Origin of the sequence: Nocardia sp. XZ_19_385 (genome assembly GCF_015355755.1) — a bacterium.
Taxonomy (GTDB): domain Bacteria; phylum Actinomycetota; class Actinomycetes; order Mycobacteriales; family Mycobacteriaceae; genus Nocardia.
This window is the reverse complement of sequence record NZ_JACVEE010000002.1, coordinates 115344-170541: the sequence shown is the minus strand read 5'-3', so window position 1 is coordinate 170541 and position 55198 is coordinate 115344. Positions and strand designations below refer to the sequence as shown.

Genomic DNA, 55198 nt, shown 5'->3' with positions numbered 1-55198 from the left:
CCAGCAGTCCTTCGGCGGCCAGGGCCAGGCGGGCCAGCCCTATGGTCAGCAGTCCTTCGGGCAGCAGGGCGGTCAGCCCGGTTTCGGCAGCTCCACCGGGGGCCAGTACCAGCAGCCGGGCCAGTCCTACGGTCAGCAGCCGGGCCAGTCCTACGGCCAGCAGAGCCAGCCGGGTCAGCAGCAGGCCGCCTACGGTCAGCAGCCGGGATACGGCCAGCAGCCCGGTTACGGTGTGCCGCAGCAGGGTTCGCCGTACGGGCAGACCGCGCAGCCGCGTCCGGACGACAGCGCGACCCAGCACTTCGCCAGCCCGCAGGCCGGCCAGCAGTACAGCGGTACGCCGAGCTACGGTCAGCAGCCGGGGCAGGCGAGCCAGCCGTTCGGCGGCGAGCAGGGTGAGGATCCGGCCAACAAGGCCACCCGCGCCTTCCGTCCGTCGGATGACCAGCAGCAGTAATTCCTGAACCCCCAGAGCCGGTGCTCGCCAACTTCTTTGGCGAGCACCGGCTCTGTGTTTTCCGCGCCCCGCCGTCCGCCCTTCCGGCGCGCCTGGCCCGCTCGAAGTCCGAGGGATGCGAGGCTTGATTTGTCTTATGAGCGAATGGAGTGAGCGAATCGACACCGCAGCCTCCCAAGAGCACATGCCGGAGCCGAGCGTCAGCGAGGCGGAGGTATGAGCTCCTCCAGAAATAGTCTCGAGCGCTGGACCGGCGGCTCCCAAGGGAATGGCGCCCGCTCGACCAAGGCTCGCAAGCCCGACTCCGGCGAGGACGGGGCCTTCCTGGCCCTGACCCCGGAACGCGGCCGGGCCCTGCTGCTGGTGGCCGCCCGCCCGGCGGCGCTGACCTTGACCGCCATGACCGTGCTCGTCTTCGCGACGTTGCTGACCGCGCGCAGCGGGCTGGCCGGTACCTCGGGCGCCATCGCGGCGAGCTGGCTTGCGGCGCATCAGGTTCCGCTGGTGATCGGCAACACACAGCTGGGCCTGCTGCCGTTGCTGCCGACCGGGCTGGTGTTGTGGCTGACCTGGCGGGAGACCGCCCGCGCGGTGGAACCGGACAGTTCCCGCGCCGATCTCACCTGGCTGGCCGGCGCCGCGGTGGCGGGACCGCTGCTGGTCACCGCCGTCTGCTCGGCCGTCGCCGAGGATGCCTCCGGCGTGGTCGCGTTGCAGCCGCCGAACGCCCTCGCCGCGTTCGGCTGGGTGCTTCTTCTACAGCTGATCGCGGCGGCGGGCGGTATCGCCAGTCGCAGTGGCCACCAGCTGGTTTCGCGGCTGGAACTGCCCGAATGGGTGATCGCCGCCGGATACGCCGCGCGCCGCACCGTGCTGCGCCTGCTCGCCGGCGGGACCGCGGTGACCGTGCTGTCGTTCCTGCTGCACTGGTCGCGCATCGGCGATACCTATCAGGCCGCGCACGACGCGGTCGGGGTGCTCGGCCTGACGGTGCTGTCGCTGGCCTACCTGCCGAACGTGGTGCTCGGCGCGGTCGGGGTGCTGGTCGGCGCGGGCGCGCAGTTCGGCGAGGTGTCGATCGGCCTGTTCTCCGTTGTGGGCGGCCCGATTCCGGCGGTGCCGGTGCTGGCGGCGCTGCCCTCCGGGCCTGCGGCAACCTGGTGGCTGGTGTTCCTGCTGATCCCGGCGGGCCTCGGCGCGTGGAACGGCCTGGACTGCGGACGCACCTCGCCCGATCAGGCCACCTCGCCGTGGGCAACGCTCACCTCCGCCGCCCTCACCAGCATGGCGCTGACCCTGCTGGCCGCGATCGGCGGTGGCATGCTCGGCAGTTTCGGCCGGGTAGGCCTGGAGCTGCCGGTCTTCGGGCTGCTGGTCTTCGGGTGGCTCGCGATCGCCGGATACGCCGGCCTGATGTTCGCGCGCTGGTTCGTGGTCCCGGTCGGCACCGTGCCGAGGCTCGCCAAGCCCGCTGCGGCCGGAGCGCCCGACGACGACCACACCTACTTCGACGATCACGGCGAGTACGACGAGCACGCCTACGACGACGGCTACGACGACGACCCGGACGGTCACTACCACGACGAGGACTACTACGAAGACGACTACCCCGACTACGACGGCCCCGACCTCGAAGTCGAGGTAGACGGCGAACTCGTCGAGGAGGACGCGGCCGAGATCCCGGTCGCGAGCGAGTCGGCAAGCGCCACAACCGCTCCGGACATCGTCGACGCCGAAGTGGTCGACCCCGATCCCGACCCCGACCCGCGCCCTTACTTCCGGAGTCGTTGACCGGTCGGGAGTGAGCTGAGCGACACCACTAGGCTCTACGACGGCGGCAGTTCGGTTGCCCGCCGTCCCATCGATTCGCAGGAGTAGAACCCTGACGTCCTCGACTGCCCCGTGGATGCCCAGCGCGGCACCGGCCACCGTCGTCGTGCTCGCCTCCGGCACGGGGTCGTTGCTGCGCGCATTACTGGATGCCGCGAGCTCCGCCGATTTCCCGGCGAAGATCGTCGCGGTCGGGGTGGACCGGCAGTGCGCTGCGACCGAGCACGCCGAAGCCACGGGGGTGCCCCATTTCAAGGTGGCCCTGAAGGATTTCGCCGACCGGGCCGCGTGGGATGTCGCGCTCACCGCAGCGGTCACCGAATACCAGCCGGACCTGGTCGTCTCGGCAGGCTTCATGAAGATCCTCGGCCCCACGTTCCTGGAGCGGTTCGGCGGCCGGATCATCAATACCCATCCCGCGCTGCTGCCCGCGTTCCCGGGCGCGCACGGCGTGCGTGACGCGCTCGCCTACGGGGTGAAGGTCACCGGTTCGACGGTGCACCTGGTCGATTCGGGCGTGGACACCGGGCCGATCCTCGCGCAGGAGGCGGTCACCGTGCTGCCCGGCGACGACGAGGCGAGCTTGCACGAGCGCATCAAAGTTGTCGAGCGACGGTTGCTGGCGGAGGTTGTCGCCGCCGTCGCGACGCGAGGCATTGTCTCCGACGGACGAAAGGCAGTAATTCCAAATGAGTGATCGCAGGCCGATCAAGCGGGCGCTGGTCAGCGTCTACGACAAGACCGGGCTCATCGAGCTCGCGACCGGCCTGCACGCCGCCGGGATCGAGCTGGTGTCGACCGGTTCGACGGCGGGCAAGATCGCCGCCGCCGATATCCCGGTGACGAAAGTGGAAGACCTGACCGGGTTCCCGGAGACCCTGGACGGCCGAGTGAAGACCCTGCACCCGCGCGTGCACGCGGGCATCCTCGCCGACTCCCGCAAGGATGAGCACGTCGCGCAGCTGGTCGAGCTGGGCGTCGAGGCGTTCGAACTGGTCGTGGTGAACCTGTACCCGTTCACCCAGACCGTGGCCAGTGGCGCCACCCCCGACGAGTGCGTCGAGCAGATCGACATCGGCGGCCCGTCCATGGTGCGCGCCGCCGCCAAGAACCATCCGTCGGTGGCCGTGGTCGTGGACACCGGCGACTACGACCAGGTGCTCGCGGCCGTGCAGTCCGGCGGTTTCACCCTGCCCGAGCGGACGGCGTTGGCGGCCAAGGCTTTCCAGCACACCGCAAGCTATGACGTGGCCGTGGCCAGCTGGATGACCAACGTGCACGTCCCCGGCGTCGGCGGCACGGCCGCCGGTTTCCCGGGCTGGCTCGGCGGCACCTGGGAGCGCACCGCGGTGCTGCGCTACGGCGAGAACCCGCACCAGGCGGCGGCGCTGTACGCCAACAACGACGGCACCCAGGGCCTGGCCCAGGCACAGCAGTTGCACGGCAAGGAAATGTCGTATAACAACTACACCGACGCCGACGCCGCGTGGCGCGCCGCCTACGACCACGACGCGCCCGCCGTCGCGATCATCAAGCACGCCAACCCCTGTGGCATCGCGATCGGCGCGGACATCGCCGAAGCCCACCGCAAGGCCCACGCCTGCGACCCGGTCAGCGCGTTCGGCGGCGTGATCGCGGCCAACCGCGAGGTCACCGTGCAGATGGCCGAGCAGGTCGCCGATATCTTCACCGAGGTCATTGTCGCACCGTCCTACGCCCACGGTGCGGTGGAAGTGTTGCAGCGCAAGAAGAACGTGCGTATCCTGGTCGCCGAACCGCCGCAGCGCGCGGGCGCCGAATTGCGTCCGATCAGCGGCGGCGCGCTGCTGCAGCAGCGTGACGTCCTCGACGCCGAGGGTGACGACCCGGCCAACTGGACCCTCGCCTCGGGCGACGCGGTCGACGCGGACACCCTCGCCGACCTCCAATTCGCTTGGCGCGCATGCCGTGCCGTGAAGTCCAACGCCATCCTGCTGGCCCACGAGGGCGCCTCCGTCGGCGTCGGGATGGGTCAGGTCAACCGGGTCGACGCCGTGCAGCTCGCGGTGCAGCGCGCCGGGGACCGCGCCAAGGGTTCGGTGGCCGCCTCCGACGCCTTCTTCCCCTTCCCGGATGGCCCGCAGCAGCTGATCCAGGCCGGCGTCCGCGCCATCGTGCAGCCGGGCGGCTCGGTCCGTGATCAGGAGACCATCGATCTCGCCCGCGAGGCCGGAGTCACGCTGTACCTCACGGGGTCTCGCCACTTCGCGCACTGAGCGCGGTAATACTCCGAACGCCACGCCGGACCAGGTCCGGCGTGGCGTTCGGCGTTCCGGGCGAGCTACTCTTCGCCGGCCTGATGACGGCGGTCGGCCTCGGCCTGCCGGGCGTCCTCTTGACGGCGGGCCTCGCGGCGCTGCGCTTCGGCCCGCTCCTTCAGGCGGCGCAGGAACTCTTCGTCGTCTTCCGGATTCTGGGCGACGTAGCGGCCGGGGCGGTCGTACTCGGAATAGCGGGTGGTCGAGCGCGGCTTGGCGTCGACGGGGCGGCCCAGCAGCAGCCACAGGATGGCGCCCACGGTGGGGACCAGGATGATGATGACCAGCCACAGACCCTTCGGCAGCTGGCGCACCTCGGAGTCCGGGCTCATGATCACGTCGATCAGGCAGTACACCCACAGGGCAAGCGTGATCAGACCGACGACGGCGTACGGCATGTGTCCCCTCCTCGCACCGCAACCTCCTGCGGCTCCACGACAACGCCGAACCGTATCAGACAACAGAAACGGGTGCACCGGCCGATTCGCACCGCGGAGACCTGCTCGTTTCGTAGGCTGGCCGGATGATCAAGGGCACGATGGCGCGGTTCGCGGTGATCGGCGCGATGGCGCTCGGGTCGGTCACTTTCGGCGGTCACCAGGCGTCAGCGGCGCCTGCCGCGCCGCTGACAGTTCCCACGCTGCAGAGCTGGGTGGCGGGCGGCTCGGGGTTCACTCTCGGTGCGCACGCGCGGATCCTGTACGCCGAGGATTCTCTTCGGGACACCGCAACGGAATTCGCGGGCGGACTCGGGCGGGCCACCGGCAAAGATGTTGTCGCGCAGGCGGGTTCGTCGGGCGTCCCCGGCGATATCGTGCTGCGCATCTCGGCTGTACCGGAGGCGCCGAATACGCCTGAGGCCTACCGGATTTCGGTGGGGGACACACTCGAGCTACAGGGTGCGGACGCGTCCGGGGCCTTCTATGCGACCCGTTCAGCACTGCAACTCTTGCGGCGTGACCCCACCATTCCCGGTGGTGTGGTCACGGATTGGCCCGAGTACGCCGAGCGTGGCCTGATGCTGGATGTGGGCCGCGAGTTCATGCCGGTCGAGATGCTGCGTGCCCAGATCCGGCGAATGGGCATGCTCAAGCTGAACATGCTGCACCTGCACCTGTCCGACAGTTTCGGCTTCCGGCTGCAGAGCGCCAGGCACCCGGAAATCACCGCGCCGGAGCACTATTCGCAGCAGGACATCCGCGATTTGGTCGCCTACGCGGCGCGATACCAGGTCGAGATCGTGCCAGAGGTCGACTTCCCAGGGCATATGAACGGCGTCCTCGCCGCCTACCCGGACTTGAAGCTGCGCAGCGCCGAGGGCGTGGTGTCGGACGCGGCAATCGATATCTCGAACCCGCGCAGCTATGACCTGATGCGCGACATCCTCGAGGAGTTCCTGCCGCTGTTCCCCGGCCGCTACTGGCATCTCGGCGCGGACGAGTTCCTGCTCGACGGATTGAAAGTGCGCAGCTACGACGACTACCCGCAGCTGGGGGAGTACGCCCGCGCAACCTACGGACCACAGGCCGAACCCGTGGACGCCTTTCTCGGGCTGATCAACTGGGGTGCAGATATCGTGCGTGCACACGGTAAACGTCCACGGATCTGGAACGACGGCTTGCACACGGGGGAAGGGACCCTCGCGATCGGCAGCGATATCGTCGTCGACTACTGGAGCCGCGCCGGCATCCCGCAGCTACCGCTACCGTTCTTCGGAATCGCCCGCCCGCCACAGGATCTCATCGCAGCGGGCCATCAGCTGAAGAACGCCGCATTCCTGCCGACCTACTACGTGACCGGCGGCCCGGCGGCCGCGATCGCGAATCAGCCGCCGATCCTCGGCTATGAACTCTGGGATCCAGCGATCTTCGTCGACGGCTCCCGCCTCGCACCCGCCCAGAACGCCTCGAATCTCGGTGCAAGCCTGCACGTCTGGTGCGACGACCCAACCGCCCAAACCCCCGACCAGATCGCGATCTCCATCACCACCCCTTTACGCATCATGGCCCAAAAAACCTGGTCCCACCCCCACCCGATCCCCTACCCCCAATTCACCGCTCTCGCCGACTCCGTCGCCGAACCGACCTAACCCCCCCGCTGTCCTTCACAGCACATGTTGACGCTTCACAACTTCTGTAGCCGGCTGCTGGTGCTGTGAAGCGGTAAGCAGTGCTGTGAGGCTTCGGAAGACCAGTGCGAGATCAGGCTGCGCTCAGGACTTTTCGGTCGTTCAGGGCGGCCTTGAGGGGGATCTCCATAGTTGCGAAGACGATCTCCATCGTGCACATTCGGCCGACTGCGTCGGCGCGGGTGCCGGAGCGGAGTTCGATGGTGACTGTTTTGTCGGTCTCGGTGGTGGTGACGTCCACGCCGTAGCAGGCGGGATTGCCGGTTTCGAAGTTGACGGCGAGCTTGTCTGGGGCGAGGCGCTTCCAGGATGTGAACGGAATCGGGTGCGGGGTAACGATTGTGGGGTCCGCGGTGAGGAGTTTGCCCGGGCTTGCATCGGGGTCCTCGGTCGGGGTGGCCGCCGTGGTGGTGGTCGGTGCGGTCGAGTTCGGTTGTGCGACATCGCTGTCGGAGTCGCCGCACCCGGTGAGGCCGATGGCCAGCGCGAGGGCGGCAATGAGGGGTCGGGCTCCCGGCATCCGGTACATAAACCAACCCTAGTCGAGGGCACCTCCGGTTCCGCTTCGAGCGGACTGCGGGCCGAGCAGACGTTACTTTTCAGCAAATCGCTGGCCGGAATCCGCGGCCGGGCGGCGAACTCGCAGTACATTCGCCCCTGATGCGCGCCACGAGTGGGCGGGCATCGCTGTGAGATGCACTGCTACCTCTGCGAAAGGACCATCAGTGGGCGACACACTGCGCGTCGGCGAAGAACTCGGGCTCGGCCAGTCTCTGACCAACGGTGCGTACACCCTGGCACTGCAACCGGACGGCAATCTGGTGCTGTCCGAGCCGGGCGGAAATGTGGTGTGGGCCGCCCAGACTCACGGTCAGGATGTGCAGAAAGCAGTGTTGCAGCAGGATGGCAACTTCGTGGTGTACAAGGGCGACGGCTCGGCCGCCTGGTCCACCGAGACCAACGGCAAGAGCGTGGACCGCCTCACCGTGCAGCCCGACCGCAATGTCGTCCTCTACGGCGCCGACGGCGGCGCGGTCTGGGCCACGGACACCAAGACCGACAACCCGATCGAAGCGCCCGCGGCGGAACCGGCCGCGGCCCCGCCGGCCGAGGGCGGCCGGTCCTACACCGTCGAGCCGGGCGACACCATGTGGGCGATCGCCGAGCGCTTCCTCGGCGACGGCAACCGCTACCAGGAGATCGCCGATGCCAGCGGCATCGACAATCCGGATTCGATTCAGCCCGGCCAGGAGCTCAAGATCCCGTAGCCACGGCAAACGACAAGCGGGCCCCGAAGCATTCGGGGCCCGCTTTCGTCTGCACGACCTACTTGCTGGTGAACGGCAGCAGCGCCATCTCGCGCGCGTTCTTCACCGCGACGGCGACCTGCCGCTGCTGCTGCGGGGTCAGTCCTGTGACGCGACGGCTGCGGATCTTGCCGCGGTCGGAGATGAAGGTGCGCAACAGGTTCACGTCTTTGTAGTCGACGGTTTCGATCCCCGCGGCGATGAGCGGGTTCTTCTTGGGCTTGCGGGCCTGTTCGGCGCGAACCTTCTTCGACGGTGCTCGCTTGACTGCCATATCAGGGTTTCCTTCTGCGGGATCGGTGGTTTCTACCAGCTCGCTTTGCTCACACCGGGGAGTTCGCCTCGGTGGGCCATCTCGCGCACACGTACACGGGAGAGTCCGAACTTCCGGAGGTGACCGCGTGGACGTCCGTCCGCAGCGTCCCGATTGCGCAATCGTACCGGACTGGCGTCTCTGGGCAGCCGCTGCAGCGCCGCCTGGGCCGCGGCCCGCGCGTCCTCCGGCGTGCCCGGTTTGCGGATGATTTCCTTGAGCTCGGCGCGGCGAGCCGCGTAGCGCGCCACCACTTCCCGGCGCTGTTCATTGCGTGCGATCTTCGACTTCTTGGCCATCTAGCGCTCCTCGCGGAAGTCCACGTGCTTGCGCACAACGGGGTCGTACTTCTTCAGCACCATGCGGTCCGGGTCGTTGCGCCGGTTCTTGCGCGTGACGTAGGTGTAGCCGGTGCCGGCGGTGGACTTCAGCTTGACGATCGGCCGCAGTTCGGTCGATTTGGATGCCATCGTGTGCTCCTAGATCTTCTCGCCGCGGGCGCGCAGGCGGGTGACGACCGCCTCGATACCGTCCCGGTCGATGGTCTTGATGCCCTTGGTGGAGACGGTCAGCGTGATGCGCCGGTCCTCGCTGGGCAGGTAGTAGGTCTTGCGCTGGATATTGGGGTTCCAACGCCGGTTCGTCCGCTTGTGCGAGTGCGATACGGACTTGCCGAAGCCGGGCTTACGCCCGGTGACCTGGCAGTGGGCCGACATGCTGGCTCCCTCCAGTAGATGACAATCATTTTCGACAACGACTGATTCAGACTGTAGCGTTGCTCTTCGGTTAATGGAAATCGTTGTCGAAAGGAGTTCCCGGTGGCTGTTCTCGAGCGCACGCCGGTCGTGCTGATCGCGGGCTTCGCGGGACGTGCCACCCAGGGGGTGGACCATCTCGCCGCCGCACTGCGGCAGGCTGCGGGCACGGTCGTGGTCCGGCACGAGCTGAGCGAACTGCGCGAGGGCATCGTGCGGCGCACGGTGTGGCAGGACGGACGCGAGAGCACCGAGGTGCTGGAGCTGGCGCACGGCTGCGTCTCCTGCACGTTGCGCGCCGATCTGCTGCCGCTGCTGTGCAAGCTGTCCGCCCGGGATTCGGTGGATCGCATTGTGCTGGCGCTGGATCCGGCCTTCGAGGCCGAAGCCGTGTGCCAGGCCATCGAGGGTGTCGTGGTGGCCGGGATCGTCGGCCGCGTGGACGGCCCGGCCGGGCGGGACGTGCGCGTCGAGGCCGTGCTGACCTGCCTGGACACCCAGACCTGGCTGGCCGACGCCACCGGCGACGAGACCCTCGCCGAGCGTGGCCTGGCCGCGGCCGACGACGACCGCACGGTCGCGCAGGTGGCCGTCGGACAGGTCGACTTCGCCGACGCCCTGGTGGCGCTCGGCCCCGCCGTCGACGCATTGGACCAGGCTCGGCTCGCGGAGGTGCTGGCCCGGTTGGTGCCCGACGCCCCGGTCTGCTGGAGCGAAGACCTCGCCACGGTCGGCACCGCCGAGATCGAGAAGCTGCTGGCGCGGATCCCCGCCGGTTCGCGCCGTGGCCGGATTTTCGACGCGCACGCTCCGCTGCTGCGCGGTCAGCCCCCGCTGGGCACCGAGCACGGCGTGACGCTCATCGAGTTCGCCGCGAGCCGTCCGTTCCATCCCGAACGCCTGCACGAAGCCCTGGACGTGCTGTTCGAAGGCGTGGTCACCGCGCGCGGCCGGATGTGGCTGGCCACCCAGCCCGGCGAGGTGGTGTGGCTGGAGTCCGCGGGCGGTGGCCTGCGGGTCGGCGGCGCCGGGCGCTGGCTCGCCGCGATGCCGGCGGACGAAGTGGCGCAGGCGGATCCGGCCCGGCGCGCGCTCGCGGCGCTGCGCTGGGACGACACCTTCGGCGACCGCGATATCTCGCTGGTGATCCTGGCGCACGACGCCGATCCCGCCGATATCCGCCACGCCCTGCACTGGGCGCTGGTGGAGGACGACGAACTGCGCCTGGTCGAACGCGCACCCGAGCGGGTGGCGCAGTGGGAAGACCCGTTCGGCGAGTGGCACCAAGACCCCTGTGCGGACTCCGAATCGGCCCCCGCGCAGCCGAATTCTCAGAGAGGAGAAGGTAAGTGAAAGCAGGAATTCATCCGGACTACCACCCCGTGGTGTTCGAGGACCAGAGCACCGGCAAGCGGTTTCTGACCCGCTCCACCGCGACCAGCGCGCGCACCATCGAATGGGCGGACGGCAACACCTATCCGCTGCTGGTGGTGGACGTCACCTCGGATTCGCACCCGTTCTGGACCGGCACCAGCCGGGTCATGGATACCCAGGGCCGGGTGGAGAAGTTCGAGCGCAAGTACGGCCGGCGCAACCCGCGCGCGAGCAAGGAGAGCTGACATGGCGGTGCCGAAGCGGCGGATGTCGCGCTCCAACACCCGCAGTCGCCGGGCCCAGTGGAAGGCGACCCCGCCGGACCTGGTCGAGGTCAAGGTCGGCAGTGTGGCGCACAAGGTTCCGCGCCGCCTGGTCAAGGCCGTGCAGCTCGGACTGGTCGACCCGACGCGCCTTTAGAGCGCGAACCCCGTCATCCCGGCAGGCCGCAAGGCGTGCCGGGATGGCAGGGCGCAGTGATCAGCCTTCTTTGTCGGCCAGTTCGACCAGCGTCGAGGCCAGCTGGAAATACTTGTTCTTGCCCAGATCGGCAATGGTCTTGATCTTCAGGGCCGCCAGCACCTTGTCGTGCTCTTCGGTGAGCCCGGCCAGGGCGGACGGTGGGGCGGACAGGATTTCGTCGAGCGTCTTGTCCTCGTAGGCCTTATCGAGCACCTTGTCGAGCACTACGTTGACGGCCATGTGAACACTCCTTACAGACGATCACCAGGGGTTGCCACGGTATCTCGCATGTGGGGCATATCGGGCCGGAAATCAAAGGTGATCTGGGGCAATCAGCCAGCTACTGATCTCGTGGAAAGCACCTGGAGTTTTTCCGAAAGCCCAGCTAGCGGGCCGATAACCATGGGGGGAATTGCGTACTGCGAGTTGGTTTTTGGTGACCGTAAAAGTCCCAATGCAGTGATGAAATCGTGTCGTGCCGCCGGTACATTCATTCGCGAGGGCGGGTTCTCCCGGGTAACCGAGAGAACCCGCTCATCGCCAAAATTGGCGCCCCCGCCGACTTGCTACCTGGCCCGATCGCGTTGGATCGCAGACAGTGGCCACGGCCAGCGCGGCCCCTCCAAGCGCCGCACCTCCGCCAGCAATTCATCGACCTGCACGCGCAACGCCTCGGTGTCGTCCTCCAGCTCGTCGATCCGGCGCAGCGCCGCCGCCAGCCCGTCGACCAGCGTCAGATTCCGTCCCTCGGCGTCGGTACCCAGCTGCGGCCACCCGGACAAACCCGGCCCGCGCAGCTGAATCTGGATATCCCGCAGCACTTCCTCTTGTTCCGGCGTCACGTCCGGCTCCTCCTGTACGAAATCCCACTGCCCGAAATCCGCGGTCTCCGCGACATTCACATCGCAGACCACGCCGCCGACCACCGGCTGACGCAGTGTCTGATGGATATTGCGGCGCGACTCCACATTTCCGCCCGACCAGGCGTCGGTCTGCCAGGCCCACACCGCGTGCCCGGAATCCAGCGCCCGGCTCACCGGCCAATAGCCGCCGTAGATACCGATATTCGCGCGACCCAGCACCGTCGCCGCGCCATCCAGATAGGCGTTGATCGGGACCTGCTGCTGCGGCGTGGCATCGAAATCGACCGAGAAATAGATGGGCCGGTCGGTGCGCCCGCCGCAGCGCAGCACCTGCGCCAGCCCCAGCTCGGCGTCCAGCGCGCCCGCGTCGTAGCCCTCGAGCATCCGATCGGCATAGGTCTCCCAGTTCGAAGCGATCGAAACTCCGTGCGCCCGAAGGTCATCCGCCTCGGCGGGAGTGAGCAGCTTGCCCGGCAGCGAGGGCCCGCCGGAGCTGAGATACCGCACCACGAAATCGAATCCGGCCGCTCGGATGGCCGCGCCGCCTGGACGCCCACCCGCATAGTCCAGTCCGAACCGCATGTCTCCCACTGTAAGTCGCGCTCACATTCGGTCGCGCGACTTCGCGTCGATCAGCCTGGCTGCCCCACCGGGGTCTCTTCGGTCAGCGTGGACTCGAACGGCCGGCGCAGCGGCGCCAGCAGCACCGCGGCGATCGGCACGGCCAAGGTGAGCAGACCCACCACGAATGCCGGATAGGCGAAGTCGAACAGCTCGATGCCGTTGGACACCGGCACACCGGGCTCGATGTCGACCTCGATCGCGGACATGGCGAGCATCTGCGCGGCTACGACGGTCGCCCCGGCCAGCAGCGCGGCGCCCACCCGGGCCCGCACCGAGTCCCGGTAGGTCAGCGTCAGCCAGAGCGCGCCGACGAACCCGAGCACCGCGACCACGCCGACGAAGTACAGCGGCCAGGTCTCGACAGACACCGTGCCACGCACGCGCACCGCGTGCACGCCCAGCATCACCGTGGTCACCAGCCCGAGCGCCGCGATCGCGCCGCCCGCCAGCGAGCGCGTCAGCTGGGACCGGTTCCCCGCGAGCACCAGCCCGAGCAGGCAACCCAGGGTGGCTGGCGCCAGCCCCGCCGCGATCGGGCCGACCTCGTAGCGCACCGGACTGTCCGACACCGAGAAGCCCAGCAGCAGCACCAAACTCGTCAGCCAGAACCCGATCCCGCCGATCGAGATCGCGCCGATGGTCAGCCAGCCCAGCGCGGCCCGCGTCGAGATGTCCGGCGTTCCCGCGTGCCGGATGCAGATCAGGCCGATCAGCGCCCCGAGCGCGGACACCGCGAAGGCCAGCCCGAGCATCCAGTTGCCCATGGCGAAGTAGTCGATCTCAGACATGACGGCCGGTCCGCTCGAACTCCTGGGCCGTCAACCGCATCAGGGCGTATTCGGTGATCGCGGCCAGCGTGCGCCGCACCTCCTCGGCGCTGCGCGCGTCGATATCGATGATCGGCACACCCTCCCGGATCGAGAGCGCCTCGCGCACCTCGTTCAGCGGGAACCGCGGCGCGCCGGGGAACCGGTTGATCGCCACCAGGAACGGCAGCTTGCGGGACTCGAAGTAGTCGACCGGCGCGAAACTGTCCTCGATCCGGCGGGTGTCCACCAGCACGACCGCGCCGATCGCGCCGCGCACCAGGTCGTCCCACATGAACCAGAACCGGCGCTGCCCCGGCGTACCGAACAGGTACAGCACCATGTTGTTCGGCAGGATGATCCGGCCGAAGTCCATGGCCACCGTGGTGGTGGTCTTGTCCGGGGTGACCGAGAGGTCGTCCACGCCGTCGGAGGCGTCGGTCACCAGGGCTTCGGTGCGCAGCGGCACGATCTCCGACACCGCCCCGACGAAAGTCGTCTTGCCGGCGCCGAATCCGCCCGCGATGACGATCTTGGTCGACGCGGTGCGGGCTTCTTCGAGCCCGAAGGTCTTAAAGGGCGCGGATTCCACGCAGGGTCCTCTCCATCAGGGCACGGCGCTCGTCGTAACTCGCGTCGTCGGTCAAGGTCGAATGCACGCGCAGGGAGCCCGCGACCACCAGATCGCCGATCATCACCCGGACCAGCCCCAGCGGGCGCTCCAGACGACCGGCGATCTCGGCCACGGACAGTCGCTGAGTACCTAGGTGCAGGAGTTCCATCCGGATATCGCCGGCCGGCCAAGCCGGGTAGGACGGAAACGACACCGTCTCGATCACCGCCTCCAACGGCAGATCGACGGTGGATGCGGTGCGTCCTCCGGTGAGGGCGTAGGGCCGCACCCGGCCAGGCCGGCGCGGCGACTCGCCAGTGCTGTACGGGTCGACAGGGCTGGGCACAGGCGGACTCACACGGAAGATCGGGCGGTGGCCTGAATGACCGTCCCGACCCGGTCGACGAGCAGGGCCATCTCATAGCCGATCCGGCCGATGTCGTGCTGCTTGGTGGCCAGCACCGCGAGGTGCGAGGCCGTTCCGACGCTCATCACCAACAGGTAGCCGCGCTGCATATCGACGATCGACTGCATCACCTTGCCGCCGTCGAACAGTTGCACCGCCCCGGCGGCCAGGCTGGCCAGGCCGGCCGTGATGGCGGCGAGCTGCTCGGCGCGCTCCTCTGGGAGATTGTCGCTGGTGGCCTGGAGTAACCCGTCCGCGGATACGAGGACCGCGTGCGAGACGCCGGGTACTTCGCGAGCGAACCGCGCGACCAGCCAGTTGAGATTGGCGTTGTTGGATTCACTCATACAAATTCCCCATGTTCGTGTTTGGCGTCGGCGGCGCGGCGACCGCTGAAGACGCCGTTCAGATGGCGGGTGAGGTTTTCGCGGATTTCTTCCGGGTCCCGGATTCCGGCGTCGGCGCTCGGGTCGACGCTGCCGGGAACCAGCTGGGCGCCGGGCCGGCGAATCGGCAGACCGCCGCGGGTCCGGCCGGAGGAGGCCGGAGTGCTGGCTTCGGCCGCGGCCTGCCAGCCGGAGTCGGCGGGCGAGCTCCATTGCGCGCCCGAGGAATCCGAGGCCGCCGAATCCACCAGCCACTCCGAGACCATGCGCTGGTAGATCGGAGCGGCGCCGCCGCCGTCGTCCGGATCGGCGGAGACCGGTTCGAAAATCGGTGGACCGAAGGTGCTTTCGGGCTCCTCGGCGGCCGAGTGTGCGCCGAAGCTGTTTTCGGGCTCCTCGGCGGCCGCGTGTGCGCCGATCCTGCTTTCGGGCTCCGCGGAGACCAAGTGCGGGCTGAAGGTGTGCTCGGGTTCCTCGTCTACCGGGCGTAGTGGCGCGGGCGGAGTCAGTTCGGCGACCGGCTCGATGTCGCGCGACACCGGATCGACGGAGAAACGGCTCTCGTAACCCGCCGGAGTCGAAACCTCGGGCGCGGGATCGGGTTCCACCGGCACCGGGATCCGGCGTGGCAGACCGTACGCGGTGCGCTGGGGCGCGGTCGTCTCCACCGATTCCGGATCGGGCACCGGCTGCAGGTGCGGCGCCGACGGCGCCTGCGGCAACGGCACCACCGGGGCGGTCGGGTGGTCGGACTCGGGCAGCGAGACCAGGCGCGCGGGCAGATGTACCGCGGCGGTGATGCCGGCGGTGTCGGTGGTGGAGGCGGTACGGCGCAGGCTGACCTGGATGCCGTGCCGGGCCGAAAGATTACTGACCACGAAAAGGCCCATGCGGCGGGCGGTTTCGAAGTTGACCGCGCCGCCCGAGGAGAGGCGGTTGTTGGCCGCTTCCAGGTCCTCGTCGGACATGCCGAGGCCGCGGTCGATGATCTCGATCAGGTAGCCGCTGTCCATGGTGCGGGCCACCCCGACCCCGACCCGGCGATCCGGCGGGGAGTACCGCAGCGCGTTGTCGATCAGTTCGGCGACCAGATGCTCGATGTCGACAGCGGCCGCACCGGCGACGATTCCGGTGGGCACGGAACCGATTTCGGCGCGCTGATAGTCCTCGACCTGGGAGATGGCGCTCCAGAGCATGTCGCCGAGGCCGACCGGTTCCAGGTGACCGCGGCGCAGCGGGGTGCCGGCCAGCACCAGCAGGTTGTCGCCGTTGCGGCGCATGCGGGTGGCGAGATGATCGAGCCGGAACATGCTCTGCAGCCGGACCGGGTCCTCTTCGTTGCGCTCGAGTTCCTCGATCAGCGTCAGCTGCTGTTCCACCAGCGACTGGCTGCGCCGGGACAGCGTCTCGAACATCTTGCCGATCTGTAGTCGGAGCGCGGCGAGATTCAGGGCCTGCTCGTGCATTTCGTCGACGGCGCGGGCGAGCTGGCCGATCTCGTCGCGGCCGGTGACACCGACCGGGGTAATCGGCGGGGGAGTGCCGCCGGAGTACACCAGCGCCAGTTCCTCGGGCAGCCGCACGTGCGCGGTGTCCAGCACGTCGTGGCGGAGCCGCCGGATCGACATGACCAGCGCCTGAGCCACCCACAACGCCAGCGCCAAACCGGCGAGCAGGGTGCCGATGATGATCGAGGTGTCGCGCATCGCGTCGTTGCGCGCGGTGGTCAGGGCCGCACCCAGCACCCGTTCGACCGCACGCGCCCGGTCGGTGGCGACCAGATCGTAGGTGGCGACGCTGGTCCGCGTCGACTCGACCAGGTCCGCCGCCTTGGACGGATCGGCGACGGCGGCCATCCGGGCCATCGCGCCGGCCAGCAGCGGGTCCTTGAACGGGGCGTCGGTGGGCAGGACCTGGTCGTAGACCTGGATCAGCGCCATCTCCGAGCCGGCGGTGGTCAGGATGCGGGCGGCCAGCTGCTCCTGCTGCGACGCGCTGTTGCGGCCGGAGGTCATCATCCCGATGAGCATCTGCTGCTGAGCGAAGGCCCGGCGCGCGGTGACGATCGCGCTGACCTGCAGCATGTAGCGCTGTGCCCCGTTGTAGGTGGAGGCGACGCCGTCCGAGGAGGCCATCGCCTTGTCGACGTAGCCCAGGATGGCGTCGAGCTGAGTGCTCAGCTCCGGGGGTGGGGTCGCCCGCGACTTGTCACGCATCGCTTTCGACGCGGTGATCGCCGAGTTCATGTCGCGGAGCAGACCGGGATCGGTTTTCGGCAGGCGCAGCACCGATTCCAGGTCGGCCACCGCCCGGTCGAACCGGGTGTTGGCCTTGCCGATGCGCGGGTCGGCCGGGTCACCGCCCAGGGTGTTGACCGCGCTGACCGCCAATTCGGTGCTGGCTCCGGCGAATTCGATGATCTGGTGGACGGCCGCGTTGTACTCGCTGGCCTGCCGCACCTGCTGCATGCCGTCCAGATGGTTGTCGACGCGCAGTACAGCGAAGGACATGGCCAAGATCACGGGTGGGAGCAGCGCGATGGCGACCTTGCGGGCAACCGACCAGTTGGAGAAAATCGTCTGCCAGGATCGCGGTGCAGCTTCCATCCCGCCTCTATCCCTCAGCTCTCTCGATTAGGCCCCCGGCTCACACTCGGCAGCGGTGCCTGTCCATAACCAACCAGAGGTCTTGTTAAATGGCACGTGAAACATACCGTGTCCGGTGACGAGCGGCAATTGAAACCGGCAGCAGGCTCGGGTCCGCAATGACGCACGGGCAGAGCGCTTTTCGGTCGGACCCACTCCGGCTCGCGATCGAAGGGTTGCTGAATGGTGTCCAGGGCTGTCCGGCGTGTCGCGACCGCCCCTCTCAGTGCACTCTCAGTCGTTAGGGCCAAACTGGTCGCATGCGCATTCTGGTAGTCGACGACGATCGCGCCGTCCGGGAATCGCTGCGCCGGTCGCTGACCTTCAACGGCTATACCGTCGACCTCGCGGTGGATGGTGTGGACGCCTTGGAGAAGGCCACCGCGCAACGACCCGACGCCCTCGTCCTCGATGTGATGATGCCGCGCATGGACGGCCTGGAAGTTTGCCGCCGCCTGCGCAGCACCGGTGACGATCTGCCGATTCTGGTGCTGACGGCACGCGATTCGGTCTCCGAGCGGGTAGCGGGCCTGGACGCGGGCGCCGACGACTACCTGCCGAAGCCGTTCGCGCTGGAGGAGTTGCTGGCCCGGCTGCGCGCGCTGCTGCGCCGCCGCGCCATCGACCCGGAGGAAGGCTCCGAGGCCATGCGGTTCGCCGACCTGTCGCTGGACCCGGTCACCCGCGAGGTGTGGCGCGAGAGCCGCTCGATCAGCCTGACCCGCACCGAGTTCTCGCTGCTGGAAATGCTGATGGCCAATCCGCGCCGGGTGCTGACCCGCAGCCGCATCCTGGAAGAAGTATGGGGCTACGACTTCCCGACCTCCGGCAACGCGCTCGAGGTCTACATCGGCTACCTGCGCCGCAAGACCGAGGCCGAGGGGGAACCGCGGCTGATCCACACCGTGCGTGGCGTCGGCTACGTGCTACGCGAGACCCCTCCGTAGGGCCGGGAGTCATGGCACGAAGTATTCCCCGGCGGCCGGTCGTCGCCACACTCGGCCAGCGCCCGCACGACGCGGAGATGCGCCCGCCGATGCCGCTGACCCGATCGGTGTCGCTGCGGTGGCGGGTCACCCTGCTGGCCGCCTCGGTGGTGGCCATCGCGGTCGCCGTCACCTCCATCGCCGCGTACGCGATGGTGGAGCGGGCGCTGTACAACGACGTCGACTCGCAGCTGAAGGCGCGCGCCGAGACGATGATCAACAACAATTTCGAGAATCTCGGCTTCCAGTCCATCGTGCTGGCGGGTCTGTTCTCCAATGACGTCGGCGTGGCACTGATTTTCGCCGACCACAAGCCGTATATGCCGCCGCAGCAGACGATTCCGCCGGTCGGCAGTCAGGAACTCGCGGTCGCCGACGGCAAGCTGACCTCCTCGCTGCGCACCGTGCACAACCAGCGGGTGCTGGCCATGCCCACGAATTCCGGGGCGACGCTGATCATTTCGCAGCGCCTGGAGCCGACCCGGGAGGTGCTCGACCGGCTGGCCTGGCTGCTGTTCGTGGTCGGCGGGTGCGGTGTCGTGCTGGCCGCGGCCGCCGGAACCGCCGTGGGCCGCACCGGGTTACGGCCCATCGCCCGGCTCACCTCGGCCACCGAGCGGATCGCCCGCACCGACGACCTGACCCCCATCCCGGTCACCGGCGACGACGAATTGGCCCGGCTCACCGAGAGTTTCAACACCATGCTGCGCGCGCTCGCGGAATCCCGGGACCGGCAACGCCGGCTGGTCGCCGACGCCGGGCACGAGCTGAAGACGCCGCTCACCTCGCTGCGCACCAACATGGAGCTGCTCATCGCCTCCAGCCGGCCGGGCGCCCCGAGCATCCCCGAGGAGGACATGGCCGAGCTGCGCTCGGACGTGGTCGCCCAGATCGAGGAACTGTCCCAGCTGGTCGGCGACCTGGTCGACCTGGCCCGCGAGGACGCCCCCGAAACCGTCTACGACCGTATCGATCTCGGCGAGGTCACCGAGCGGGCGCTGGAACGGGCGCGGCGGCGGCGCGGCTCCATCGAGTTCGTGGCCGAGCTGCGCCCGTGGTTCATGTACGGCCACGAGGCAGGCCTGGAGCGCGCGGTGCTCAATGTGCTCGACAATGCGGCGAAATGGAGTCCGGCGGGCGCACAGGTGCACGTCGCCATGCGCGAGACCGGCCGCGGACTTTTGGAACTCGCCGTCGACGACGCCGGGCACGGAATTCCGGTCGCCGAACGCGAGCTGGTTTTCGAGCGCTTCTATCGGACCACCGCCGCGCGTTCCATGCCCGGCTCAGGTCTCGGATTGGCCATCGTCAAACAAGTCGTAACCAAACACGGCGGCACCATCACCATCGACACTTCCGACCGGGGCGGTGCCCTGATCCGTATTGTGTTACCTGGTGAGGGCGCTGCGCCCGGTGTGCTGCCGGAAATAGACGACGCCCCCGCGGACCTCTGAACAAAACTCCAAAGCAGGGTCAAAGCAGGATCTCAGTCCACTCTTATCCGTCGCCGCCAAGGTTGGTCGCAGACGCTAGGGAGAAACGAGAAGCCATGACCGAGGAAGAAAAGTCCGGTACCAGCGGTCCGCAGCCGACCGAGCAGATCCCGGCCGGCTGGGGCGCGCCCTCCCAGCCGTATTCGCAAGCCGGTCCGTATTCCACCGGTCAGTATTCGACGCCGCAGTACCAGACCCAGCAGTTCCCGGGTCCGGAATCGGGGCCGGAATACGCTGCGATGCCGGGATATCCGAACCCGCCGCACCCCGGCGCCCCCTACGGCGTGCAGCCGCCCCGGAAACCGCTGCGCACCGGTCTCATCGCCGGCGCGCTGGCGCTGGCCCTGGTCAGTGGTGGCATCGGTGGTGTCGTGGGCGCGGCCGTCACCCATCGGGACGGTTCCGGCACCTCGGTCAGCAACGCACTCGACGCGCCCCGCCCGAAGGTCAAGGACGTCGCGAACGCGCCCGCCGGTTCGATCCAGGCGGTGGCCCAGAAGGTGGTGCCCAGCGTGGTGATGATCAAGGTCGCGAGCAATCGCGCCGAAGGCGAGGGCTCGGGCGTGGTCCTGTCCTCCGACGGCCTGATCCTGACCAACAACCATGTCGCCGCGGGCGCCGGCGCGAACTCCAAGATGGAGGTCGTCTTCAGCGACGGCAGCACCGCACCGGCCACCATGGTCGGCAACGATCCGGTCTCCGACCTGGCGGTGATCAAGGCCGAGAAGACCGGCCTGACCCCGATCGAGTTCGGCACCTCCGCGGACCTGCAGGTCGGCGAGTCCGCCATCGCCATCGGCTCCCCGCTCGGCTTGGCCGGCACCGTCACCACCGGCATCGTGTCCGCGCTGAACCGCCCGGTGTCCACCAGCGGCGAAGGCGCCTCGAGCCCGAATACGCCGAACCCGGTGATCGACGCGATCCAGACCGACGCCGCCATCAACCCCGGCAATTCCGGTGGTGCGCTGGTCGATTCGAACGGCAAGCTGATCGGCATCAATACCGCCATCGCGAGCCTGGGCGCCAACGAGATGGCCGGGCAGCAGACCGGTTCCATCGGCCTCGGCTTCGCCATCCCGGTCGATCAGGCCCGTCGGGTCGCCGATCAGTTGATCAAAACCGGCCACGCCACCTACGCCCAGATCGGCATCAAGCTGCGCCCGGAGGACGACAGCGCGCTGGTCCTGGAGGCGACGCCGGACGGCCCGGCGGCCAAGGCGGGCATCCCCGCGGGTTCGGTCATCACCAAAATCGATGACCGGCCGATCAGCTCCGGCAACGCCCTCATCGCGGCGGTCCGGTCGTACCAGCCCGGCGACAAGGTGAAGGTCACCTACACCGATGAGCAGGGCAACAACCCCAAGACCGTCGAGGTCACGCTCAGCGGCGCTCCCGCGTAAGGCTGGAAGGTCATGTTGATGTCGAGTGCGGACCTCAGTGCTGTTGCCAACTCAGCCGTCGAACAGGCGGCCGCAGGCGCTACGGTTAGCAGCATGGAAATCGATGCTCCTGTGGCGGGGCGTGCACTGGTGGTGGTCGTCGACGATCGAACGGCGCATGGAGGTGTGGACTCGCTCGGACCGCTGGTCACCGAGCTGCTCACCGAGGCGGGTTTCCTAGTCGACGCATCCGTTTCGGTGCAGGCCGACGAGGTGGAAATCCGTAATGCGCTGAACACCGCGGTGATCGGCGGTGTCGACCTGGTGATCTCGGTGGGCGGCACCGGCATGTCGCCGCGCGATGTCACCCCCGAGGCCACCTCCCAGGTGCTGGACCGCGAGCTGCTCGGCATCACCGAGGCGCTGCGCGCTTCCGGCCGGGTCGCCGGTTCGCTGGACGCTGGGCTCTCGCGCGGGGTCGCGGGCATCTCCGGCAGCACCCTGGTCGTGAACCTGCCGGGCACTCGCGCCGCGGTCCGCGACGGCATGGCAACCCTCGGGCCGCTCGCCAGTAAGGCGATCGGCGAACTCTCCGGATTGGCCGAATAATCAGCGGCACCGGTTCTTCCGACGATCCTCGCCCGGCCGACCGCCGGGCGAGGGACGCCGCGCGTTTAGCCGAAATCTTCGGCGACGCTCTTCCCGATACCACCCGCGATGAGCGTGGTGACGACTCCGAAGCGCCATCGTCTTCCGATGATTGGCTGCGCTCCCAGGTGCCACCGCACCACGGTTGAGCTTTATCTACGGCCGCGCTCCGTATTACGAACGGATATATAGCCGCGGCTGCCTCACTGTTTTTGTATTTCGACTGTGATGCAGGCCATTTCGTTACGGCGCTGACTCGTACCCGCGAATGGCCTTGTTGTGCCGCGGGTTGTCGAATAAGTCGCTCCGGAACCCTTCCCCGCTGCGTCTATGCACGTCAAGCGATATGAGCATGATTGGTACTGTGATCTACATCACAATGTTCTTTACCAAAGCGCGCGTTGCCACACAGTTACCTACGGTTTAATCTTCGCCCAGAGCCACCCAACTATGGACCCCACAGGCCCGGGTACGTCACGAACGTTGCCGACCCGGCGGAACCATGGCTCGGTTCCGTTGCCAGCTAAGGCCGTTGCGCCGAAATAACGGCCGGTTACACACCGGCAACAAACGGACGACAAACTGAGCTGGGCCTGAGAGGACCATCCAGCCTCGATGGTCGAGGTTGACTGTTAGAACCTGATGAGGGGAAGTATGAGCGAGAACCGCACCAACGGTCTGCGTCGCAGTGCCGGCGTGGCCGGTGCTGCCGCGGCCGTTGCCATGGGTCTGTTTTCGACCGGCGCTGCCAATGCCGATGTCTTCGTGCCGTTGCCGGACGGTCAGAAGACGGGTCCAGGCGTCACCATTACCCGCACGGGTGAGCACGCTGTCGTCGTCCCGGGTATCACCGCGAACGGCGTGACCCGCGAAGTGCGCGTGTCGGGCAACGCGACCGCCGACGTGACCGCCACTCCCGACGGCAATCCCGGCCCCTGGAACGGCGCGGACAACAGCCCCGGCACCAACAACTCCTCGACGCACGGTGCGTCGACCATCACCACCGGCTACATCGTCGGCTGCCAGGTCAGCATCGGCGACGAGGCGCTCAGCCTCAGCGGTGGCGTCAGCGTCAAGCCGGACAGCCTCGGCCTCTCCGGCGGGTTCAGCCTGGGGCTCGGCCCCGGCCAGGTCAGCTGGGCCGCCATCGAGCAGAAGGACATTCTGAAGGCCGGCGTCTACTCGGTCGAGTACGAGGACATGCTGATCAGCATCACCGGTTGCGCCGGTTACGCGCAGGCGCGTTCCTACACCGTGGTCGAAATCATCGGCGATCACTACTCGAAGACCACCCTGTACGGCCAGCCCTTCTCCATCGGCTGACCCGTCTTCGAATCCTCTTCTCGCCGAACATACTTCCAACCCCTGAGGGATTAACATGATCAACCGTAAGAGCCTGGTGAAGGTTGCCGGCGCGGGTGCCGCCGCGGCTGTCGCCATGGGCCTGTTCTCCACCGGTGCGGCCAACGCGGATACCTTCATCCCGCTGCCCGGTGGCTCCCTGACCAAGACCCTGTCCGACGGCACCGTGGTGACCGTCAACCTGCACGGTGAGTCCGCCAACATCAACCCGTCCATGGGCGCGACCCCGGTCCACCGCAACGCGTGGGCCTCGGGCACCGCCTCGGTCGAGCTGTCCGGTGGCGGCGCCTCGGCCGGCGGCCGGATCTACCCCGGCTACCTGGTGGGCTGCCAGGTCAACATCGGCGGTGTCGGTGTCGATGGTGGTGCCGGCCTCGATATCGAGAGTGACGGCGAAGGCGGCGCGAAGGGCACCCCGAGCGCCAACGGCGGCGCGGCGCTGTCGCTCGGCCCCGGCCAGTCCGCTACCTTCTACGTCCTCGACCGTGAGGTTGCCGACGACTTCGGCAACGAGTCGCACTCGCGCAACAACCGGTTCAAGGGCCTCACCGGCTCGGTGAGCTGGGCGGATTCCACCATCGGCCTGAACGGCTGTGGCGGTTACGCGCAGGCTCGTGCCTTCGTGAAGGTCAAGGTCGAGACCGACAACGTCATGTCGTACGTGACGCTGTGGGGCGCCCCCTTCAGCCTCGGCTGATCTGGTTCGCCAGACCTGAAAACCTGAGCAGGCCCGTCGCTTTCGCGGCGGGCCTGCTCTTTTGGCTTGGCGTGCTGCGGTTTACACCTCGCGGATCGTGGTGGTGCTGCTGCCGGTGGCCTTTCCGGCGTCGCCCTCCGCATTGCGCTGCTCGGCGAGCAGATCGCGGATCTCGGTGAGCAGTGCGATCTCGGTGGCCGCCGCCTGCTTGGAGCCGAAGCGCGCCATGATCCGGTTCGCCGGAGTCACCAGGATGAAGTACAGCACCGCGGCGATCAGCAGGAAGTCGATGACCGCGCCCACGATCGTGCCCAGCTGGATGAAGGTCGCGGGCTTGCCCGACACGATCTGGAAGCCCCAGCCGAGTTCGTTGGTGCCGCCGAAGACCGCGAGCAACGGCTTGACGATCCCGTCGGTGAAGGCGCTCACGATCGCGGTGAACGCGGTGCCGATCACGACGGCCACGGCCAGATCGAGGACGTTCCCGCGGAAGATGAACTCTTTGAATCCCTTGAGCATGGCCGAAATCTCTCCTGTTCGGATAAAGCTGACTGCGCGGAGCCGCGATTGGTAGCCGATGCTAATGGTCAGTGGAAGACGACGGTGAGCGCGGTCCGCAGCGAGGCCGCCGCGACGGCGGTGGCATGGGTGGCGTCCATGGCGACCAGGACCACCGGCTCCGGCTGCCCACGCCGATCTGCCGGACGCGAGACCAGCACCACGGCGGCGTCTCTGGCCAGCGTGCGCGCGGGCCGGTCGCTGCCGTCCTCGGCGCCCACCACGTCGACGCGATCACCGGCGCGCAGGATCTCCGCGACAGCGTTGTCGGCGAGACGGATCGGGACGATGCGCGCGTCCGGGGCGCCGGCCGCGACGGCCGCCAGCCGCGGGCCGACGATGCGCAGATCGGTGAAGACCTCACCGGCCCGCATCGCGCCGGTCAGTGTGGCGCCGACGAGCTCTCCGGCGTCACGCACCGCGCCGGACGGGAGGGAACCGGATTCGCGCGGTGCGGTGCGCAGGTCACCGGCTGCCAGCAGGCGGCCGGGCGGTAGGTCGTGATCGGCGACGACCACCTGCGCCGGGTGCGTATCCGGATCGCCGCGGAGAAACAGCACTGCCGCCAGCACGGTGAGTGCGGCGGCGAGCAATCTGCGGACCAGGAGCAGATCGGCCCAGGGTGGGCGGTTGTCGAGAACCGCGCGCAGCGGGTTTTCTCGGCCGAGATCGGTGCGCGATTTCATGGCCGGATCTTATGGCCGCGAACACCGCGCCACGCCCGGGAAAAGACCTGCCTGTGGATAACTTCCCGGCTGTGGATAACTCAGCTGGCTGCGGCTGCGGTGCTGGTAGAGGAGCTGCTGGCGGAGCCGTTGCTCGACGGAGCGCTCGATTCGGCAGGCTTGCTCGACCCGTTGTCCGACTTCGCGCCATCCGACTTCGCGGGCTCGCTCGCGGTGGCGGAGCCGCCACGGCTGTCGGTGCGGTAGAAGCCGCTGCCCTTGAACACGATGCCGACCGAGTTGAACAGCTTGCGCAGCTTGCCCGAGCACTCGGGGCAGACGGTCAGGGCGTCGTCGCTGAAGGACTGAACGATGTCGAAGCGGTTGTCACACTGGGTGCACGCGTACGAATAAGTTGGCACAGGATCCTCCGCTGGTCTCGTCGAACTGGCACTCTACAGGCGACAGTGCCAACATCGCCAATCCTGCATTCATTCCACGGTACCCAGTTGCCGCAGCCCGCCCCGCGGTGTGAGCGCCCAGCCCATGCGCAGGTCATGTGGTTCCTCGGGCAGCCTGGAGACCAGCTCCGCGTCGCGCACGACCGCGGTCAGCCGGACGCCGGGCCGGGCCGCGCCCAGGGTCCGGTCGTAGTAGCCGGCGCCCCGCCCGAGCCGCACGCCGCGCAGGTCCACCGCGAGCGCGGGCACCAGAATCAACTCCGCCAGCCCGACGGCCTCGGCGCCCAGCAGTTCCCCGATCGGCTCCAGCAGTCCGAAACGCGCAGGTTGCAAGCTGTCCGGACCGGTGTATTCGGCCCATTGCAGCGGCCCGGGCGGACCCGTCACAGGTAAGAGGACACGCGACCCGCCCACGCACAACGCATCGAGCAACTCGCGCGAACCCGGCTCGCCGCGCACCGGCACATAGGCGCATACCCACCCGTTCACTGCGAGTTTGCCCGCGGTTTTCGCCAGTAGGCGAGCCTCTTCGGCATGCTCGGTGGCGGTCTGAGCACTTCTTTGCCTGAGAATTTCGGAGCGCCATGCATGTTTATCGGCCTCACCGGGCATCTCCATGATGATCACCATATGCTCACCCGCAATTAGCCCCATCGCCGCAGACGGCGTTGGGGCCATGTGATGGATGGATAGGGTATGCCCATGACAGCAAACGGACATTCCGCCGACGGCGCGGTGTCGTGTTTCCGCACGGCCGTCGTTCCCGCGGCCGGACTCGGGACACGATTCCTGCCCGCGACGAAGACGGTGCCCAAGGAGTTGCTGCCGGTGGTGGACACCCCGGGCATCGAACTGGTCGCGGTCGAGGCCGCCGATTCCGGCGCGGACCGGCTGGTGATCGTGACCTCGCCCGGCAAGGACGGCGTCGTCGCACACTTCGTCGAAGACCTGGTGCTGGAGAGCACCCTGGCCGAGCGCGGCAAGTTCAAGCTCCTGGAGAAGGTGCGCAAGGCGCCGGGCCTGCTCGACGTGGTCTCGGTGATCCAGGAGGAACCGCTGGGTCTCGGGCACGCGGTCGCCCAGGCCGAGAGCGTGCTCGACGATGACGAGGACGCCATCGCGGTGCTGCTGCCCGACGACTTGGTGATGCCCGTCGGTGTGCTCGACGTGATGAGCCGGGTGCGGCGCAAACGCGGCGGCAGCGTGCTGTGCGCCATCGACGTGCCCAAGGATCAGGTCAGTTCCTACGGCGTCTTCGACGTGGCGACCGTGCCGGACGCGGTGAACCCGAATGTGATGCGCGTCAACGGCATGGTGGAGAAGCCCGCCCTGGCCGACGCGCCGTCCACCTACGCGGCGGCCGGCCGATACCTGCTGGACCGCGCCATCTTCGACGCGCTGCGCCGCATCAAGCCCGGCGCGGGTGGTGAGTTGCAACTCACCGACGCCATCGCGCTGCTGATCGAAGAGGGACATCCGGTACACGTTGTGGTGCACCGTGGGTCGCGCCACGATCTGGGCAACCCGGGCGGTTATCTTCGTGCTGCGGTCGATTTCGCTTTGGAACGTGAGGAATACGGCCCGGCCTTGCGAGAGTGGTTGCAGCACCGGCTGAGTGCGGAGTGGGATCCGCAGCTGACGCCCTACGACTGATCGGTTTCGCTGTCGGCGCGTGGTCGGGTACGAATGAGAGTTCACCCGTTTTTGAAAATGTTCCAGCCGCGCGCCGAACCGCTTTCACCGTGCTGCGGTGACACCATCACTTGGTGCGCGGCGGGATTCAGTGAGACGCCAGATCAGGGAAGGGCTCGATGCGCTCGGTTGAGGATCAGCAGATCAAGGTGACCGCGGCGGCGGTCGCGCCCCGGCCGGTCCGGGTCGCGATCTCCGAGGCCCAGGGCCTGCTGTGCGCCGAAGACGTGGTCACCGAACGGCCGCTGCCCGGGTTCGACCAGGCGGCGATCGATGGTTACGCGGTGCGCAGCGTCGATGTCGCGGCCGCGGGCACCGATATTCGCAACGAGGACGACGAACTCGTCGACCTGACGTTGCCCGTGGTCGGCGAGGTGGTCGCGGGTTCGCGGCAGCCGATCCGGTTGCAGCCGCGCCAGACCGTGCGCGTGGACACCGGTGCGCCGCTGCCCACCCTCGCGGATGCCGTTCTGCCGCTGGACTTCACCGATGGCGGCCGGGCGCGGATCAAGGTCTACGAAACCGTGCGCTCCGGTGATTACGTCCGCCGCATCGGCGACGACGTGCAGCCCGGTGACGTCGCGGTGCGGGCGGGCACCATCATCGGGCCGGCGCAGGTGGGTCTGCTCGCCGCGGTCGGCCAGGACAAGGTGCTCGTGCATCCGCGGCCGCGGCTGTCGGTCATCTCGGTGGGTGGCGAACTCATCGATATCGATCGGACGCCGGGCCCGGGCCAGGTGTACGACGTGAATTCCTATGCGCTGGCCGCCGCCGCGCGTGACGCGGGCGCGGACGTGAACCGGGTCGGCATCGTCAGCACCGACCCGCGGCAGCTGCGCGATGTGGTCGAAGGTCAGCTGGTGCGTTCCGAGGTCGTGGTGATCGCGGGTGCGGTCGGCGGCTGGGCCTCCGAGCAGGTCCGGGAAGCGCTCGAAGGGCTGGGCGAGCTGGAAGTCGCCCGCGTCGCCATGCATCCCGGCTCCGTACAGGGTTTCGGCAGGCTCGGCCGGGACGAGGTCCCGACCTTCCTACTACCGTCCAATCCGGTTGGCGCGCTGGTGGTTTTCGAGGTCATGGTGCGGCCGCTGATCCGGATCGCGCTCGGGCGCCGGCATCCCATGCGCCGGATCATCCGGGCCCGGACCATCACGCCCATCTCCTCGATGGCGGGCCGCAAGGGGTATCTGCGCGCGCAGCTGATGCGCGACGAGACCACCGGCGATTACCTCGTGCAGCCGCTCGGCGGCGCGGCCGGTTCGTCCTCACATCTGCTGGCCACGCTGGCCGAGGCGAACAGCCTGATCATGATCGACCCGGACGACACCGAAATCAGGACCGGTGACGAGGTCCGGGTCGCGTTTCTCGCACAGCGCGGCTGATTTGTCGGGGAGCTGATGGAGTCGATGAACGTTTTCCGGGTCACGCAGCATCCGGGATGGCCCGCGCGGCTGGGCCCGGTGCGGTGCGCGGCCGGTCAGGTGACGCTGCGGCCCGTGCGGTTGCGTGACGCGGCGGCCTGGAGCCGGATCCGGCTGCGCGATCGGGATCATCTGGAGCCGTGGGAGCCGACCGGACGCGGCGCCTGGGAGGCGCGCAATCACGCGTCGAACTGGCCGTCGCTGTGGTCCAGCCTGAAGGCCGAGGCGCGGCGCGGCGCGATGATCCCGTTGGTGATCGAGGTCGACGGACACTTCAGCGGGCAGCTCACGGTCGGCAATATCGTGCGCGGCGCGCTGCGTTCGGCGTGGATCGGGTACTGGGTCGCCAAGGATCTGAGCGGCCAGGGGGTGGCCACCACGGCGCTCGCACTCGGGCTCGACCACTGCTTCGGGCCCGTCGGCCTGCACCGAGTGGAAGCCACGGTGCGGCCGGAGAACCTGGCCAGCCAGGCCGTGCTGCGCAATGTCGGGTTCCGCGAAGAGGGTTTGCTGCGCAAGTATCTCGACGTCGACGGGGCCTGGCGCGATCACATGCTGGTCGGCATCACCATCGAGGAAGTCATGGGCACCGTCATCGATCGACTGGTCCGCGAAGGCCGAGTAATCCTGCCCTGAAAGCGGATTCACTACCTCGGTAACCGCACAAGATATCCCCGCTATGCGCAAACCACCGGAAGAAACGCTTGAATCCGGGCATTCTTGTGACAGATGTGGCGTATGTGCACGGCGCGCCTGCCAGATGTTGATGCGTCCCCGAATTAACCTACGGACGTCAGTGGTGCGTTTTGCGCCAGCGGAACCAGTGGGGACGGAGGTGTGAAAAGGGAAGATGCCGAATTCGATTCTGTGGATCGGGTTGGTCGTGCTCTGGGTCTTCGTGCTGTTCCCGATACTCGCCGACCGGCACCCCAGGATCCGGCAAACCACCGACGCGGCACTGGCGACGAGAGTCCTGCACCGCGGCGGCTCCAAGCGGCGCATGAAGTCCGGCCCCGCCGCCGGGCACGACAGCGACCCCGACTACAGACCGAGCCGTGCGCACAGAAAGTTCTTCCCCAGCGATGATGCGGAGCACCGGATGAACCCGGCCGAGGAAGTCACCGACCCTGAGGACGAGTTAACCGGTGCCACACCGGAACTCGAGGCCGGCCCGAGCGCCGCCTGCGAACCCGACAGTGCCCCGGTCGAACTGGCGGACGACGAGACCCTCGAGGCCGAGCTGGCCGAGGAGATCGAGGAGGCCGAATACGTCGACGAGGACGCCGAATTCGACGGTGCGGACACCGTAACCGCCGGATCCGCTGCGGACAGCGCCGATTCGGCCGATGATGACGACGTGGGAGAGCGCAGCGAACCGGAGACGGTCGCCATGCCGCCTGCCCGTATCGAGGACTTCGACTCCGAGTACGACGAATTCGACGCCGCGGACCCCGATTTCGTCCCCTCCCGCCGTGGCCGCGGCGGCTTCGACCCGGAAGCCGACGCCATCGCCCGCGCCGCCCGCTACACCTTCCGCCAGCGTGCCGTCCTCGGCCTCCTGCTCGGCGCCATCGCCTGCGGTGCCCTGGGCATCGTCTTCACCGCCCTCTTCTGGTGGCTCAGCGGCCTGTGCGCCATCGTCTTGGCCACCTACCTCGGCTACCTACGCAAGCAAGTCCGCATCGAAGAGGACATCCGCCGCCGCCGCGCCGCCCGCCTCACCCGCGCCCAGCAGCGCGGCGAAGGCCCCGTCGAAGACACCCGCCAAGCCGAGGCCCGCGCCCACCGCCACACCATCGACCGCGAAACCGCGCGCGCCCTCCGCCGTCGCTCCACCCTCCTGGAAACCGACGACGAAGACCCCATGTTCGAACACCTGGAAACCTTCGACCCGGCCACCGCCCGCGCCCTGCGCGAACGCCACGGCGCCGGTGACTACCGCCGCGCCGCCGGCGAATAGTTTCCCCAGCTCAAACAGGCGATTCGGTATCCCGGGCGCATGCCTGATACAGTGTCTCAGCGCGGTTCCCCAGGGATCCGCACGGGGCTATAGCGCAGTTGGTAGCGCGTCTCGTTCGCATCGAGAAGGTCAGGGGTTCGATTCCCCTTAGCTCCACAAGATGTCCCCTACTCGAATCCGTACCGGGTTCGAGGAGGGGACATTTCCCGTTTCAGGGGATCGGCAGTTTCGCTGGTTTGGTCGATTACCGTCGCAGCAATAGCGGCAACGCCACTACGACGACCACGAAGGCGACGATGTTCGTCCAGCGGTAGGCGACGAGGATCGCGACGAATTCGCGCAGTACCGCGCTCGGCAGGTAGTAGAAGGCGGTGCGGGCGCCGGTGACTTCCGCGTCCAATTTCAGGCGGCGGGCCAGGATCGCGGTGCGCAGGATATGGAAATTGCTGGTTACCAGGACCATTCGGATATTCGTGCCGCGCTCGCCCAGCAGTCGTTTGATGAAGAGCAGGTTCTCGCGGGTGGTGGTCGATTGTTGTTCGAGGCCGACACTTTCGGTGGGGACGCCGCGGGCGATGAGGTAGTCCGCCATCGCCGAGGCTTCCGATACGGCTTCGTCCGAACCCTTGCCGCCGCTGGCGATGATCACCGGTTTCCGGCCCTGGGCGACCTCTTCGCCGTAGATCTGGATCGCCCGGTCCAGCCGGGCCGCCAGTAAGGGCGGCACACGTGCGCCGGACAGGCCGGAGCCGTGGACGACGATCGCGTCCATGCCCGGCTGGTAGGGCAGGCGGCCGTAGAGCAGTGAGTACAGCACGAAGCAGGCGAAGACGAACCCGAAGTAGCCCCCCACCACGAAGAGCATCACGAGGAGGACCGGCCACAAGCTGTCCGTGGCGATCGCGACGCCGAGCACCAGGTAGGGGATCAGCAGTACGACTCCGGGGCCGATCGTCAGCAGATTCGCCAGGCGCATTCCCTCGCGCCGTGCCATCTGGACGGAGTTGGCGAGCAGCACCCCGGCCAATGCCAGTACCACCAAGGTGGACGCGACGATCAGTGCGCGGGTCAGCGTCAAGCTGCGGTCCATCACGCCGCCGGACCCGATCAACCCGGCTCCGGTGACAGCCAGGCCCGCGAATAGGTAGATGGCATTGCTGATTCTTCGCCGGTCGAGATAAAACCGCAGTGCGAACACGCCCAGCAACACCGGCCCGATCGTGAGCAGAATCACCCGCACACCGTAGACCGTGGCAGATGCGCACCCGCACAAGGGGTTCACCGAACCCTGCGGCGCGTGGTCGACGGCGAGGTGTCAGCGTGGATGTGCGGGTGGGCGATCGTCGAGGGCGTGCTGGAGGTTCGCGTTGATGCGCTGGGCTTCGGCGAGCTGGTCTTCGAGAATGACGATGCGGCAGGCCGCCTCGAGGGTGTTGCCGTTGTCGACGAGTTCGCGGACGCGCCCGGCGATGCGTAGTTGGTAGCGGGAGTAGCGGCGGTGCCCGCCGGAGGAGCGTTGCGGGGTCAGCAGTTCGGCGGCGTCGAGGCCCCGCAGGAACGATTGGGTGACGCCGAGTATTTCCGCGGCGCGGCCCATGCTGTAGGCGGCGTAGTTGTCGTCGTCGAGTCTGTCGCCGGCACTCGCGCCATCGACTGGTGTGTTCGGTTGCTGCACAGGACCTCTCGGTGAGTCAACGTCGGCAGGCCCCGGCGCTGGTGCGCCGGGGCCTGGAATCTAAAAGAGGGGGATTGACTTCATTTCCGTTCCCGACACTTTCCGGGACGCGTAACTGGTAGGTGACTACTCAGTGACCACCACCTCCTGGATCGTCGGACCTATCTTCTTGCTCTTGCTGGGTGTTGCTTGCTACTGCACTTGCTTTCTTCGCCCCCTCCAGCGGTCCGGCCGACTGCACCGGATTCTCTTCTCCGCCGGAGGGGACGGTCTAACTTCCTGTTCCGGGCAGTTCACCTGCCCGGCCACTTGGACCTTCTCCATACGAACGAGAGTGACTGTATACCCGTCTCCGCAGAATGTCTACTCCCGCCACGACAGATTTTTTCTCCCGAGGGATGGACACTTCACTCACCACTCCACGGTCTGCCGGATCGTAGGATCGGGGCTCCCTGAAGTCGAAATTGAGGTGATGATGCCGCGGTTCGGTGTGCTCGGACCGGTGATCGCTTGGGACGAGGCCGGAGTTCCCCTGGACCTCAAAGGCCCGCGACACCGAGCGGTGCTGGCTCGGCTGCTGGTCGCCCGTGGCCGGGTCGTTCCGGTGAACCTGATTGTCGAGGACCTGTGGATCGATCCGCCCACGGGAGCCAAAGGTGCTGTGCAGACTTTTGTTTCGGCATTGCGCCGTGCGCTGGAGCCGCAGCGCACAGCACGGTCGACCGCGCGACTGCTCGTCACGGAAGGGCCGGGATACGCGCTGCGCGCCGATCCTGATTCGGTCGACGCGTGGCGGTTCGAGCAAGCGGTCGCACAGTCCGCGACGGCCGCGCCGAGGCAAGCGCTCGACTCGCTCGCGGAGTCGCTGCGGTGGTGGCGCGGCCCGGCCTATGCGGAATTCGCCGAAGAACCGTGGGCCCGGGCCGAGCGAGCACGCCTCGAAGAGCTGCGGCTCTCCGCCGTGGAACGCTTGGCGCAGGCGCGTCTCGACCTCGGGCTGGCCGCGGACGCGGTACCGGACCTCGACGCGCACGTGGCCGACCATCCGTGGCGGGAAGAAGCGTGGCGGCTGCTCGCGCTGGCGCTCTATCGCTCCGGCCGGCAAGGTGATTCGCTGGCCGCGCTGCGCCGCGCGCGCGAGTTGCTCGCCGAGGAACTGGGCATCGACCCCAGCGCCGAGCTGAGTGCGCTGGAAACCGACATACTCCGCCGCGCGGATCATCTCGGCGCCGAGACGGCGGGACGAGTCTGGGAACAGGCGGCCGCCGCCTACGACCGCACCGTCGCAGCCGGATCGAAGACACGGCTCGAGTCGACCGTCGGACTGCTGCGGAGCCTGGCGATCAGCGGCGGGCTCGAGGCCGCCCGGCGACAACGGCTCGGAACCATCACCGCCGCCGAACAATTGGACGACCCGGAGCTCACTGCCCGGGTGATCGGGAACTACGACGTTCCCGGCATCTGGACCCGTTCCGACGATCCGGAGCAGTCCGCGCAGGTCGTCGCCGCAGCCGAACGCACGCTGGCGCGACTTCCTACCGAGGCGCCCGAGACCACGCGGGCCAGACTGTTGGTGGCAATCGCGTTGGAGTCGCGCGGCACGCGCTCGCCCCGTGGGCAGCAGGCTGCGCGCGCGGCCGAGGAGATCGCCCGCCGGATCGACGATCCCGCTCTACTCGCCTCCGCGCTGAGCGGGAAATTCATGCACACCTTTCACCGTGCGGGGCTGGCCGCGCAGCGCGACGCGATCGGGCAGGAACTGATCGCGGTGTCGGCGCGGCATGGATTGGCGACCTTCGAGATCCTCGGACACTTGGTTCGGATGCAGGCGCGCGGTGGACTCGGGGACTTCGACGGCGCGGACGTGCACGCCGCCGCGGTAGAAATATTGGCCGAGCGCCACGAGTCGCCGCTGGTGACGGTGTTCACCACGTGGTACCGGGCGATGCGGGCCGCGGCGACCGGCGCTTCGGACGCCGACGCCGAGGCCGGCTATCGCCAGGCCGCGAAGCTCCTCGCAGGCAGTGGCATGCCCGGACTCGAGCACGGCATCCTGCCCTTGGCGTTGCTGTGTCTGCGGGTGTCACGTGGCCGGCCGTCGATATTCGCCGCCGACACCGACTTCGGACCTTACGAGCCCTGGGCGCGCCCGCACCTGCTGCTGGCGGACAACAGCCCCGACGCCGCTGCGGCGGCCCTGCGCCGAATCCCGGACCCGCCACCAGATCTCCTGCTCGAGGCGCTGTGGTGTCTGGCCGCGCGCGCGGCGATCACGCTCGGCGACCGCAAGATGATGATCCGTGCTCGAACCGAATTATCCACTGCGGCAACGGAAATAGCGGGCTCCGGTTCCGGTCTGCTGACCGTGGGCCCGGTCTCGGAGATCCTCGGCGAACTCACTGCTGTCCTGGACGAACAACCCGACGGGTGAGCAGTTCCCGCAGTGCTTTCGCGACGTCGGCGGGAGCTTCCTCCGCCATGAAATGGCCCCACGGGACGGTGGCGTGTGTCAGATTCTCGGCCCAACCGCGCCAGATCCCGGCCGCATCGAAACCCAGCGCGGCGCCCCAATCCTGCTGCAGGACCGAGACCGGCATCCGCAGCCGATTGCCTGTGCTCCTATCGGTTTCGTCGTGTTCTACGTCGATGGTCGCCGAGGCTCGATAGTCGGCGACGATCGAGGGAATCGCCGCCCGGGAAGCAGCGAGGTAGGCGGCGCGGATGTCGGCGGGGATCGCCTCCGGATCCTGGGTCCACGCGTCGAGGAAGTGACCGAAGAAGACATCGGGAGCACCCGCGATGAGCTGCTCGGGCAACCCGGCGGCCTGGGCCATCAGGTAGAGGTGGAAACCGACTGCCGCGGAACGTCCCTGCATCACCTCCCACATGTCGAGCGTCGGCAGGACATCGAGAGAGGCCAGGTGGGTGATGACTTCGGGATGATCCAGACCGGCGCGGATGGCGACCAGCGCACCACGATCGTGACCGGCCAGCGCGAAGCGCTCGAACCCGAGGGCGCGGCCGAGCGCGACGATGTCGGCCGCCATGGTTCGCTTCGAATAGACACTGTCGTCGACATCGTCCGGCTTGTCGCTGTCGCCGTAGCCGCGCAGATCCGGGCAGATCACAGTGTGATCGGCGGCCAGGTCGGCGGCCACCTGCCGCCAGCAGAGATGTGTTTGCGGAAACCCGTGGAGCAGCACGATCGGGGCACCGCTGCCTCCGACGGCGACGTTGAGCGAGACGCCGTCGGCGACGGTGACGCGTTGGTAGTCGAATCCGGGAATCGTGAGAGTCATCGGGCAGTCCTTCAGTTGATCGGCAGGAGCATCAGGCTGCCTGCCGCCGATCAGCATCGACTGAGCATCGGGCTCCGACCGCTCGATATAGTGCGCGGGTGAGCGAGCAGCGGGAGTCGGCCGAACCGGCCTTTCGGGTTGAGCATCGGATGATCGGTGCCGCTGCCGTAGTCGCGATACACGGTGAGGTGGACGGCGATACGGCGGCGCTGCTGGCGGTGGCGGTGCGCGAGGGGCTGGATCGCACCCAGGCCGCGTTCTGCGTCCTGGATCTGACCGAAGTCGACTATCTCGGCGGCGCGGGCTTGCAGACTCTCGCCGCGACCAGTCGCGAGGCCGAAAATCGTAGGGAGCCACTGCGCGTCGTCGTCGACTCCAACCGCCCGGTCATTCGCCCGCTCGAGCTCACCGGTCTCGAAGAAGTCCTGGCTCTGTACCACAGCGTCGAAGACGCCTTGGCCGGCTGACCTCGTCCTTCAGGGCGCTGGGGCGGCGGATATCGGCGGAACCTGCGGTCGGTCGAGCGGGAGCTCGGCCCACACCGTCTTGAATCGTCCGTAGTGGACGACGCCCCAGGAGCTGGCCAGGCGGTTGATGACGAGCACCCCACGCCCACCGTTCAGGTCCGGAGTGCGCAGGTGCGGCTCGCCGGTTCCACTGTCGTCGACCTCGACCCGAAACCGAGCCGGCTCCGTCCGCACGGCGAACCGGCAACGCCACGGCGAGCTGCCGTGCTCGAGCGCGTTGGCAACCATCTCGTCGACCACCAATACCGCGTCCTCCACCAGCACGCCGGTGCCGGGAGCGAGCAGCGTTCGGACAGCATCTCGGATCTGCCACGGAGCAGTGGTCTCCAGATCGAACTCTGGCCCCTGCTCTTCGCCACCCGGCAGTGCCCACAGGGGTCTGCTCATTGCGTCAACCTCCACTCGCCGCAGGCCAAAGATAGCGCCCGAGATAATGCCCGGCTACCCATGATGGTGGCGTAGAAACTCTGGCCGGTCAGCGGCCGGTACGTGGTGCGGCCAGCATAGGCTGAAGGCTCGTATGCGATGAACGGGAGGCCCGCGGTGGCCGAGACGGCGGTGGCCGAGGTGCTGGTCGAGCTGGCCGCGCTCGAGGATCCGAAGATCCGCGCGATCAACGAGAAGCACGGTGACGACCACGGCGTGAATCTCAGCAAGCTGCGGGCGGTGGCGAAGCGGCTGAAGACGCAGCAGGAACTCGCGCGCGAGCTGTGGGCAACGGGGGATACCACGGCGAAACTGCTGGCCACCCTGATCTGCCGCCCGAAGGCGTTCGAACGGGACGAGCTGGACGCGATGCTGCGCGGCGGGGACACCCAAGGTGCACGACTGGCTCGTGAATTACGTGGTGAAGAAGAGCCCGCACGCCGAAGAGCTGCGCTCGGCGTGGTTCGCCGATCCGGATCCCGTGGTCGCGAGTGCCGGGTGGGCGCTGACCACCGAACGCGTGGCGAAGCGGCCCGACGGTCTCGACCTCGCCGGGCTGCTCGATGTCATCGAGTCGCAGATGAAGGACGCTCCGGATCGGCTGCAGTGGGCGATGAACCACTGCCTGGCGCAGATCGGGATCGAGCACCCCGAATATCGCGGCCGCGCCCTGGAGATCGGCGATCGTCTGGAGGTGCTGAAGGACTACCCGACGCCGCCGAATTGCACGTCTCCGTTCGCGCCTGCCTGGATCACCGAGATGGTGCGCCGCCAGAGCTGACGGACCGCTTGCAGAAGCCCTGAAATGGCCATTTGCGGCAATGACACGTCTCACTATCGCCTTGACTGAAATTTTAGTCAGGAGTTAGCCTGGTGATTGCCAACTAAAGGAGAGTCAACATGCGGCGGCGCACGTTCGTACAGACGTCGATGGCTGCGATGGGCAGTCTTCTGGTGGGCGGTTGCGGCGACGAGGCCGGACCGGACGGCGACGGGAGAAAGTGGATGATGCCCGAGGAGGGGCAGCCGCACACGCGGACCTGGATGGCTTTCGGTGCGAGCGAACGCTTTTGGGGTGCGGAGCTGGTCCCCGTTGTGCAGCGTGATCTGGCCGCCATCGCCACGACGATCGCCCGGTTCGAACCGGTGTCCATACTGGTGCGACCCGCCGAGATGAATCTGGCACTGGGGCTGATGGGCGGCGCGAACATCGAGCTGGTGCCCGCGGAGATCGACGACCTGTGGATTCGGGACACCGGGCCGCTGTTCATGCAAGGTGACAGCGGCCGGGCCGGGGTCGACCTCAACTTCAACGGCTGGGGTGACAAGCAAGAACATCGCCACGACGCCGAGGTGGCCCGGGTCGTCACCGAACGCGCGGGGGTCGAACGCCTGACCACCGACCTCGTGCTCGAGGGCGGCGGCATCGAGGTCGACGGCGCGGGCACCGCGATCATTACCGAGAGCTGCGTGCTCAACAGCAATCGCAATCAGGGCTGGAAGAAGCGCGATGTCGAGGAAGAGCTGGCCTACCTGCTCGGCATCCAGAAGGTGATCTGGCTGCCGGGTATCGCGGGGGCGGAGATCACCGACGGGCACACCGACTTCTACGCGCGTTTCACCGGCCCGGGTGTGGTAGTCGCCGCATTGGACAACGATCCGGATTCCTTCGACTACGAGGTCACCCGCCGCCACCTGGACATCCTGCATCAGGCCACCGACGTGCACGGTCGTCCACTGCGCGTCGAAGTGCTGGAGGGACCGTCGACGGTGCGCTCGACCGCCGAGGACTTCGCCGCCGGCTACATCAACTTCTACGTCTGCAACGGCGCCGTCATCGCCCCCGAATTCGGCGATCCCCGCACCGATCCGGCCACCCGCGCCACCCTGGAGCGGCTGTTCCCCGACCGCGAGATCGTGCAGCTGAATATCGACGGGATCGCCGCCGGTGGCGGCGGTATCCACTGCGCCACGCAACAGGAACCGGCCGCCTGCCCCCTACTGTGAGGAATCGTGTCAGAGCGTCGAACCCAGATCCTCGAAGCCGCGGTCCGCGTCATCGCCCAGGACGGCGTGCGCGGGCTGCGCGTCGAAAAACTCGCCGCCGCCGCGGGCGTGTCCACGGCGTTGATCTATTACCACTTCAAGGACCGCTCCGGCGTCCTCTATGCCGCGCTCGAGCACATCAACCATCGTGCCCAGAACTACACCGAGCCCGCCGGCAGCGACCCGCGCGCCCGCCTCGAAGCCATGCTGTTGCTCGAACTCCAGAACGGCGAGCACGTCCGCGAAACCAGCATCGCCTGGGGCGAACTCCGCGCCAGCGCCGTCTTCAACCCGGACCTGCGCACACCCCTCCGAACCACTACCGACTCCTGGAACGCCGACATCGAAACCCTCATCCGCGCGGCCCAGGCTGGCGGCGCCTGTGCTTCTGACCGTGATCCGGCGGCCGGAGCGGAACGCCTCACCACTCTCGTCGAAGGCCTCAGCGAACGCTGGCACAGCGGATCTCTGAACCTCGACCGCGCCCGCCAGCTCCTCATCGGTGCCGTCGAGCTGGAGCTCGGCTAACTTCAGTTATTCCTTGGCTAATTACTGCTTCTGCGGCAAGGTGGGTAAGGGAGCTCGGCCTGGCCAGTACTTCGACTGTTTCGGAAGAGGAGTCATATGTACTACAGCAGCGGGAATTATGAAGCTTTTGCGCGACCGCGGAAACCCGAGGGGGTTGCGGACAAGACGGCGTGGTTTGTCGGGGCGGGGCTGGCGTCGATGTCGGGGGCGGCGTTCCTCATCCGGGACGGGCGGATGGCCGGGGAGAAGATCACGATCTTCGAAGAGCTGAAGCTGCCGGGTGGGGCGCTCGATGGGATCAAGGAGCCGGAGAAGGGGTTCGTGATCCGGGGTGGGCGCGAGATGGAGAACCATTTCGAATGCCTGTGGGATCTGTTCCGCTCGATTCCGTCGATGGAGATCGAGGACGCGAGTGTGCTCGACGAGTTCTATTGGCTGAACAAGGACGACCCCAACTCCTCGCTGCAGCGCGCCACCGTGAAGCAGGGCGAGGACGCGCACACCGATGGGCTGTTCACGCTCGGCGATCGCGGGCAGAAGGACGTGGTCAAGGTCTTCCTCGCTACCCGGGAGGAGATGGAGAACAAGCGGATCGACGAGGTGTTCTCGAAAGAGTTCCTGGAGAGCAACTTCTGGATGTATTGGCGCACCATGTTCGCCTTCGAGGAATGGCACAGCGCGCTGGAGATGAAGCTGTACCTGCATCGCTTCATCCATCACATCGGCGGCCTGCCGGACTTCTCGGCGCTGAAGTTCACCAAATACAACCAGTACGAGTCGCTGGTGCTGCCGTTGTATCGGTGGCTGCTCGACGAGGGCGTTACCTTCAAATTCGATACGACGGTGACCGACGTCGACTTCGACCTCGGCTCCGATAAGAAGCAGGCCACGCGGCTGCACTGGGTCTCCGAAGGCGTCGAGGGCGGCGTCGATCTGGGCCCGGACGACCTGCTGTTCATGACCATCGGCTCGCTGACCGAGAATTCCGACGAGGGCGACCATCACACCCCGGCGAAGCTGGATGAAGGTCCCGCGCCCGCCTGGGACCTATGGCGGCGAATCGCCCCCAAGGACAAGGCTTTCGGGCATCCGGACGTTTTCGCGGGCGATATCTCCAAAACCAAGTGGGAGTCGGCGACCGTCACCACCCTCGACGAACGCATTCCGCGCTACATCCAGAAGATCTGCAAGCGAGATCCGTTCAGCGGCAAGGTCGTCACCGGTGGCATCGTCACCGTGCGGGACTCCAAATGGCTGATGAGCTGGACCGTCAACCGGCAGCCACATTTCAAGCAGCAGCCCAAGGACCAGATCGTGGTGTGGGTCTATTCGCTGTTCGTCGACGTTCCCGGCGACTACGTGAAGAAGACCATGCAGGAGTGCACGGGCGAGGAAATCACCCAGGAATGGCTGTACCACCTGGGAGTTCCGGTCGAAGACATTGCGGAGCTCGCCGCGGACGCGGCCAAATGCGTGCCGTGCATGATGCCGTACGTGACCGCGTTCTTCATGCCCCGCCAGGCAGGTGACCGGCCCGACGTGGTGCCGGAGGGTGCGACGAACTTCGCCTTCATCGGCCAGTTCTCCGAAACCACCCGCGACTGTATTTTCACCACCGAATACTCCGTCCGCACCGGCATGGAGGCGGCCTACCAACTCCTCGGCATCGAACGCGGCGTCCCCGAGGTCTTCAACTCGACCTATGACGTCCGGAAACTGCTGGCGGCGACCAGCAAACTGCGCGACGGAAAGGAAGTTCACCTGCCCGGACCGGCGCTGGTGCGCAAGAAGCTGCTCGCGAAGCTCGACTCCACGGAAATCGGCGAAATGCTGAAGGAGTACGACCTGATCGCAGACGAATAACTTCTCCCGAATCGGGTCCGCGCCGGTGATCTTCAGGCGCATGCTGAGGGCAGGTGGCGGCGCAATAAGCCCGCCGGTGCGGCACTCGAGGAGTCTGTCGTGAACGGTTTCGCGCAGGTAGCGGCACTGATCGGTGCGATCGCATACATCGCGGCCGCGCCCCTGGAGATGTTCTTCTACGACCGCCCGATAGTCCGGCGGTTCTTACACGTGGACACCGAGAATCTCGCCGACGTACGGATGTGGGCCTTCGTGGTCGGCTTCCGCAACATGCTCGGCGGCCTCGGCACAATCCTCGGCCTGATCATCCTGCACAACGGCGACGAGCTGGTCGGCCGAACCGTCGTCCTCACGGGCTGCTGGTACATGCTGCTCGCCAGCCTCGCCATGGGCATAGCCGATCTACTCGGCTTCTGGCGCCCGCGCGGCGGCAGCCTGCTCGGCACGATCGGCTCGAGCCTGCCGCCCCTCGTAGCGATCGTCGTAGCCACCTGGGCGGGTTAGTCACCCGTGCCGTAATTGGCCCCAGACAAGTCGCGCATCGTCGGCGCGGGCGCCGAGCGTTAACCAGGCAGGATGCCGTGGGTCGTCCAATACTGCTGCCGCAGTGAAGTGTTCGCAACCAGGCCGCGCGCCGAGTTGTTCGAGGATCCGGTCGGGATCATCGATCAGGGACACCAGGAACGCGATATCGCTCAGGTGGCGTGATTCGATACCGGGGCGCGGCGTTGGGTGGTCGATCAAATACGCCTTGACTTTGCAGTGCAGCGCGCGTGCGAGTTCGGGCAGATACAAAACGGATGATCTTGTGCCATAGCGGATTTCGACGGCAACCCGATGCGATAGGGCTTTGGTTCCGCCCGGCACCTCGAGCGTTCGTCCCGGCGGGGTAGTCGTGAGGTCGGCTCGGCGACCGAGGTTGTCCGGCGCCAGCAGGTCGACCAATGTGCCGTCGTCGCGACGGTACCGGTGAGCCAACCCGTCAGGGCTCATGCCGTCAACTCGATAGCCCAGCCGCTCGAGAGCGGTCACGGCCTTGCGCAGGGCGCTGACCTGGGCTCTCAGGTCCATCAGCACGTCGATATCTTGGGTGACCCGGGGTGGTTGTTGTCCCGCTACAGCGCCGTGCATCCACACCATCATCCCGCCGATCACGGTGTAGGGCTGCGGGAGGTTGTCGGCAAGGTCCAGTAGTGCCGGCCACAATTGGGCGTCCCGGTTGTCGGCCAGCGGCGGTAGCGTGACATGACCGATCAACGGAACTTGCGCCTGGCGAACCATCAGATTCCCCCTAGTAGGTCCTGCTGAGTAGGTCGTGCGCTGCTCGGGTCTGCCTTTCGTCTCCGCTATCCAGCAGGTCCGCCGCCACCACTGCGCGGGGTGCGACTTGTTCCCGCTCAAAAATATCGATGCAAATTCGTGGTACCCGCAACAACACATTGGGTTTGTCGGTGTCGAGCATGATTCGGCGAGTGTGGACCAGCTCATCGAAAAGTGCTGGCGGTAGGTAAAACTCGGATTCGAGTTCGGTCGGCAGTAGCGCCGGACCGTACGCCGATATCGCGGAGATGCCGCTCGAAACGACGCCGGCACGGTCGCGGAGCTTGGCCAGCTGAGGTGTCAGCATACGGCCGACGTGCAAATCAGCTCTTTGCGCCAACAGCCGCGGCCAATCTTCGGCACGATGCCGGGCAAGGTATTTGCGCGCACGTGTCTTCTCCGCGGCGCTCACCCAGCCTGGGTCTCGGGCGCTGGCCATCCACAGCACTGCCCATGCCATGCGTGGAGACAGGGGGCGGCCAGGCTGTGGACGGAGGACGTGAGCGCGGTGGCGTACAGAGGCGGAATCCACCAGCGCCTCGCGGCCGACCTTTACGGCGCGTAATTTACCGCCGCGGATGAGTTCGCGGACCTGCTCGGTGGACACGCCGAGTGCGCTCGCCGCCTGTGCGGTCGTCTGATAGCGGTCAAGCGCGGTCAACTGAATCACCTCCTTTGCCAGCAGTTATATACACAATACCCGATGTTGTGTGGGCTATTGTTGCAGACGCCATCGGCTGGCCGCCGTTCAGCCTTGGGCGGGTTAGAGGCCGGGGATGGTGGTGAAGACGGCGCTGGCGCTGTCTTGGCGGAGGTAGACGTCGGGGGGCTGGGGGCCGTAGGGGGCGATGCCGGAGTCGGGGAGGTAGTTGTAGTCGATCAGGGTGAGGTCGAGGGGGCCGGCGGGGGCGGTCAGTTCTACGTCGAGGCCTTCGGGTGGGGGTGCGTAGAACTGGATGCCCTTGTTCGGGACGGGGGTTACGTCGCGGCCTGCTACGCGCAGGGAGTGGAGGGTGGTGGTGTAGCGCAGGGCGAGGCTGGGGGCGGCGCGGTGGGAACGGAGGCGTAGCCGGATGGTGCGTTTGTCGGAAGCGGTGGTGTCGGAGAGGATTTCGGCGGTGGGGGCGGGGAGCGCCTGGGTGGGTGCCGGGCCGCTCGCGACCGCGTCGGACCAGAGGGTGGAGTATCGGGGTTCGGGGGTGGTGTTGTCGACGAAGGTGTCGGTCCAGCGATCGGGGGCGACCCGTGAGATCCATTGCGCGTGGTTGCGGTCGGCGTCCAGGGCGTAGATGAGCTGGGAAGTCAGCGGGTGCTGGTCGTCGGAGCGGTCGACGGCCAAGCCCGCCGCGGTGAGTGCGGCGGCGAGGAGCACCGCGGTGGCGGGGACGGTCCAGCCGCGCCGGGGCGGCCAGGTGTGGGTGAGGGTCAGGGTGAGCAGGCTGCCGAGCAGGATGATCGTGGGCGCGGTGAGGAACGGGGCCGCGGCGATACCGGTTTGCAGCGCCGCCCAGAGGCCGCCGAGGAATATGGCCGTCGGTAGCAGCAACAGCGAGAGCGCGGGCAGACGCCATCGGTCCCGAATGCCGAACGTAGCCGAAACACCCAGGGCGGCAGCGACGGTCGGCACCACCAACACTTGGGCGGCGGCCGGGGCAACCAGGGTGAACAGCGCCGCGAGCACGCTCAGGCAGCACAGCAGACCGGCCGCGGTGCCGGTGGAACCGAACCAGCGCCGGGACAGCGCGAACCAGGCGGCCAGGACCGCGGCCGACAGCACGATGACCGCCGCGTAAAAGAACTCGGGCCGATACGGGTCGACGAACAGCGGCTGATACTCGGGTTCGATGGTCTTCACGAGTTCCCAATGTCCGTACACGGCCGCCATGGCGATCGGGACCGACACGAGCAACAGTGCCGCGGAACCGAATACGCGCTTGAGGCTGGTCTCCCCGGCACGCCGGACCCGCCAGATCACCCACCCGGTCGCCACTACGCTCACCACGGCGAGCGCGATGATCACCCAGATCGGCAGCACCACCAGCGTCCCGAAGGGCAGGGCGAAGTAGGCGGGATTGTCGTCGTCGGTCGCGGCGGCGAGATCGCGGTCGCCGAGGTCGCGAGTCAGGGCGAGGGTGTTGTCACCCATCTGCTGCAGCGTCCCCAACGGAACATGGGCCGGATCGTCGAGCGGGTTGTGGTAGTAGGCGCTGTGGCCGGCGTAGGCGAAGTCCAGCACCTGCGCTCCGGCCGGTTCGAAGGACGCGAAATCGGTGTTGCTGGAGGTCTGTTCACCGGCCAGCGCCGTGGACAGCGAGTCGGCGTTCGGGCGCGGGGCGGCGGCGACCGCGCGGATCAGGGCTCCGTCGGGCCGGGTGGACCGCCACATGAACACCGGGCCCCCGGCGCCGCGCGCCTCGTGATTGATGATCACGTCGCCGCGCAGATCCGGATTCGCGGCGACGAACGCTTCAGCGCCGAGCATGCCGGTTTCCTCGGCGTCGGTCAGCAGGGCGACCACGTCGTTGCGCAGCGTGGCCCCGCTTGCCCGCAGCGCGCGCAGGGTTTCCAGCACCGCGGCCACGCCGACACCGTCGTCGTTCGCGCCCGGACTGGAGGGGACCGAATCATAGTGCGCCGCAAGGTAGATCGTCCCGGTCGAGTTCGTGCCGGGCAGCCGGGCGACGATGTTGTCCGTCCGCCCCATCCCGACGACATCGCGCGCGAGCGCACCCGGGTAGCGGCCGATGCCGGACTGAATCTCGGTCTGCAGCCCCAGTTCTCGCAGCTGCGCGACGAGATGATCACGCACCCGGTCGTGTTCGGCGGTGCCGACGGGATGTGGCCGCTGCGCGATGGCCTCGACTAACCGGAAGGCCCGCCCCGCGCTGAACACCTCGGCGGGCGCCGACTCGGGTTCATGACCGTGCGGCTGTTGCTCCCACGCGGTGGCGGCTGTCACCGCCAGCAGGAACACGAACGCCAGGAAACCGGAAAGTCCTTGTCCTATCCGCACTCTCCCAGCGTAACTCGATCTCAGCGCAGGGCGAGGGCGATGAACTGGGTGACTTGCTTGTCGTTGAAATTGTCGTCGCTGACCAGCAGCAGCGTGCGTTCCCCGGAGGGCAGGCGCGGGCCCCAGGTGATGCCCTCGATGTTGTCGACGGTGCTGAGGCCGAGCTCGCTCAGGTCGGCGAGCAGACGTTTGGCGACGGGCCGGGCGTTGGTCAGCGGCGCGTTCAGAACGTTGGTGGCGGCGCCGAGATCGGCCTCGTAGATCCGGATCCGGTTACCTGCGCCTTCGACGAAACTACGTTCCACAACAAGGTATTTCGCCGGATCCAGGGGATCGACGGCGAGGATGGCGGTGATCCCGTTGCTGCCCGTACCTTCGGTGAACACCGGGTCCAGCGGATAGGCGTACTGGGCGAGCAGCTGGCCGGTGCGAGCCTGCACGGTGATCCGGGTCGTGGCCCCGGTCGTCGCGGCGGGCATCGGGCCATCCTGCATCAGCGGAGCCTCGAGCGCGGTCACGAACAGCGTGCCACCTGCGGCGAAGGTCGCGGCTTCCAGCGCGCCGTTGCGTTGCGGACCCGAATCCGGCCGCATCCGTTCGTTGTCCGGGATCGGGAGTTCGGAGTCGAAGGCGCCGTCGGGCCGCGTCACCCGCACCGACGGATCCAGCAGCACGCCCGCCGCCCGCTCACCCTCCTGCGTCCAGAAGTAGTTGCCGGTCCAGGGGTCTACCCGGATTTCCTCCGGATCGACCGTGTTCTGCGGATACGGTGCGCCGTCCGCCCCACACAGCGGCCGGGTCCCGGTGAACTCGATCGGCCCGACCCCGTTGCCGTCCACCGCGATTCGCGCGGTGTAGAACCGTGCGGATTGCAGCGCCGAGCGGTCGTCGCTGATCAGCACATATTCTCCGGCCTGCGGCAGGGCATCGATGCCGGAGAGCCCGCCGACGGTCGTCCCGCGAAAGTCGAAGGCGAACGGGACGACCCGCTCCCCGAGTAGTCGAACCGGGGGCGCGGCGGTCGCCGACGGCGCGAGGGCCGCGGTGAGCGCGCACGCGAGGATCAGCAGCAAGGGTCCACGACTTCGCATGCGCGCCAAACTAACCGGGCAATCGGACCGGGACGTGAACGCCGGGCAAACCGAGCTAGTGCGTCGTCTCCCGCTTGGGCAGCTTCCAGCCCGCGCGCGGGAAGTGGCAGGTGTAGCCGTTGGGGTAGCGCTCCAGGTAATCCTGGTGCTCCGCTTCGGCCTGCCAGAACGCGCCCGCCGGGGTCACCTCGGTGACGACCTTGCCGGGCCACAGGCCGGAGGCGTCGACGTCGGCGATGGTGTCCAGCGCCACCCGCTTCTGCTCGTCATCGAGATAGAAGATGGCGGAGCGGTAGCTGCTGCCGATGTCGTTGCCCTGCCGATCCTTGGTGGTCGGATCGTGGATCTGGAACAGGAACTCCAGCAGCGCCCGGTAGTCGGTCTGCGCGGGGTCGTAGACGATCTCCACGGCTTCCGCGTGACCGGGGTGGTTGCGGTAGGTGGGGTGGTCGTTCTGCCCGCCGGTGTAGCCGACCCGGGTCGAGAGCACCCCGGGCTGCCTGCGGATCAAGTCCTGCATGCCCCAGAAGCAGCCGCCGGCCAGGATCGCTTTGCGCGTGTCGGTCACGCTTCCTCCTCGGTGAAGTGAGTCCGGTACTCCCCATACAACCAGCAGCGGTACCCGGTTAGTTCCGGCCCTGGTCGAGGCCGGTCCGGTAGCTTGCGATGGTGAGCATCGAACACGACACGATCGTCGGCGAGGTACGCGTCCTGCACGAGGACCTGGCCCGCTGGTTGGGCGCGGCGGACGCGCCCGACGCACTGGCGGCTTTCACCGGCCAGCTGCACCCGGACTTCTCCATGGTCGGCCTCGACGGTGCGGTGGTGCCGCTCGCGCCGCTGGCCGCCGGACTGCGGGGCGCGGGCAATTCGACGCCCGGCCTGACCATCGACATCACCGACATCGACGTGCTGCACCGGTCGGCGGACTGCGCGGTGGTGCGTTTCCGCGAGGTGCACCACCGGCCCGAGGGTCCGGCCGCACGCGTCACCACCGCGCTGCTGCTGCCCGATCCGCAGGCGCGCAACGGCCTGCGCTGGCGCACCGTGCACGAGACCGCCACGACCGGCTGAATCCTCCGGCAATCGGTGTCGTGATTGACGATTCGGGCCTGGCCAGTGAGTATGAACCATGGGCAACTACGCGGTGTACAGCTGGCGAACAGCCGGATGTGTTCGGGCGCAGGTGGTTTGACGCGTGCGTGACGAATCCGATGTGGCGCAGGCCCAAGTCTTCTACGACCTGCTCAGCGCGGAGGCCGCGACACTGACCGCGGCCCTCGCGGCCGACCTGACCCGGCGCGGGTTGCCCCGATCGAGCACCGAATCGCATCTGCTGCGCCGGGAACTGCGTGAGGTGCAGCGCTGCCTGGAGCAACTCCGCGACCGGTATCCCGAGGTGCGCGGGCGCTGAGGACTTACTGATCGCCTTGGGGGAGATGGACTTTCGCTTCCTCGTACCCACCGGTCGCGGCGCTGGTGGCCGGGCCGTACACCGTGTGGATGACGCCGGTCTCGAAAGTCTGGGCCGACAGCAGCCGCAGCGGAACCGAGCCGCCGTCGTCGAACAGGCGCTGCCCGGTGCCGACGACGATGGGGTGCACGAGCAGGTGCAATTCGTCGAGCAGTCCGGCGGCGAGGAGCTGCCGGACGATCGACGGCGAGCCGCTCATCGCGATGTCGGTGGCGCCCGGCTGCTGCTTGAGTGCGGTGACGGCCTCGATCAGGTCGCCCTGCAACTGCTCGGAGTTGCGCCAGGTGAATTCCAGCCGCCGGTGCGACACGACGATCTTGCGAGCGTCGCCCAGCGCCTTGGCCATGACGGCGTCCTCTTCACCTGCGGCTTCGCGGTCCGGCCAGGCGCCGGCGAAACTGTCGTAGGTTTCCCGGCCGAGCAGCACGGTGTCGGCCGCGCCGAGCTGCTGGCCCACCGCGGCGCCCATCTCGTCGTTGAAGTAGGGGAAGTGCCAGTTCTGCGGCTCGGCGATAACGCCGTCGAGCGAGATGAACAGGCCTGCGGTGATCTTTCTCATGGACTTCTCCTGTGTTCGTCTGAGCCGCCGCGGGGGTTCCTGGCAGCGGATTCAGTGATGCAGACGACGCACCGCCGCCGAATTAATCGGCGGCGGTGTGAGGGTCACCGGACCCGGTGGAACAGGCGGCCCGCCAGGTCGACGCCCACCACCGCGCCCTGCTCGTCGCGGCTGAAGAAACCGCGGTGGCCGGCGAACGCGCCGCTGGTGATGATGTAGTCGTCGCCGTCGCCGGGGAGCAGACCGAACTCGAAGGGGGCGTGATCGGCGGGGAGTTCCTCTGAGGTGGCGCGGATCTCCGGCTTGATGAGCACCTCGAGGGTCAAAGAGGTGCCGTCCGTGGTGATGTCGAAGGTCATGGCGTCGCTTTCGTAGTGGCCCGCCACCTCCGCCGCGCGCCCGGCGTCGAACGGCAGCGGCTCGGGGTCGCGGTCGAGCAGGCCGAGGTAGTGCTCCAGCGCCCAGCGCACGATGGCCTGGTTCGCCGGGATGCCGTCCGGGCCCGCGTTGGCCATGACGATGATCGCGAAGTCGCGGTCGGGCACGATCAGCAGTTCGCTGAACTGGCCGATGCTGGAACCGCCGTGCCCGATGGTCGCCACGCTGTCGATCTCGCGCAGGAACCAGCAGGTGCCGAAGGCGTCGCCGAGCGAACTGCCGCGCAACTCGACGGTCGGCTGCCGCATCCGGTGCAGCACCTCTTCCGGCAGCACCGGTGCGCCGTCGCCGAGATGGAAACGGGCCCAGCGCAATTGGTCGGCCACCGTGGACGCCACACCGCCGCCTGCATTGTTGGCGCGGGTCGGCTTCCACGGCCGCGCGATGCTCAGTTCGCCGTCCGCGCCGATGTCGTGGCCCACGGCGAAGCGGCGGGTCATCGCCTCGCGTTCGGTGAAGACGGTGTTGGTCAGGCCCAGGGGCTCCAGGATGATCGAGGCGACTGCCTGCTCGTAGGTCTGGCCGGTCACCTTCTCGATGACCCGGCCCAGCACATTGAAGCCCGCCTGGCTGTAGGACGCGCGGTCACCGGGTGCGCCGATCATCGGCAGTTCGGCCAGCGTCGCCACGAACTTCGCCAGCGCGTCGTCGCCCTCGCCGGTGTCGTTGATGATGCTCCAGTCCATGCCGGAGGTGTGATTGAGCAACTGCGCCACGGTGATTCGGGCGGCGGCGTCGGAGTCGGAGAGCACGAACTCGGGCACATATCGGCGCACCGGCGCGTCCAGCTCGATCTTGCCGTCGGCGACCAGGCGCATGATGACGGTCGCGGTCAGCGGTTTGGTCACCGAGCCCAGCTGGAACAGGGTGTTCGCGTCCACCGGCAACGGGTTCTCGACGCTGGTCACGCCGTGGTAGCCGAAGTGCTCCTGGCCATCGGCCCACACTCCGATCGCGATACCGGGAATCCCGAACTTGGTGGCGGTGGCTGCTGCGATCTCGTGTAATGCGTTGACAGTCATGATGTTTCCTCCGGCGTGTCCGTGGGCGGTTCGCCCTGTGGACACCACGGTGCCGGGGTGCGCTGACAGTCCACCGACAGCGCGCTGACAACCCTGTTTCGGCTGCTCGGGAGCGGGTTTACACCCAGCCGCGGCGATTGCCCGGCATCGCGGTGTTGCCCTGCGGGTCCGGGACCACCCCGAGGGTCTGGTGCAGCCCGAGGCCGCCGTCCTCGAAACCCAGAGCGGAGGCGGCCATATAGAGCCGCCAGATTCGGGCGCGGCCCGGGCCGACCATGGAAACGGCGCGGTCCCAGTCCTTTTCGAGATTGGCGACCCAGTGGCGCAGAGTCAGGGCGTAGTGCTCCCGCAAGGATTCGACATCGCGGACCTCGAAACCGGCACGCTCCATGGCCAAGACGACTTCGCCGACGTCGAGGAGCTCGCCGTCCGGGAAGACGTAGCGGCCGATGAAGGAACGGTTCTGCATGCGGGAGCCGCCGATGGAGGAGATGGCGTGGTTGAGCAGGCGGCCCTCGGGACGCAGCAGGGCGCGCAGGGTGTCGAAGTATTCGCCGGTGCGCTTGGTGCCGACGTGCTCGAACATGCCGATCGAGGAGATGGCGTCGAACTCCTCGCCGCGCAGGTCGCGGTAGTCCGACAGGCGGATTTCGACGCGGTCCTCCAGCCCCGCCTCGATGACGCGCTTGCGAGCGAGTTCGGCTTGCTCGTTGCTGATCGTGACGCCGACGACCTGCGCGCCATAGGACGACGCGGCGTGCATCGCCATCGAACCCCAGCCGCAACCGACGTCGAGCAGCCGTGTCCCGGCGCGCAGGCCCAGCTTGCGGCAGATCAGGTCGTGCTTCGCGCGCTGGGCGCTTTCGAGGGAAACCGCGGGGTTCGCGGGGTCGGCACCGGTATCGCCGGGACCGACGAACCGCGCGCACGAGTAGGTCATGCTCGCGCCGAGCACGAGACGGTAGAAGTCGTTGCCCACGTCGTAGTGGTGACTGATCGCGGCCGCGTCCCGCCGTTTGGTGTGCAGCCCGCCGCGCAGCGGACGCACCTCCTCCGGCGGCGGCTTCGGATGGTGGGTGAGCGCGCCGAGCTTTCCGGCCGCGCCGACCGCGCGCACGGCAGCGTCCCAGCCCAGGTCGGCGTCGTTGGGGGCGGACTGCTGCAGGGTGCGCAGCACCGTGAACACGTCGCCTTCGAACTCGAGTTCGCCCGAGACATAGGCCCGGGCGAGGCCGAGTTCGCCTGGCGCCCACACCAGATGGCTCAGCGCGTCCTTGGATCGGATGCGCATGGTGCCGCGGGTTTCGCTGCCGGGGACGAGGGTGCTGCCGTCCCAGAATTCGAAGCGGATCGGCGGCTGGTCGCCCAGCGCGGTCCGGAGCAGCGGTGCGAGTGTCGTGGCGACGGTGGCTTTCTGGCCCATATCTCCACTATGGCCCGTGACCTGCGTACAGGTGGGCAACGACGCGGGGTCAGGCGATCCGCAGGCCCTTGTCGAGATCGCCGTCGAGCAGAGCCGCGCCGAGCGTGGTCAGCTGGTGGCGCATGGCATTGCGCTGGCGGTGACTCTCGATCAGCCCGGCCTCGCGCAGGATCGAGGCGTGCTCACTCGCGGTGGCGGGGGTGACGCCGAGCTGACGGGCCAGTTCGGTGGTGCTGCACCCCTCCGCGATCGCCTGCAGCGCCGCGGCGCGGGTGCGGCCGAGCAGGGAGTTCAAGGCATCGTTGGGTGCGCGCGGGCCCCAGGCCGCCGCGAAGTCCGCGATGTCGCGGATGGCGGGCACGATCAGCGTCATCGGTGCCGTCTCATCGACCGCCGAGTGCAGCATGACCGGCTCCGGCCACACGAACAGCGCCGGCACCAGCACCAGCCCGCGCCCGCCGAGGTGGCGCTCCTGACAGTTGGCCCGGGTGGCGACCTCGAGCACCGGTGCGCGCCAGCGGGCGTACGGGGCGAGGGTGGCGAACAAGCCTTCGACGCCGTCGGTGGCCATGGTGCGCGCCATCCGGTCCGCGGCCACGTCGAGATAGGACTGCACATGGGTCCAGCGGTCGGCGAAGGCGACCGAGTGGAAGGACTGGATGGCGGTCGCGACCTCGCCCAGCGTGCGGTTGTCGCGATCCGGCAGATGCGCCGCCCAGCCCGGCAATTGCGTGGTTCGTGGCCACCATTCGCTGGTGGCCACGCACGCGACCTCGCGGCGTAGCTCCTCGCGGGACGCCAGGTGCAGCGCGGTGATGCCTTCGGACATGGTCCGCGCGCCGCGGGTCGGGGTGATCAGGTCGAGGAAACAGCCGTCGGCCGGCACGAGATCGGCCAGCACACCGAAGTTCTCGGGCACGGCGGTGACCACCTCGGAGCGCCAGCCGTCGAAGAGCGGTGTGCGACCGCGCTGCAACGTCCGGGTGGCCAGCAGCGTCTCGCCGAGCGCGCCCAGCGGCGCACCGATGCGGACCCGCAGCAGATCGTCGGGCGTGAAGTGCAGCCGCTTCATCCGTTGCCTCGCAATCTCTCCCCGGTCACGCTACGCCCGATCACCGACGTCCGCGGCCCGGCGCCGGATTGAACGGATCCAGCTCGAACAGCATCTCCGGCACCGACTGCGGCTCGTGCTCGACCGGCGCGACCCGCCGGAACCGCACGCCCCGCAGCCACTCCCGCCCGCGCCGCCACACATCGGCACCGTCCAACAGCACCAGCGGGGCCATCCCGTCGGCACGCACAGCTGCCTGGTTCATCATTTTCAGCCTCCTGGTTAGCTTCCGATGAGCAGCGTATGAACCAGGGGGCACCTAGCGCACCACCATTAGGCCATGGCCTAAACAGCCAAGATCAGGGTCTTCCCGGAGGCGCGGCACGGCCCCGGCTTGCGACGATCGGCGCTGTGAAACTTCCAGGGCTGCTCTTGTTCTCCGCGCCGCTGTGCATCGCCGGCTACGGCGTCATCCGGCTCGCGGGGCGCGCCGACGGGCATTACGGCCCCGGCCCGGACTGGCAGGCCGCCCACCTCTTCGGTCTGCTCGGCATGGTGCTGTTCATTCCGGTGGTCCTGAACCTGAGCCGGGAACTCCCGCCGAGCCGCTGGCGCGACGGGACCGTGGGACTGACCCTGATCGGCTTGGGCGCCACCATCGTTCAGTTCACCGCGGACATCTCCTTCGCGGCGCTGGCCGAGAACAAGGCCGACATGTCGCGCCTGAGCAACCAGTTCTCCGATATTCCCGGCGTCCGCCCGCTCTTCTATACCGTCCTTCCGCAGCTGTTCTTCCTGGGACTGGTCGTGCTCACGGTACTGCTGGCCCGGCGCAAGCTGCTGCCCTGGTGGAGCCCGCCGCTGCTGCTGGCGGGCATCCTCCTCTCGGCGTTCAGTCTGGACTTTCTCCCACTGACCGGCGCGGCCATCCTGGTGGCATTGCTGCCGATGGCCGAGCCGAATGTGCTGGGGCGGGTGGGATTACGCGCCGACCGCTGAGCCGAACCAGTACTCCAGCGCATCGCGCATCGTCGCCGCGGCGGTGTCGGCGGACTCGCCGATCGTCGCGGCCCAGGCGATGTGGCCGTCCGGGCGGATCAGCAGGCCATCGGCGGGCTGATCGTCGGCCTTGGCCGCGTGGATGTCGATGCGAGGCGCCCACTCCTGGGCGATCGCACGGAGCTCCGGGCGATCGGCGAGATCGAGGAAGACGGGCCGACCGGCGTGCATGAATTCGGCGACACTCGTCGTGCCCTGCTCGGTGTGCAGCGTGAGATCGGGGGCGAAGGCACCGGTCAGCGCGTTGCGATCAGACCCCGGCATCGGGTAGCGAATGTCGGAGTGGCCGACCAGGGCGCCCATCCGGCGCAGCGCCGGCTCGTCTTGCAGCAGTTCCTGGATGACCTGCCGAAGTGCCTCGTCGGCCTCGTCCCGGCCGCGTCGCAGCGCCACCTGGGCCCGGGTCTGCAGCCGGGCGCGCGCCCCGGCGAAGTGGCGTTCGTCGTGGTAGGTGTCCACCAGGCCGGCCGGCGCCCAGCCCTGCACGTCGGCGGCCAGCTTCCACGCGAGGTTGACCGAGTCGAGCATGCCGACGTTGAGCGCGGTGCCGGTGGCGGGGAGCAGGTGCGCGGCGTCGCCGGCCAGCAGGATGCGTCCCGCGCGGTAGCTTTCAGCCTGCCGATCCTTGAAGGTGAAGCGCGACAGTCGCTTCGGATCCGCCATCGGCAGGTCCACGCCGAGCACCCGGCGCACGCTGGCGCTGAGCTCGGCCAGGGTCAACGGCTCCTCGTCGTCGTATTCGGTGGTTTCGTTCTCGGTGGTCATCAGGCTGGTGACCCCGGACGCGGGGTCGGTCGCGAACGCGAACACACCGGTGTCCAGCCGGGTGAAGCCCGCATGGACCACGCCCAGCCCGGGCACGTCGATGTCACCGTTGTCGAGCAACCGCACCGGCGCCGGCAGCGTGACCTGCGCGAGCCGGTTGACCTCCGGATAGGTGGTGCCGGGGAACTCGATTCCGGCCAGCTCGCGGATGCGGCTGCGGCCGCCGTCGCAACCCGCCAGGTAGCGGGCAGTCACCTCGTACGTGCCGTCCGGTCCGCGCACTTCCGCGGTCACCGTGTCGTCGTCCTGGCGGACACCGAGGACCTCGTGGCCGCGGCGGATCTCGGCGCCCAGGTCGCGAGAGTGCGCGTCGAGTAGTCGCTCGATTTCCCACTGCGCGATCGGCATCGCGTGCATCGGGGAATCGGTCAGCTGGGTGAGGTCCAGTTGCAGCGTGCCGAACGGGAACCGCGGCGCGATGTGCGGATCGCTGCTGAGTTCCTCGAACCGGCCCAGCAGCCCGCGGAAGCGCAGGTGATCCAGGATCCGCCCGCCGATGCCGCTGGCCTTCTGAGTCTCCCGCGGCACCAGGTGCTTCTCCAGCACCAGCGGCCGCACCCCGGCCAGGCTCAGCTCTGCGGCCAAGGTCAGTCCGGCCGGACCAGCACCCACGATGATCACGTCGATATCCGTCACTCGTTAACTCCCAACTCGCAGGTTCTGGCTTAGGCGGGCAATTCTGCGGCACGACCGGGGTCTTGCCGCAAGCCCCCAGGTGCGCTATACCTTTAGAAGGGGAAACGATCGCGGCTCCGCGATCTCGCAAACTTCAAGCCTCGGTAGTGCCGGGGATTCCGTCTTCCACGATGTAGCTCGCGCGCGTCTGTATCGGCGCGCCCGGTCGGGTGACGAAGGGGACCACGCGGAAGTCGGTGCGGCACAAAGATTTCTCCAGCGTCAGGTGCAGATAGCCGCGCTGGGCGTTGAAGAACTTCAGGTCCGGGTTGGCGGCGAGCAGCCGGCGACCGTGCTCG

The 55198-nt window shown here is 67.7% G+C and carries 61 protein-coding genes, 1 tRNA gene and 1 pseudogene (2 of these 63 only partly in view); 30 read left to right on the top strand and 33 right to left on the bottom strand.

From position 1 onward, the window contains the following. The 4 genes from IBX22_RS13585 to purH form a co-directional block, all read left to right on the top strand. A protein-coding gene (locus IBX22_RS13585) for a DUF5336 domain-containing protein (protein WP_194815945.1) crosses the window boundary here: on the top strand, positions 1–457 show its 3' end. The gene continues 575 nt to the left of window position 1, outside the view; 457 of the gene's 1032 nt are visible here — the last part of the coding sequence; its start codon lies beyond the left edge, outside the window; it ends in the stop codon at positions 455–457. Positions 458–673: 216 nt separating this feature from the next. Continuing rightward, positions 674–2248, top strand: coding sequence for a DUF6350 family protein (locus IBX22_RS13580; protein WP_194815944.1), 1575 nt, complete (start codon positions 674–676; stop codon positions 2246–2248). Positions 2249–2363: 115 nt separating this feature from the next. After that, a complete protein-coding gene (purN, locus tag IBX22_RS13575; protein ID WP_194815943.1) occupies positions 2364–2984 on the top strand; it encodes a phosphoribosylglycinamide formyltransferase in 621 nt (206 codons plus the stop codon). Continuing rightward, complete coding sequence (gene purH / locus IBX22_RS13570; RefSeq protein ID WP_194815942.1) at positions 2977–4542, top strand: bifunctional phosphoribosylaminoimidazolecarboxamide formyltransferase/IMP cyclohydrolase; 1566 nt, start codon at positions 2977–2979, stop codon at positions 4540–4542. The genes purN and purH overlap by 8 nt, the downstream gene beginning before the upstream one ends. A gap of 65 nt (positions 4543–4607) precedes the next feature. Here purH and IBX22_RS13565 read toward each other — a convergent pair whose 3' ends face one another. Continuing rightward, entirely contained in the window at positions 4608–4982 is a 375-nt protein-coding gene (locus tag IBX22_RS13565) for a PLD nuclease N-terminal domain-containing protein (protein ID WP_194815941.1), read from the bottom strand. Between the two features lie 125 nt (positions 4983–5107). Between IBX22_RS13565 and IBX22_RS13560 the strand changes: the two genes are divergently transcribed. Beyond that, positions 5108–6673: a family 20 glycosylhydrolase gene (locus tag IBX22_RS13560; RefSeq protein ID WP_194815940.1), complete on the top strand. Its 1566-nt coding sequence runs from the start codon at positions 5108–5110 to the stop codon at positions 6671–6673. A gap of 112 nt (positions 6674–6785) precedes the next feature. On the opposite strand, the gene IBX22_RS13555 is transcribed toward IBX22_RS13560, so the two are convergent. Next, positions 6786–7241, bottom strand: coding sequence for a hypothetical protein (locus IBX22_RS13555; protein ID WP_228538808.1), 456 nt, complete (start codon positions 7239–7241; stop codon positions 6786–6788). Positions 7242–7437: 196 nt separating this feature from the next. Between IBX22_RS13555 and IBX22_RS13550 the strand changes: the two genes are divergently transcribed. Continuing rightward, positions 7438–7980 (top strand): LysM peptidoglycan-binding domain-containing protein, encoded by a 543-nt coding sequence (locus tag IBX22_RS13550; RefSeq protein WP_194815939.1) that lies wholly within the window; start codon positions 7438–7440, stop codon positions 7978–7980. A gap of 58 nt (positions 7981–8038) precedes the next feature. Here the strand turns inward: IBX22_RS13550 and rpsR are convergent, their stop codons facing one another. The 4 genes from rpsR to rpmB are packed head-to-tail and all read right to left on the bottom strand — an operon-like array spanning position 8039 to position 9048. Next, positions 8039–8293 carry a 30S ribosomal protein S18 gene (gene rpsR / locus IBX22_RS13545; protein WP_194815938.1) on the bottom strand — a complete coding sequence of 85 codons (255 nt, stop codon included), beginning with the start codon at positions 8291–8293 and terminating at the stop codon, positions 8039–8041. A gap of 32 nt (positions 8294–8325) precedes the next feature. Next, positions 8326–8631, bottom strand: a complete 306-nt coding sequence (gene rpsN, locus IBX22_RS13540; RefSeq protein ID WP_194815937.1) for a 30S ribosomal protein S14 — start codon at positions 8629–8631, stop codon at positions 8326–8328. Next, positions 8632–8802 carry a 50S ribosomal protein L33 gene (rpmG, locus tag IBX22_RS13535; RefSeq protein WP_194815936.1) on the bottom strand — a complete coding sequence of 57 codons (171 nt, stop codon included), beginning with the start codon at positions 8800–8802 and terminating at the stop codon, positions 8632–8634. It abuts the gene before it with no gap. A 9-nt stretch (positions 8803–8811) separates the two neighbouring features. After that, a complete protein-coding gene (gene rpmB, locus IBX22_RS13530; protein WP_194815935.1) occupies positions 8812–9048 on the bottom strand; it encodes a 50S ribosomal protein L28 in 237 nt (78 codons plus the stop codon). Positions 9049–9150: 102 nt separating this feature from the next. Here rpmB and mrf point away from each other — a divergent pair, with 102 nt between their 5' ends. Genes mrf through rpmF form a run of 3 tightly spaced genes read left to right on the top strand, consistent with a single transcriptional unit; the run spans position 9151 to position 10881 of the window. Then, a complete protein-coding gene (mrf, locus tag IBX22_RS13525) occupies positions 9151–10440 on the top strand; it encodes a ribosome hibernation factor-recruiting GTPase MRF (RefSeq protein WP_194815934.1) in 1290 nt (429 codons plus the stop codon). Continuing rightward, entirely contained in the window at positions 10437–10706 is a 270-nt protein-coding gene (locus tag IBX22_RS13520) for a type B 50S ribosomal protein L31 (RefSeq protein WP_194815933.1), read from the top strand. The genes mrf and IBX22_RS13520 overlap by 4 nt, the downstream gene beginning before the upstream one ends. A 1-nt stretch (position 10707) precedes the next feature. Next, positions 10708–10881 carry a 50S ribosomal protein L32 gene (rpmF, locus tag IBX22_RS13515; protein WP_194815932.1) on the top strand — a complete coding sequence of 58 codons (174 nt, stop codon included), beginning with the start codon at positions 10708–10710 and terminating at the stop codon, positions 10879–10881. 60 nt (positions 10882–10941) lie between these two features. On the opposite strand, the gene IBX22_RS13510 is transcribed toward rpmF, so the two are convergent. From IBX22_RS13510 to IBX22_RS13480, 7 genes are all read right to left on the bottom strand, one after another. Beyond that, complete coding sequence (locus IBX22_RS13510; protein WP_194815931.1) at positions 10942–11163, bottom strand: hypothetical protein; 222 nt, start codon at positions 11161–11163, stop codon at positions 10942–10944. A 326-nt stretch (positions 11164–11489) separates the two neighbouring features. Continuing rightward, on the bottom strand, positions 11490–12368 hold the full coding sequence (locus tag IBX22_RS13505) for a DUF1906 domain-containing protein (RefSeq protein ID WP_194815930.1): 879 nt from the start codon (positions 12366–12368) through the stop codon (positions 11490–11492). 50 nt (positions 12369–12418) lie between these two features. After that, a complete protein-coding gene (locus IBX22_RS13500) occupies positions 12419–13198 on the bottom strand; it encodes a hypothetical protein (RefSeq protein WP_194815929.1) in 780 nt (259 codons plus the stop codon). Beyond that, entirely contained in the window at positions 13191–13808 is a 618-nt protein-coding gene (locus tag IBX22_RS13495) for an ATP/GTP-binding protein (RefSeq protein WP_309234600.1), read from the bottom strand. The genes IBX22_RS13500 and IBX22_RS13495 overlap by 8 nt, the downstream gene beginning before the upstream one ends. Further along, a complete protein-coding gene (locus IBX22_RS13490) occupies positions 13789–14175 on the bottom strand; it encodes a DUF742 domain-containing protein (protein ID WP_194815928.1) in 387 nt (128 codons plus the stop codon). Before IBX22_RS13490 ends, IBX22_RS13495 begins: the two co-directional genes overlap by 20 nt. An 8-nt stretch (positions 14176–14183) precedes the next feature. After that, entirely contained in the window at positions 14184–14582 is a 399-nt protein-coding gene (locus IBX22_RS13485; RefSeq protein ID WP_194815927.1) for a roadblock/LC7 domain-containing protein, read from the bottom strand. Then, positions 14579–17227: an ATP-binding protein gene (locus IBX22_RS13480; RefSeq protein ID WP_194815926.1), complete on the bottom strand. Its 2649-nt coding sequence runs from the start codon at positions 17225–17227 to the stop codon at positions 14579–14581. The genes IBX22_RS13485 and IBX22_RS13480 overlap by 4 nt, the downstream gene beginning before the upstream one ends. Before the next feature lie 299 nt (positions 17228–17526). Between IBX22_RS13480 and IBX22_RS13475 the strand changes: the two genes are divergently transcribed. The 6 genes from IBX22_RS13475 (at position 17527) to IBX22_RS13450 (ending at position 23831) form a co-directional block, all read left to right on the top strand. Further along, on the top strand, positions 17527–18213 hold the full coding sequence (locus IBX22_RS13475) for a response regulator transcription factor (RefSeq protein ID WP_194815925.1): 687 nt from the start codon (positions 17527–17529) through the stop codon (positions 18211–18213). Positions 18214–18224: 11 nt separating this feature from the next. Continuing rightward, positions 18225–19706 (top strand): HAMP domain-containing sensor histidine kinase, encoded by a 1482-nt coding sequence (locus IBX22_RS13470; protein ID WP_194815924.1) that lies wholly within the window; start codon positions 18225–18227, stop codon positions 19704–19706. 95 nt (positions 19707–19801) lie between these two features. After that, positions 19802–21145 (top strand): S1C family serine protease, encoded by a 1344-nt coding sequence (locus tag IBX22_RS13465; RefSeq protein ID WP_375540240.1) that lies wholly within the window; start codon positions 19802–19804, stop codon positions 21143–21145. An 18-nt stretch (positions 21146–21163) separates the two neighbouring features. Further along, positions 21164–21733: a molybdenum cofactor biosynthesis protein B gene (locus IBX22_RS13460; protein WP_194815923.1), complete on the top strand. Its 570-nt coding sequence runs from the start codon at positions 21164–21166 to the stop codon at positions 21731–21733. Between the two features lie 693 nt (positions 21734–22426). Next, positions 22427–23095 (top strand): MspA family porin, encoded by a 669-nt coding sequence (locus IBX22_RS13455; protein ID WP_194815922.1) that lies wholly within the window; start codon positions 22427–22429, stop codon positions 23093–23095. Positions 23096–23150: 55 nt separating this feature from the next. Continuing rightward, positions 23151–23831 (top strand): MspA family porin, encoded by a 681-nt coding sequence (locus IBX22_RS13450; protein WP_194815921.1) that lies wholly within the window; start codon positions 23151–23153, stop codon positions 23829–23831. Between the two features lie 81 nt (positions 23832–23912). Here the strand turns inward: IBX22_RS13450 and mscL are convergent, their stop codons facing one another. The 4 genes from mscL to IBX22_RS13430 form a co-directional block, all read right to left on the bottom strand. Continuing rightward, a complete protein-coding gene (mscL, locus tag IBX22_RS13445; RefSeq protein ID WP_194815920.1) occupies positions 23913–24350 on the bottom strand; it encodes a large conductance mechanosensitive channel protein MscL in 438 nt (145 codons plus the stop codon). Between the two features lie 68 nt (positions 24351–24418). Continuing rightward, on the bottom strand, positions 24419–25075 hold the full coding sequence (locus IBX22_RS13440; RefSeq protein WP_194815919.1) for an SAF domain-containing protein: 657 nt from the start codon (positions 25073–25075) through the stop codon (positions 24419–24421). Positions 25076–25155: 80 nt separating this feature from the next. Further along, positions 25156–25476, bottom strand: a complete 321-nt coding sequence (locus tag IBX22_RS13435) for an FmdB family zinc ribbon protein (protein ID WP_194815918.1) — start codon at positions 25474–25476, stop codon at positions 25156–25158. Between the two features lie 69 nt (positions 25477–25545). Then, positions 25546–26133, bottom strand: coding sequence for a 5-formyltetrahydrofolate cyclo-ligase (locus IBX22_RS13430; protein ID WP_228538807.1), 588 nt, complete (start codon positions 26131–26133; stop codon positions 25546–25548). An 84-nt stretch (positions 26134–26217) separates the two neighbouring features. Between IBX22_RS13430 and IBX22_RS13425 the strand changes: the two genes are divergently transcribed. The 5 genes from IBX22_RS13425 to IBX22_RS13405 all read left to right on the top strand — a co-directional run bounded on the left by IBX22_RS13425 (position 26218) and on the right by IBX22_RS13405 (position 30741). Beyond that, a complete protein-coding gene (locus IBX22_RS13425; RefSeq protein ID WP_194815916.1) occupies positions 26218–27168 on the top strand; it encodes a UTP--glucose-1-phosphate uridylyltransferase in 951 nt (316 codons plus the stop codon). A 158-nt stretch (positions 27169–27326) separates the two neighbouring features. Next, the gene (gene glp, locus IBX22_RS13420; RefSeq protein WP_194815915.1) at positions 27327–28586 is read left to right on the top strand and encodes a gephyrin-like molybdotransferase Glp; all 1260 of its coding nucleotides are present in this window, start codon (positions 27327–27329) and stop codon (positions 28584–28586) included. Positions 28587–28610: 24 nt separating this feature from the next. Then, positions 28611–29261, top strand: a complete 651-nt coding sequence (locus tag IBX22_RS13415; RefSeq protein WP_194815914.1) for a GNAT family N-acetyltransferase — start codon at positions 28611–28613, stop codon at positions 29259–29261. 214 nt (positions 29262–29475) lie between these two features. After that, positions 29476–30585 (top strand): gephyrin-like molybdotransferase receptor GlpR, encoded by a 1110-nt coding sequence (gene glpR, locus IBX22_RS13410; RefSeq protein WP_194815913.1) that lies wholly within the window; start codon positions 29476–29478, stop codon positions 30583–30585. Positions 30586–30668: 83 nt separating this feature from the next. Next, positions 30669–30741, top strand: a tRNA-Ala gene (locus IBX22_RS13405). An 88-nt stretch (positions 30742–30829) separates the two neighbouring features. Here the strand turns inward: IBX22_RS13405 and IBX22_RS13400 are convergent. Next, positions 30830–31819: a YdcF family protein gene (locus tag IBX22_RS13400; protein ID WP_194815912.1), complete on the bottom strand. Its 990-nt coding sequence runs from the start codon at positions 31817–31819 to the stop codon at positions 30830–30832. Positions 31820–31900: 81 nt separating this feature from the next. Beyond that, positions 31901–32260 carry a helix-turn-helix domain-containing protein gene (locus tag IBX22_RS13395; RefSeq protein WP_309234599.1) on the bottom strand — a complete coding sequence of 120 codons (360 nt, stop codon included), beginning with the start codon at positions 32258–32260 and terminating at the stop codon, positions 31901–31903. 472 nt (positions 32261–32732) lie between these two features. On the opposite strand from IBX22_RS13395, the gene IBX22_RS13390 reads away from it, so the two are divergent. Next, positions 32733–34691 carry a BTAD domain-containing putative transcriptional regulator gene (locus IBX22_RS13390; protein WP_194815911.1) on the top strand — a complete coding sequence of 653 codons (1959 nt, stop codon included), beginning with the start codon at positions 32733–32735 and terminating at the stop codon, positions 34689–34691. Here IBX22_RS13390 and IBX22_RS13385 read toward each other — a convergent pair. Beyond that, positions 34657–35559 (bottom strand): alpha/beta fold hydrolase, encoded by a 903-nt coding sequence (locus tag IBX22_RS13385; RefSeq protein WP_194815910.1) that lies wholly within the window; start codon positions 35557–35559, stop codon positions 34657–34659. The two genes, IBX22_RS13390 and IBX22_RS13385, sit on opposite strands and share 35 nt — an antisense overlap. 98 nt (positions 35560–35657) lie before the next feature. Here IBX22_RS13385 and IBX22_RS13380 point away from each other — a divergent pair, with 98 nt between their 5' ends. Next, on the top strand, positions 35658–36026 hold the full coding sequence (locus tag IBX22_RS13380; RefSeq protein WP_194815909.1) for an STAS domain-containing protein: 369 nt from the start codon (positions 35658–35660) through the stop codon (positions 36024–36026). 9 nt (positions 36027–36035) lie between these two features. Here the strand turns inward: IBX22_RS13380 and IBX22_RS13375 are convergent, their stop codons facing one another. Next, a complete protein-coding gene (locus IBX22_RS13375; protein WP_194815908.1) occupies positions 36036–36473 on the bottom strand; it encodes an ATP-binding protein in 438 nt (145 codons plus the stop codon). A 138-nt stretch (positions 36474–36611) separates the two neighbouring features. Between IBX22_RS13375 and IBX22_RS13370 the strand changes: the two are divergent. The 5 genes and pseudogenes from IBX22_RS13370 to IBX22_RS13350 all read left to right on the top strand — a co-directional run bounded on the left by IBX22_RS13370 (position 36612) and on the right by IBX22_RS13350 (position 41453). Continuing rightward, positions 36612–37293 (top strand): annotated as a pseudogene (locus IBX22_RS13370) (DNA alkylation repair protein). Between the two features lie 119 nt (positions 37294–37412). Beyond that, positions 37413–38519 (top strand): agmatine/peptidylarginine deiminase, encoded by a 1107-nt coding sequence (locus tag IBX22_RS13365; protein ID WP_194815907.1) that lies wholly within the window; start codon positions 37413–37415, stop codon positions 38517–38519. A 6-nt stretch (positions 38520–38525) separates the two neighbouring features. Beyond that, positions 38526–39086: a TetR/AcrR family transcriptional regulator gene (locus tag IBX22_RS13360; protein ID WP_194815906.1), complete on the top strand. Its 561-nt coding sequence runs from the start codon at positions 38526–38528 to the stop codon at positions 39084–39086. Between the two features lie 96 nt (positions 39087–39182). After that, positions 39183–40949, top strand: a complete 1767-nt coding sequence (locus IBX22_RS13355) for an oleate hydratase (RefSeq protein ID WP_194815905.1) — start codon at positions 39183–39185, stop codon at positions 40947–40949. A 99-nt stretch (positions 40950–41048) separates the two neighbouring features. Continuing rightward, positions 41049–41453, top strand: a complete 405-nt coding sequence (locus tag IBX22_RS13350; protein WP_194815904.1) for a DUF1304 family protein — start codon at positions 41049–41051, stop codon at positions 41451–41453. On the opposite strand, the gene IBX22_RS13345 is transcribed toward IBX22_RS13350, so the two are convergent. The 5 genes from IBX22_RS13345 to msrA all read right to left on the bottom strand — a co-directional run bounded on the left by IBX22_RS13345 (position 41454) and on the right by msrA (position 46941). Next, entirely contained in the window at positions 41454–42230 is a 777-nt protein-coding gene (locus IBX22_RS13345; RefSeq protein ID WP_194815903.1) for a hypothetical protein, read from the bottom strand. A gap of 10 nt (positions 42231–42240) precedes the next feature. Next, positions 42241–42939 carry a helix-turn-helix domain-containing protein gene (locus tag IBX22_RS13340; RefSeq protein WP_194815902.1) on the bottom strand — a complete coding sequence of 233 codons (699 nt, stop codon included), beginning with the start codon at positions 42937–42939 and terminating at the stop codon, positions 42241–42243. A 93-nt stretch (positions 42940–43032) separates the two neighbouring features. After that, positions 43033–45282: a M20/M25/M40 family metallo-hydrolase gene (locus IBX22_RS38140; protein ID WP_194815901.1), complete on the bottom strand. Its 2250-nt coding sequence runs from the start codon at positions 45280–45282 to the stop codon at positions 43033–43035. A 20-nt stretch (positions 45283–45302) separates the two neighbouring features. After that, a complete protein-coding gene (locus tag IBX22_RS13330) occupies positions 45303–46373 on the bottom strand; it encodes an esterase-like activity of phytase family protein (RefSeq protein WP_194815900.1) in 1071 nt (356 codons plus the stop codon). Between the two features lie 55 nt (positions 46374–46428). Beyond that, on the bottom strand, positions 46429–46941 hold the full coding sequence (gene msrA, locus IBX22_RS13325) for a peptide-methionine (S)-S-oxide reductase MsrA (RefSeq protein WP_194815899.1): 513 nt from the start codon (positions 46939–46941) through the stop codon (positions 46429–46431). A 101-nt stretch (positions 46942–47042) separates the two neighbouring features. Between msrA and IBX22_RS13320 the strand changes: the two genes are divergently transcribed. Then, entirely contained in the window at positions 47043–47447 is a 405-nt protein-coding gene (locus tag IBX22_RS13320) for a hypothetical protein (RefSeq protein ID WP_194815898.1), read from the top strand. Positions 47448–47571: 124 nt separating this feature from the next. Continuing rightward, positions 47572–47787: a hypothetical protein gene (locus tag IBX22_RS13315; protein WP_194815897.1), complete on the top strand. Its 216-nt coding sequence runs from the start codon at positions 47572–47574 to the stop codon at positions 47785–47787. Positions 47788–47791: 4 nt separating this feature from the next. Here the strand turns inward: IBX22_RS13315 and IBX22_RS13310 are convergent, their stop codons facing one another. The 5 genes from IBX22_RS13310 to IBX22_RS13290 form a co-directional block, all read right to left on the bottom strand. Beyond that, complete coding sequence (locus IBX22_RS13310; protein ID WP_194815896.1) at positions 47792–48406, bottom strand: dihydrofolate reductase family protein; 615 nt, start codon at positions 48404–48406, stop codon at positions 47792–47794. Between the two features lie 104 nt (positions 48407–48510). Further along, positions 48511–49866 (bottom strand): serine hydrolase, encoded by a 1356-nt coding sequence (locus IBX22_RS13305; protein ID WP_194815895.1) that lies wholly within the window; start codon positions 49864–49866, stop codon positions 48511–48513. A 118-nt stretch (positions 49867–49984) separates the two neighbouring features. Next, positions 49985–51289 (bottom strand): cyclopropane-fatty-acyl-phospholipid synthase family protein, encoded by a 1305-nt coding sequence (locus tag IBX22_RS13300; RefSeq protein ID WP_194815894.1) that lies wholly within the window; start codon positions 51287–51289, stop codon positions 49985–49987. 49 nt (positions 51290–51338) lie between these two features. Next, positions 51339–52361, bottom strand: a complete 1023-nt coding sequence (locus IBX22_RS13295; RefSeq protein ID WP_194815893.1) for a winged helix-turn-helix domain-containing protein — start codon at positions 52359–52361, stop codon at positions 51339–51341. Positions 52362–52401: 40 nt separating this feature from the next. Continuing rightward, positions 52402–52608, bottom strand: coding sequence for a hypothetical protein (locus IBX22_RS13290; RefSeq protein WP_194815892.1), 207 nt, complete (start codon positions 52606–52608; stop codon positions 52402–52404). Between the two features lie 143 nt (positions 52609–52751). Here IBX22_RS13290 and IBX22_RS13285 point away from each other — a divergent pair, with 143 nt between their 5' ends. After that, positions 52752–53339, top strand: coding sequence for a hypothetical protein (locus IBX22_RS13285; RefSeq protein ID WP_194815891.1), 588 nt, complete (start codon positions 52752–52754; stop codon positions 53337–53339). Here IBX22_RS13285 and IBX22_RS13280 read toward each other — a convergent pair. Both IBX22_RS13280 and IBX22_RS13275 read right to left on the bottom strand, forming a co-directional pair. Then, complete coding sequence (locus tag IBX22_RS13280; protein ID WP_194815890.1) at positions 53322–54860, bottom strand: FAD-dependent monooxygenase; 1539 nt, start codon at positions 54858–54860, stop codon at positions 53322–53324. The two genes, IBX22_RS13285 and IBX22_RS13280, sit on opposite strands and share 18 nt — an antisense overlap. Positions 54861–54993: 133 nt before the next feature. Then, a protein-coding gene (locus IBX22_RS13275) for an alkaline phosphatase (RefSeq protein ID WP_194815889.1) crosses the window boundary here: on the bottom strand, positions 54994–55198 show its final stretch. 1364 nt of this gene lie beyond the right edge of the window; the window shows 205 of its 1569 coding nt (coding positions 1365–1569); its start codon lies beyond the right edge, outside the window; it ends in the stop codon at positions 54994–54996.

Excerpts from the sequence above, each read along its gene's own strand:
- IBX22_RS13580 (WP_194815944.1), top strand. The coding sequence starts at position 674 with ATGAGCTCCTCCAGAAATAGTCTCGAGCGCTGGACCGGCGGCTCCCAA.
- purN (WP_194815943.1), top strand. The coding sequence starts at position 2,364 with ATGCCCAGCGCGGCACCGGCCACCGTCGTCGTGCTCGCCTCCGGCACG.
- purH (WP_194815942.1), top strand. The coding sequence starts at position 2,977 with ATGAGTGATCGCAGGCCGATCAAGCGGGCGCTGGTCAGCGTCTACGAC.
- IBX22_RS13565 (WP_194815941.1), bottom strand. The coding sequence starts at position 4,982 with ATGCCGTACGCCGTCGTCGGTCTGATCACGCTTGCCCTGTGGGTGTAC.
- IBX22_RS13560 (WP_194815940.1), top strand. The coding sequence starts at position 5,108 with ATGATCAAGGGCACGATGGCGCGGTTCGCGGTGATCGGCGCGATGGCG.
- IBX22_RS13555 (WP_228538808.1), bottom strand. The coding sequence starts at position 7,241 with ATGTACCGGATGCCGGGAGCCCGACCCCTCATTGCCGCCCTCGCGCTG.
- rpsR (WP_194815938.1), bottom strand. The coding sequence starts at position 8,293 with ATGGCAGTCAAGCGAGCACCGTCGAAGAAGGTTCGCGCCGAACAGGCC.
- rpsN (WP_194815937.1), bottom strand. The coding sequence starts at position 8,631 with ATGGCCAAGAAGTCGAAGATCGCACGCAATGAACAGCGCCGGGAAGTG.
- rpmG (WP_194815936.1), bottom strand. The coding sequence starts at position 8,802 with ATGGCATCCAAATCGACCGAACTGCGGCCGATCGTCAAGCTGAAGTCC.
- rpmB (WP_194815935.1), bottom strand. The coding sequence starts at position 9,048 with ATGTCGGCCCACTGCCAGGTCACCGGGCGTAAGCCCGGCTTCGGCAAG.
- rpmF (WP_194815932.1), top strand. The coding sequence starts at position 10,708 with ATGGCGGTGCCGAAGCGGCGGATGTCGCGCTCCAACACCCGCAGTCGC.
- IBX22_RS13510 (WP_194815931.1), bottom strand. The coding sequence starts at position 11,163 with ATGGCCGTCAACGTAGTGCTCGACAAGGTGCTCGATAAGGCCTACGAG.
- IBX22_RS13505 (WP_194815930.1), bottom strand. The coding sequence starts at position 12,368 with ATGCGGTTCGGACTGGACTATGCGGGTGGGCGTCCAGGCGGCGCGGCC.
- IBX22_RS13500 (WP_194815929.1), bottom strand. The coding sequence starts at position 13,198 with ATGTCTGAGATCGACTACTTCGCCATGGGCAACTGGATGCTCGGGCTG.
- IBX22_RS13485 (WP_194815927.1), bottom strand. The coding sequence starts at position 14,582 with ATGAGTGAATCCAACAACGCCAATCTCAACTGGCTGGTCGCGCGGTTC.
- IBX22_RS13480 (WP_194815926.1), bottom strand. The coding sequence starts at position 17,227 with ATGGAAGCTGCACCGCGATCCTGGCAGACGATTTTCTCCAACTGGTCG.
- IBX22_RS13475 (WP_194815925.1), top strand. The coding sequence starts at position 17,527 with ATGCGCATTCTGGTAGTCGACGACGATCGCGCCGTCCGGGAATCGCTG.
- IBX22_RS13470 (WP_194815924.1), top strand. The coding sequence starts at position 18,225 with ATGGCACGAAGTATTCCCCGGCGGCCGGTCGTCGCCACACTCGGCCAG.
- IBX22_RS13465 (WP_375540240.1), top strand. The coding sequence starts at position 19,802 with ATGACCGAGGAAGAAAAGTCCGGTACCAGCGGTCCGCAGCCGACCGAG.
- IBX22_RS13460 (WP_194815923.1), top strand. The coding sequence starts at position 21,164 with ATGTCGAGTGCGGACCTCAGTGCTGTTGCCAACTCAGCCGTCGAACAG.
- IBX22_RS13455 (WP_194815922.1), top strand. The coding sequence starts at position 22,427 with ATGAGCGAGAACCGCACCAACGGTCTGCGTCGCAGTGCCGGCGTGGCC.
- IBX22_RS13450 (WP_194815921.1), top strand. The coding sequence starts at position 23,151 with ATGATCAACCGTAAGAGCCTGGTGAAGGTTGCCGGCGCGGGTGCCGCC.
- mscL (WP_194815920.1), bottom strand. The coding sequence starts at position 24,350 with ATGCTCAAGGGATTCAAAGAGTTCATCTTCCGCGGGAACGTCCTCGAT.
- IBX22_RS13440 (WP_194815919.1), bottom strand. The coding sequence starts at position 25,075 with ATGAAATCGCGCACCGATCTCGGCCGAGAAAACCCGCTGCGCGCGGTT.
- IBX22_RS13430 (WP_228538807.1), bottom strand. The coding sequence starts at position 26,133 with ATGGAGATGCCCGGTGAGGCCGATAAACATGCATGGCGCTCCGAAATT.
- IBX22_RS13425 (WP_194815916.1), top strand. The coding sequence starts at position 26,218 with ATGACAGCAAACGGACATTCCGCCGACGGCGCGGTGTCGTGTTTCCGC.
- glp (WP_194815915.1), top strand. The coding sequence starts at position 27,327 with ATGCGCTCGGTTGAGGATCAGCAGATCAAGGTGACCGCGGCGGCGGTC.
- IBX22_RS13415 (WP_194815914.1), top strand. The coding sequence starts at position 28,611 with ATGAACGTTTTCCGGGTCACGCAGCATCCGGGATGGCCCGCGCGGCTG.
- glpR (WP_194815913.1), top strand. The coding sequence starts at position 29,476 with ATGCCGAATTCGATTCTGTGGATCGGGTTGGTCGTGCTCTGGGTCTTC.
- IBX22_RS13390 (WP_194815911.1), top strand. The coding sequence starts at position 32,733 with ATGATGCCGCGGTTCGGTGTGCTCGGACCGGTGATCGCTTGGGACGAG.
- IBX22_RS13385 (WP_194815910.1), bottom strand. The coding sequence starts at position 35,559 with ATGACTCTCACGATTCCCGGATTCGACTACCAACGCGTCACCGTCGCC.
- IBX22_RS13375 (WP_194815908.1), bottom strand. The coding sequence starts at position 36,473 with ATGAGCAGACCCCTGTGGGCACTGCCGGGTGGCGAAGAGCAGGGGCCA.
- IBX22_RS13365 (WP_194815907.1), top strand. The coding sequence starts at position 37,413 with ATGCGGCGGCGCACGTTCGTACAGACGTCGATGGCTGCGATGGGCAGT.
- IBX22_RS13355 (WP_194815905.1), top strand. The coding sequence starts at position 39,183 with ATGTACTACAGCAGCGGGAATTATGAAGCTTTTGCGCGACCGCGGAAA.
- IBX22_RS13345 (WP_194815903.1), bottom strand. The coding sequence starts at position 42,230 with ATGGTTCGCCAGGCGCAAGTTCCGTTGATCGGTCATGTCACGCTACCG.
- IBX22_RS13330 (WP_194815900.1), bottom strand. The coding sequence starts at position 46,373 with ATGCGAAGTCGTGGACCCTTGCTGCTGATCCTCGCGTGCGCGCTCACC.
- IBX22_RS13310 (WP_194815896.1), bottom strand. The coding sequence starts at position 48,406 with ATGAGAAAGATCACCGCAGGCCTGTTCATCTCGCTCGACGGCGTTATC.
- IBX22_RS13305 (WP_194815895.1), bottom strand. The coding sequence starts at position 49,866 with ATGACTGTCAACGCATTACACGAGATCGCAGCAGCCACCGCCACCAAG.
- IBX22_RS13300 (WP_194815894.1), bottom strand. The coding sequence starts at position 51,289 with ATGGGCCAGAAAGCCACCGTCGCCACGACACTCGCACCGCTGCTCCGG.
- IBX22_RS13295 (WP_194815893.1), bottom strand. The coding sequence starts at position 52,361 with ATGAAGCGGCTGCACTTCACGCCCGACGATCTGCTGCGGGTCCGCATC.
- IBX22_RS13290 (WP_194815892.1), bottom strand. The coding sequence starts at position 52,608 with ATGATGAACCAGGCAGCTGTGCGTGCCGACGGGATGGCCCCGCTGGTG.